This window comes from Novosphingobium sp. PY1 (assembly GCF_017312445.1).
In the GTDB taxonomy this organism is placed as follows: domain Bacteria; phylum Pseudomonadota; class Alphaproteobacteria; order Sphingomonadales; family Sphingomonadaceae; genus Novosphingobium.
Genome location: NZ_BLTI01000013.1, coordinates 168,175 through 225,389, shown reverse-complemented (window position 1 = coordinate 225,389; position 57,215 = coordinate 168,175). Strand labels below are relative to the sequence as shown.

Here is a 57,215-nt window from a genome sequence, read left to right as displayed (position 1 = left end):
GCGAACTTGGGCGCGCGCCGCCGGCGAAGTCCGCAATGCCATCAATGTCGTGCGGGGCCGCGCATCCATTGTCGACAATCCGCTGTTGTTCGTGGGCCTGGGACTGGCAAGCATCCTGGTGCTGGGCGTGCTTTCTTACTGGCTCGGCAGAAAGGTCTGGCGAGCCGTTGTTGATCGCGTCATGCGTGAAATCGCCAGCAGCGAAGGCGTCATCCGCCATCTGGCGCTCATCATGGCTCTTGACCTGATTGCGGCTGCCGTCTTCATCGTAGCGCTGGCTATCAGCGCGTCGCTGTTCGTCGTCACTCTCGTCGCCATATTCAAACCCGATGAGGTCTCTCTGATCGTCGCGACGCTGATGGTTGCGGCCACAATCGTTGCTGGCGGCCAGTGGCTGGGGCGCAGCATCATGGCATCGCCATTCAAGCAACTCCGGCTTTTGGTACTGCCGCAGGATTCGGAGAAAAGTGCGGTTGCCACCGTTCGCAACCTCTCCATCGTGCTCGCGGCTGAATTCATGCTTGCAACACTCGAAGTGCGCGGGATGCTTGCCGTCAACGTGTCGCGGCTGCTTTCCTCTATCCTTGTGGCCGGCGGCGCCTGGCTGATCTGGCGCATGGCTGCATTCCTGCGCCTTGCGCGCGATCATGACCGGGAACAGCATCAGCTGGCGGGCACCCACGGGGCGACCATCAACTTCAGCGGCACCATCGCTCGCCTGATGCGCTTCTTCGCCATAGTGGCTCTGGTTGCAGCCGTGGTCGGTTACGTGTTTCTCGCCCGCTCAATCCTCACATCTACCCTGCTGTCGCTGGCACTTGTGTGCATGGCCGTATATCTGCATCGCAGCGTCTCTCTGGTGGTGAACAGCCTCGCGGAAGGGGCGCTCAAGCAATATCGGCGATTGCTGCATTTCCTGCCGCTTGTGGCTGGTTTTATTCTGGTCCTGATGGTCCTGCCCGTGTTGGCAATCATCTGGGGTTACAACGCCAATCAGATCGGCGAAGGGATCCTGCTGCTGAAGAATGGCATGCAATTCGGCGAGGTCCGGATTTCAGCAGGCGATGTCGTCACCTTTTTCGTCGTGTTCTTCATCGGCTTTTTCGTCACCCGCTGGATCCAGCGTTTCCTCAGTCTCGCCATCATCCCCGAACTTGGCATCGATTCCGGTGCGCAGGCATCGATCGTCACTTTTCTTGGTTATGTCGGCATAACTCTCGCAGCCTTTGTCGCGATCGCTACCACCGGGCTCGATCTCTCCAGCCTCGCGTTCGTCGCCGGTGCACTTTCGGTAGGTCTCGGCTTCGGCCTGCAATCCGTCGTCGAGAACTTCGTGAGCGGCATCCTGCTGCTGATCGAGCGTCCGGTGAAGGTGGGCGATTGGGTTGAGGTCGGCCAATATTCCGGCATCGTTCGCAAGATCGCGGTACGCTCCACCCATATCGAGACCTTCGATCGGCACCAGATCATTGTGCCCAATTCGCAGTTGATCACCGAAGTTGTGAAGAACCGCAGTTTCTCGGTCGGACCATCGCGCATCACTGTGCCCGTTGGGGTGGCCTATGGCACTGATCTGGACAGGGCGCGCGATGTGCTCCTCGAAATAGCGCAGGCGAACGACAAGACGCTCGAATATCCGGAACCGGCAGTTGCGATGGACGGCTTTGGCGACAGCGCGATCAACTTGAAGATCCTCGCCTTCGTGGCAGAGGCGACTGATGGTGCCCCGACGGCGTCGGCCCTCAATTTCGAAATTGCCCGTCGATTTGAGGATGAAGGCATTTCCATACCGTTTCCCCAACGCGATCTGCATGTCCGGACATTGCCCGCAGGCTACGGAACCTGACTGGGTCCAGCTTGCTTGACCGTGCGGTAACCTTGAACTTCACTTCTACCATCACCGCTTTCAGGCACTAGCGGATCGCTTTGCGCGGCCTATGGGCCATTTTGCTAAGGAGAACCGTGTCCGCGGCACGGCCGCCCGAGCAGAACCGTTCGATCATCAACGGCATTCTGTGGCGACTGCGCTGCGGCGTTCCACGGCGCGGCGTGTCGCCGCCGTTCATCGAGGCGATGGCCGCCTTAAATTTTATAAGTCGGACAAGGCGGACAAGTATCGCCATGATCGCGATATCGACCTTTGCGACGCTTGCGGCCATCACAGCGCGCGCTTTTCACCACAGGGCGGACATTTCCGGTGAAGGCATTGGTCGCTTGCTGGAATGCAGTTGTACTTCCGTCACATCGCCAGACGGGGTTCCAGACCAGTGCGCTATTTCAGCCAATCTTTGGTACGTCCTCTAGGCGCCGGGCTCCTTGCCCTGGCAGCCTGTGCTGCGGCACCGAATGCTGGCGCAGCAGCGCCCCGCGCCGGTACGGTAGTCACGGCTACCGTCGACCCCGCAGGCGTAGATACGACGCTCAGCCTCAAGGCGCTCAAGCAGCGCTACTCCGATGCCGCATCGCGGTCCATGGTTATTGGAGGGCTCGCGATCCGTTACAAGGACGAGGGCCAAGCAGGAGGCCATGATCCTGCGATCGTCCTGCTTCACGGGTCCTACGGGTCGCTGGACGGTTATGACGCTTTGGCTGCCGCACTCGCGAGTGATCACCGCGTCATCCGCTTCGACATGCCCGGAATGGGCCTGTCCGAGGGGCAGCCCGTGAGCGGAAGCGCACCTACCGTGATGGGTGACGCGGTACTCGCTGCCATGCTCGATCGGCTCGGCGTGAAGCAGGCCGTGCTCGTCGGGACGTCGAGCGGTGGAGTGATCGCTTCCTATTATGCAGCTGCTCATCCCGAGCGCGTGCGCGCGCTGGTCCTTGCCAATGTGCCGTCCGACCCGGTGGATAATGCGAACATACCGCGTTCGCCTGCCTTGCGCGCCGAGTTCGAGCGCGCCGCGTCGACGGGGATGCGGGATTTGCGCTACTGGCAGGTCTACCTGGAATGGCTGCAAGGACGACCCGAACGCCTGACCGCCGCGACCGTGTCGCGCTATCGTGACATGAATGGGCGGGAAGGCAAAAGCCGCTCCGCCTGGCGCTCGACAGGCAAGGTACCGGAAGTCTACGCGACGCTCGCGTCGATCGTGAGCCCCACCTTGTTGATCTGGGGGCGACACGATTTCGTCCTGCCGATCCACACCATGCGTGACCTCGAGGCGCGGCTTCCGGCCGCTTCGGTCTCGTCGATCGTCCTCGATGACGTCGGTCATTATCCCCCTCTCGAAGTGCCGGAGCGCTTTGCGCGCATCCTACGGACTTACCTCGAAAACGTGGCGGGCGGGGAATGATCGAAGAGACATACACCAGGGAACCCAAGGAGGGCTGCATGCACCGAATTTCAATGCGAGATCGACTTCGTCTGAGCGCTGCCACTGTCATGGCAGCAGGCTTCATGGCCAATCCGGCAATGGCGCAGGACGCTGCGAATGCCGACCGGAGCGCGGTCGCCGGCACCACCGGCAGCGGCAATCCTCCGGGCGAAATCGTGGTTACGGCCCGCAAGAAGACCGAGACGCTTATCGAGGTCCCGGTCGCGATCACCGCTCTGTCCGGCGAAGACCTCAACGCTCGTAACATCACCGACTATTCGTCGCTCGCAGACTTCTCGCCGGGCCTGCGCTTCCAGAACCAGTCGGTGAACCGCAACGACCGCGGATACACCTTCTTCACCATGCGCGGCATGTTTTCGGGTACGCCATCGCCCGATCGCCAGGGTGCCAGCGCCTTCATCGACGGCGTGCCGGTAGGTAGCGGCTCGATCTCGGGCCTGACCGACATCGCTCAGGTCGAAGTCATCCGGGGGCCGCAGAGTGCGTATTTCGGACGCGCCACGTTTTCCGGCGCGATCAATTTCATTACCCGCGATCCCGGTTTCGAGCCGCGCATGTCCGGTACCGTCAGTTACGGCTCGTACAACACGGTCGAGGGCAGGATTTCGGCCGAAATAGGCCTGGTCCCCGATCTTCTGGCGGCGCGCGTTTCGGGTCGCATTTTCCACACCGACGGACAGTACGACAACTTCGGTGTCGGCGGTAAACTCGGCGCGCAAGACACCCGTTCGGTTTCCGGTACGCTGCTTTTCACGCCGTCGGCGGACCTGAAGATCAAGGCTTTTCTGAACTACTGGGAAGACGATGACGGCCCGCCAGCCTCGGGCCAGTTGCTGGCCGACGACAACAATTGCACCACCGTCACCGGTCGATCCTATTACTGCGGCGCTCTCGAGACAGCGCCGCGCAACCGGATGGTCCAGCAGACTTACGTCACCAGCTCGCTGGACAGGGTCAACGACGGGGTCGTCCTCGGCGATGACTTCGTCTCGCATTTCGGTGTCCACCGCGAAGCGATCGAAAGTCACCTCATCGCCGACTACGATCTCGGCGGCGGCTACACTGTAGGGGGCAACGTCGCGTATTTTCGCGACCGCTGGGGCTATGTCACTGATACCGGCTTTCGTGACGGTCGTTCGATGGTCAACCCGTTCTACGCGGCGAATAATACCCTCGTGCCCTATTTTTCGCGCACGGTGGGCGGGCAGACCGAGCTGACGAACAAGTCTGCCGAGATCCGCGTCGCATCGCCCAGCGACGATCGATTGAATTGGCTGGTCGGCTTCAATTACTTTCGCCAGCGAAACTCCATCACTACCAACGCGTTCTCGAATTCGGGATTCTCGGCCGCCGTTCCTGCGACGACCTATAGCGCAGACACTTACGGCATCTTCGGTTCGCTTGGCTTCGATATTACCGAACAGCTCAACCTGAGCCTGGAGGGTCGCTATCAGTGGGATGAGATCGGCCAGGTCGTACCGGCCCGCTCGATCGACTATTCGGGTCAGTCGAAGAGCTTTAACCCACGCGCGATCCTGCGCTATTCCTTCAGCCCCGACGCGTCGGTCTATGCGTCCTATGCAAAGGGCACGCGTCCTGGCCAGTTCAACGCCACGCTGCTGGCGCTGCCGCAGGTCGTCCAGGACCAGGTTCAGTCGCAGCTCGATGTTCCCACGGCGGTGGGCCCGGAGAAGATCGAAATGGGCGAGCTCGGATTCAAGAGCGCCATGTTCGACCGCCGCCTGCGCATCCAGCTCGCAGCGTATTACGGGAAGTGGTACGACAAGCACATCAATCAGAACATCACCTATAGCAACCCGACGCCGCAGACCGTGCGTGTCGTCGTGCCGGGCGGCAAGGTGCGGCTCTACGGCGTCGAGTTCGAGGGCTCGCTGAAGGTCACCGATGCGCTGACACTGGAAGGTACGCTGTCCTACGCGCAGACCGACATTCGCAACACGCAGTGCGCCGAATGCCTCGCGCTGACCGGCAATGCCAATCCGGTCGGCAACCGTCTGCCGCAGTATTCCGCCTGGACCGGATCGGCCTCGATCGATTACCGGCAGCCGGTGAGCAGCGCCTTCGAGGGCTACATGCGGGCCGACTACATCTACGTTGGCCGCCAGTACGAGAGCGAGGCGAACCTTGCCTGGACTGCTCCGGCTCACCGTGTGAACCTGCGCCTTGGTGTCGATGACGGCAAGTTCAGCTTCGAACTGTACGGCGAGAACATCTTCGACGACAAGACGCCGACTTCGATCGCGTACAACTCGGACACCTACACCGGTGTTCCGGCGGTCACTTTCTCGCCTGCGCGCCGCCGCGTCTTCGGTGGCCGGGTCGGCTTCGAGTTCTGAAGATCGTCAGGCATTGACCTGCCTCGAGGGGCGCGGCGTCGAATGACCCGTGCCCCATTGCTCTTGGGGTAAACGGCTATTCAGCCTTTGCTGCAGCTTGCGAGGAAGCAGGCCAGTCAGCCGGGGCAAGGCGCGCGCCCATCGGACTATCTGCACAGTGGAGAGTCGATGCAGCCGCCCCTTACGTTCGCATGCGCACGGCGCAAACTGGTCCAGACGAAGGAGAACGTGAATGACGCAGAAGACGCGTGCGGGCCAGTACCATCTGTTTGCCATGCCGATGGGTTCCGGCGGACACATGGCCGGTTGGCGCCACGAAGAGGCCGAGCCTGCAGCGCTGATGACGCTGGGCTATTGGCAGCACATTGCACGCACCGCAGAGCGGGGCATGTTCGACGCGCTGTTCCTCGCGGATTCGCAGGGATTTCGGCCGATCGCGGGCGTCGATGCCTTTGCCGCCACCGATGCGATCCGGCTCGATCCTCTCGTCCTGCACGGCGCGCTTGCCGCCTCTACGCAGAACCTTGGCCTCGTCGCCACCGTGTCGACCAGCTATAACGAGCCGTATGCCATCGCCCGGCGTCTATCGACCCTGGATCATGTCAGCGCCGGGCGTGCCGCCTGGAACGTGGTTACTTCCACAAGCGAGAACGAAGCCCATAATTTTGGGCGTGAGGCGCACTACGGACATGCGGAGCGCTATGCCCGTGCCGAGGAAGCGATCGCAGTCTGCAAGGGCCTCTGGGACGGTTGGGAAGACGGTGCCGTCATTGCGGACAAGGCAAGCGGGGTCTTCTTCGAGGCGGCGAAGGTCAACGGGCTCTACCACAAGGGCGAGCACTTCTGCGTAGCCGGCCCGCTCACCATGGGCCGTTCGCCGCAGGGCCACCCGCTGATCGTTCAGGCCGGAGCTTCCGAGGAGGGGTTGGAACTGGCCGCCCGCACTGCCGATGCGGTGTTCACGTCGCATCCGACAATGGAGAGCGGCGTTGCCTTCTACGCCGGCCTGAAGAAGCGGGTTGCCGCAGCTGGCCGCGATCCCGAGAGCCTGAGGATCATGACCGCGATCCAGCCGGTTCCGGCTGTCACCGCCGAGCAGGCCGAAGCCGAAGCGAAGGCGCTCAACGAGGCGATCCCTCCCAAGTTGGCGCTGTCCTATCTCAAGACCGTGCTCGGCGGCATCGACCTTTCGCGCTACGATCTCGACGGGCCGCTGCCCGAACTGCCCGATAGCAACGCCTCGCTCGGCACCCGCCAGCGGATCATCGACATGGGCGCGAGCGGGATGACATTGGGAGAGATCGCCGTTGCCGTAGCGGCAAGCCGTACCTCGCGTTCGCTTGCCGGGACGGCCGAGACAATCGCTGACGAACTGGAGCGCTGGTACGAAGCACGGGCCTGTGACGGCTTCGTCATTGCGCCGCCGTCGCTGCCGGTCATGCTCGATCGCTTCGTCGATCTCGTCGTTCCCGAGTTGCAGCGCCGCGGCCGGGTGCGCACCGCCTATAAAGGCAGCACGCTGCGCGAGAACCTCGGACTTGGCAGGCCGCAGTCGCGCTATACGCTCGATCCGGCGCTCCGCGCAGAACCCGAAATCTGGCAGGGATGAAGGTTTTGAGCCGAAGCGCATAGCGGCTGGCACAGATCGGTCTTCTCAAGTCGGTGCGGGCAAGTTCTCTGCAATCTCTGCGGCCTTGCCCGAAGGGCCGCGGTCAGGCGAAGGCGAGTTCGCGCTGGGCTGACAACGCCCCTTGGACAACTACCTGCTACGCGCTCGGCAGCCGGAGGGGGGCTTCGACAGGTGCGTCCACGCCGCTTTCATGGTGGTATAGCCAAACGCCATTCAAATCGCTTTCATTCGCCATTATTGTCTTTCTGAACAGCGGTTTGCACTTCGGCGTCTAACACATGAAATGCTGCAAGATTGTCATTGGGCGCAGGCATGGGAAATTCGTCTGGCCACCCGAAACGGAAAAAGTGATCAAGGTGCGGCTCACGAAACAACTCAACTATTTCGCGCAAGTTGGGCGCTTCTGATGTAAAGCCTTGGGATCCTGCACTTTCGAGGGCGCCACGTAAGTCATGACCGATAGTGCGAAGACTCTTGTCTGAGCCGTCGCCACCGTCAGAAACGGACCGAGGTTGCCCGGTCGTATTCCCATCTGGCTTCCAAAGTTAGTTGAAGCGAAGCGCAGGCATTTGTCCCATGCCAAGTTCGAACGGTTCTACGCCAGCGTGTCAGCCGAGCACGCCAAGCTGAACGTGATGCTAGGCCTCTACTCGATGGCGCGCCCGACGGGCGATCTTGCAGCTTGAGTGGGATCGGGTTGATTCCCATCGCAAGCAGATCGACTTCACTCCGCCTGGACATATTCGCACGACGAAGCGGCGCACGGTGGTCTCAATCTCCGATGACCTGCTGCCATTGTTAGAGGCCGCCTATTCCCAACGGACGAGCGCGTATGTGATCGAACGTGCCGGAGAGCCCATCAAGTGCATCAAAAAGGCCTTCCAGGCAGCGTCCGAAAGGAGCGGTGTCCATGCTACCCCATATACGCTGCGTCACACTGGAGCAGTCTGGGCGGCTGAGGCTGGCGTGTCGATGGCCGAACTTGCCCAGTTTATGGGCGATGACGACGATCGGACGACCCAAAAACACCATGCCAGGTTTAGTCCTGAGCATCTTCGTGGGGTCGCAAATGCAATCCGTCGCCGGCCCTGAAGGTTCAATCTGAACCTTCAACCCCTGTTCATAGGATGGATAAAAATGCTTATATTTTATAGGATTAAATGGTCGGGGAGAGAGGATTCGAACCTCCGGCCCCTGCCTCCCGAAGACAGTGCTCTACCAGGCTGAGCTACTCCCCGACCGATCGTGCCACTTTGAAAGCGGCCCGAGGCAGGAGCGCGCCTATAGAGAGCGATTCCGGGGCTGGCAAGGGGCCAAAGTCACTTTATGCGGCTTGAGCGAGTTTTGCACAGGAACCGTCTTGCTTGCCGGCAAGATTTTGGCCCGAAACGCGGAAATGGGCGACGGTTCGGGTCATGCCTTCAGCTTCGCTTGAGAGGTGGCGAGCCGCCGCGGTTCCTTCCTCGACCATCGCTGCGTTTTCCTGCGTCGCGGAATCGAGCCGGGCGATACGTTCGTTGATGCGCGCGATCTCTGCCGCCTGTTCCTGCGACACGCTGGCGATGCGGGCAATCGCTTCGTCGATCTCGGCAATGCCCGAGACGATCGTCATCAGCGATTCGCCCGATTGGCCGACGAGCTTCACACCTTCGGAGACCTGAATCGAGGAGGTGCCGATCAGGTCCTTGATCTGGTTGGCCGCTTCGGCAGAGCGCTGCGCCAGCGCGCGTACTTCGTTGGCGACCACTGCAAAGCCCTTGCCCGCTTCGCCCGCGCGCGCGGCTTCGACGCCGGCATTGAGGGCGAGCAGGTTGGTCTGGAAGGATATGCCGTCGATCAGCGTGATGATCTGGTGGATCTCGTCGGCCGAGCGTTCGATCTCGCCCATCGCGCCCACCGCGCTTGCGACTACGGAATTGCCCGATAGCGCATCGCTGCGCGCTCTGGCGACGTTGGCCTGCAGGTCCTGCGCGCTCTTGGCATTGGCCTGCACGGTGGTGCTGAGCTGGCGCAGGGTATTGGCGATGTCTTCCAGCGTCGCTGCCTGCTGCTCGGTGCGCAGCGCAAGATCGTCGCTGGCGCTGCGAATTTCGCGCGAGCCCGATTCGATCTGCCCGGCCGAGCGGGTGACGTCGCGCACGATGTCGTCGAGATCGCTGGCCGCTGAATTGAAGTATCCGCGCAGTTCCTCGTAGCCTTCGGGGAAGGATTCGGAGAGCCGCAGCGAGAGGTCGCCCGAGGCAAGGCCGCGCAGACCACGGCCGATCTGTTCGATCACCTGCTTTTGGTCCTCGGCAGCCCGGGTGCGCTCGATCTGGGCGGCTTTCTCCGCATCGGCCCGTGCCTCATGCGCTGCCGCCTGGTCGATCACCAGCCTCTCGAACCCGGCCGAGAGCACGACGAGAACGCCGGTTTCCAGCACGACGATGACGGCATGGAGCAGCACGCGGGCAAAGTCCGCGCCGTCAGGGAAGACGAGCGAGGGAGCCGCGAAATTGGTGGAGAGGTGATGAACCGCGGTCACGCCGGCAGCGAGCAGAACGGGGCGCCAGTCTGCGAGCAGGGTGAGCATGGCAATGGCGGCAAAAAAGGTCATGTGGATGTCGAGCATCCAGTTCTGTCCGCTCCATTGCCACAGCATGATGGCCGGGTAGAGCGGCACGGCAAGGCCAAGGGCCAGCCGGGCCTGCAGGCCGTTGTTGCCAGCCATGACCTGCAGCGTCGGCACGATCGTGATCGCGGCTGCCAGCAGGGCAGGGGCCGGGCCGGAGCCGGAAGCCCAGGCGCAGCCGGCAATGATGGCAACGCTCAGCCAGGAAATGGCGAGGAGGATCTTGGCGCCCTTGCGGCGCATTTCATCGAGTTCGTTCATGACCAGTTATGTCTTCTTTGAAGGATCGGGCGAACCGCACAGGAATTCCGGAACCGAGATCAGCAGCGCGCCTTGCTTCAAGGCTTCCATGGCAAGATGACCTTGCGGAATGCGCAGGATGAAGGCGCCCTCGTAAGGTCCCGGAGCAACCACTTCGGCACCGCGCTGGCGCGACCAGGCGACTGTATGGGCCGCTCCGCTTCCATCCAGGGGCAGGTAGATGGCTGCGCCCCCTTCTGCGGGAGACAGCGCGACGAGCATCGCGAGGCCTGCAATAAGCCCTTGCAGCGCAAGAGGAGCGGGCAGGAATCGGGAAAGGACAGATCTGGGCGATGGGACCATGCAATCGATTATGCACCATGGGGTCCTGCATTGGCGCAAAGCCGATCCTAAGGGCGAACCCGGATCGTCACATCCTTCGAAGGTAATGCATCGGGACCATTCATCCTGGTGCGTTGGCGGGGAAATTGAGCGCGCCGCCTCTTTTCGCTCGGGGCCGGCGGGTCTAGGCTTTGCCCATGAACGCGCCATCGACACTGCTTCGATCCGAATCGCCACCCAGCGGCCGCGCGCCGCACTGGGAGTGGCAATATCTCGATCTCATGCGCCATATCTGGGAGCACGGCGACGAGCGGGTGGACCGCACCGGGGTTGGAACGCGGTCAGTCTTCGGTGCAACGATCCGCTTCGACCTTGCAGACGGGGCCATGCCGCTGCTCACCACCAAGCGGGTCTACTGGAAGACGGCGACGCGTGAGCTGCTCTGGTTCCTGACCGGCGACACCAACATCCGTTCGCTTTGCGCGCAAGGGGTGCAGATCTGGACCGACTGGCCGCTCGATCGCTATCGCCGCGAAACCGGCGACCAGATCTCGCGCGCGGACTTTTCCGACCGGATCGTTGCCGATGCCGCATTCGCCGAGAAGTGGGGCGACCTCGGACCGGTTTACGGCAAGCAATGGGTCGATTGGCCGGTCTTTGAGGATGCCGGAAACGGACTTTTCCGCCGGCGCGAACAGGGCGTCAATCAGGTTGCGCAGGTGATCGCATCCTTGCAGGAGAACCCCGGCAGCCGTCGCCACATCATCGAGGGGTGGAACGTCGCCGAGCTTGACGCGATGGCTCTCCCACCCTGCCACAAGACCTATCAGTTCCATGTAGCGGGTGGCCGTCTTTCGTGCCTGCTTTACCAGCGCAGCTGCGATTTAGGTCTGGGATTCGCGTTCAACATGTGGTCGCTTGCCCTGTTGACCCGCATGTTCGCGCAGCAATGCAACCTGGAGCCGGGCGAAGTCGTTTGGACAGGGGGTGATGTCCATCTCTACCTCAACCATGGTGCGCTGGTGGAAGAGCAGATTTCCCGCAAGCCCGAGGGGCAGGCGACGCTCGAGATCCTGCGGCGTCCGCAAAGCGTCTTCGACTATCGTATCGAAGACTTCGAAGTGCGTGGATATGCGCCCCAGTCGCACATCTCCGCACCGGTTGCGGTCTGATTGACATTGCGGGGGTTTGTAATATTATGACTCATCCGTAGAATTTTGATACGCTCCGATTCTCCCGGTGCGTGGAGTTCTCACGGGCCGAAACTGGCGGGAGAGAACGAAAATGGGCGAAAGTCCGGTCAGGTCTGGAAAGCCGCGCGGCAACTTGCCGCCGCTTGAACTCTATGTGCCCGAGCCGAAGTACAGGCCGGGCGACAAGGTCGATTACTCGGAGCTGGATATTCCCGAGCCGGGCGAGCTGGCGCGGCCCGACGAGGCCTGCGCGGCAAGCGAAACCTGGCCGCTTACGACCGACATGATCCGCGTCCTGGGTGATGACGACAAGGCGGTCGGTCCCTGGAACCCCAATCTCGACCCGGAATCGCTGCGCCGCATGCTGCGCAACATGGCGCTTACCCGCGCCTTCGACGATCGGATGTATCGCGGCCAGCGGCAGGGCAAGACCAGCTTCTACATGAAGTGCACCGGCGAAGAGGCGATTTCGGTCGCCTGCGCATTGGCGCTGGCCGGCGACGACATGGTCTTCCCCAGTTATCGCCAGCAAGGCATCCTGATCTCGCGCGGGTATCCGCTGGTCGACATGATCAACCAGATCTACTCGAACCGCGCGGACCGGTTGAAGGGCCGCCAGTTGCCGATCATGTACTCGGCGCGCGACTATGGCTTCTTCACCATCTCGGGCAATCTTGCCACGCAGTTCCCGCAGGCCGTCGGCTGGGCCATGGCAAGCGCGATCAAGGGCGACACGCGCATCGCCACCAGCTTCATCGGCGAAGGCTCCAGCGCAGAGGGCGATTTCCACGCGGCGATGACCTTTGCCGCCGTTTACAATGCGCCGGTCGTGCTCAACGTCGTCAACAACCAGTGGGCGATCTCGAGCTTTTCCGGCTTTGCAGGGGCCGAGCGCACGACCTTTGCCGCTCGCGCCGCGGGCTATGGCATTGCCGGGCTGCGCGTGGACGGAAACGATGCGCTGGCGGTCTATGCGGCGATGGAGTGGGCGGCCAACCGCGCCCGCGCCAACCTCGGTCCCACGCTCATCGAGCATTTCACCTACCGCGCCGAGGGCCATTCGACCTCGGACGATCCCAGCGCCTACCGTTCGGCGCACGAGCGCGAGGAATGGCCGCTGGGCGATCCGATCATGCGGCTCAGGAACCATCTGATCGCGATCGGCGAGTGGTCGGAAGACCGGCACGCCGACATGGACCGCGAACTGGCGGAAGAGGTGAAGGCGGCGACCAAGGAGGCCGAAAAGAACGGCATCCTCGGCCATGGCCTGCACCATCCGTTCCACACCATGTTCGAAGACGTCTTCGAGGAACTTCCCTGGCATCTGGACGAACAGGCCGAGCAGGCCATTCGCGAACGCCAGATGAAGTGGCCCGAGTGGAAGGAGTAAGGGCAATGCTCGAAGAAGAAGCTGTAAGCCTCCACGATGCCCCCACGCGCTCGCTCAACATGATCGAGGCGATCAACGAAGCGCTCGACGTCATGATGGCGCGCGATCCCGATGTCGTCATACTAGGCGAGGACGTGGGCTATTTCGGCGGCGTCTTCCGCGCGACCGCGGGCCTGCAGGGCAAGTATGGCAAGGACCGAGTGTTCGATTCGCCGATCAACGAATGCGGGATCATCGGTGCGGCAGTCGGCATGGCCGCCTATGGCCTGCGTCCGGTGCCGGAGATCCAGTTTGCCGATTATATCTATCCCGGCCTCGACCAGCTCGTGTCCGAAGCGGCGCGCCTGCGCTATCGTTCGGCAGGCGAATTCGTGGCCCCGATCACGGTCCGCTCTCCCTTCGGTGGCGGCATCTTCGGCGGCCAGACGCATAGCCAGAGCCCCGAGGCCCTTTTCACCCATGTAGCGGGCCTCAAGACGGTGATCCCGTCGACCCCGCACGATGCCAAGGGGCTGCTGATCGCCGCGATCGAGGACAACGATCCGGTCATCTTCTTCGAACCCAAGCGCATCTACAACGGACCCTTCGACGGCTATTACGACAACCCGTCCAAGAGCTGGAAGAACCATGCCGGGGGCAAGGTGCCCGAGGGCTACTATTCCATCCCGCTGGGCAAGGCGCGGGTCGTGCGCGAAGGCGCGGCGATGACCGTGCTGGCCTACGGCACGATGATCCACGTGGTCGAGGCGGTGCTTGCCGAAAAGGGCGTCGATGCCGAAATCATCGACCTGCGCACGCTTGTCCCGCTGGACATAGAGACTGTGCAAAAGTCGGTGGAAAAGACCGGCAAATGTCTCATCGTCCATGAGGCGACGCGCACTTCGGGCTTCGGCGCCGAGCTTTCCGCGCTCGTCCAGGAGCGTTGCTTCTATCACCTCGAGGCGCCGATCGAGCGCGTGACGGGTTTCGACACGCCTTATCCGCACAGCCTCGAGTGGGCCTATTTCCCCGGTCCCGTCCGCATCGGCGAGGCGGTCGACCGGCTCATGAAGGATTGATCCGATGGGTCGCTATACATTCCGCCTCCCCGATATCGGGGAAGGCATTGCCGAAGCCGAGATCGTCGCCTGGCACGTGAAGATCGGCGACATGGTCGAGGAAGACGGCCGTGTTGCGGACATGATGACCGACAAGGCGACGGTCGAGATGGAAAGCCCGGTCTCGGGCAAGGTGATCGAGGTCGCCGGAGCGGAAGGCGACGTTATCGCCATCGGTTCGCCGCTGGTGGTGATCGAGGTGGAAGGCGAGGGTAACGAGCGGGACGGCAAGGGCGGTCGCCCCGCTGCTGCACCGGCGCCGGCTCCTGAGGAGACGGCCGCAAAGGAACCGGCAGCGGCGCCGGCCCCCGAACCCACGATTGAACCGGCTCCCGCTCCCGTTGCCGAAAAGAGCCAAGCGCCCGCTCCCGCGCCTGCACCGACGCCGAGCCCGGCCCCGGTGCCGGCCCGCGCGATGGGTCATGCGCGCGTCATGGCCAGCCCGGCGGTTCGCAAGCGCGCGGCAGACCTCGGCATCGATCTGGGCGAAGTCCGCCCGGCCGAGGATGGCCGCATCCGCCATTCCGACCTCGACGCTTTCCTGTCCTACAATGCCGCGGGCGGCTTTCAGCCTGCCGGTCTGAAAGGCAAGGACGAGCAGGTCCGCGTCATCGGCCTGCGCCGCCGCATTGCCGAGAACATGGCGGCATCCAAGCGCCAGATCCCGCATTTCGCCTATGTCGAGGAATTCGACGTAACGGCGCTGGAGGAAACCCGCGCGCAGCTCAATGAAGGGCGTGGAGATCGTCCCAAGCTTACGATGCTGCCGTTCCTGATCGCGGCGATCTGCAAGCTGATGCCCAGGTACCCGATGCTCAACGCCCATTACGACGATGAGGCGGGCGTGGTGACGCGCTATGGTTCGGTACACTTGGGCATGGCAGCGCAGACTCCGGCCGGGCTGATGGTCCCGGTGATCCGCGATGCACAGGATCGCAACCTCTGGCAGCTTGCGAGCGAGATCTCGCGCCTCGCGCGGGCGGCGCGCGACGGTTCGGCCAAGTCCACGGAGCTCTCCGGCTCGACGATCACGCTGACCTCGCTCGGCCCGATGGGCGGGGTGGCGACGACACCGGTCATCAATCGCCCCGAAGTTGCGATCATCGGTCCCAACCGCATAGTCGAGCGCCCGATGTTCGTGCGCGATGCCGGCGGCGTGGAGCGGATCGAGAAGCGCAAGACGATGAACATCTCGATGAGCTGCGACCATCGCGTCGTCGACGGATGGGATGCCGCCAGCTTCGCGCAGGACCTCAAGAAGCTGATCGAAGCACCGGCGCTCATTCTCGCCGGTTAGGAACCGAAGGAAAGGGCGGCTTGCGCCAGGGTGCGGGCCGCCGTCCTGCTTTCACCGAAAATCGGCTATCAGCGCACGATGGCGCTGTAGGCGAGCTGGCCGCGGCCATTTGCGGCGCTGCCTGCCGGAATGCGCCAGCGTACATGGGTGACGTCCTCTGCCGTCGCCAGTCGCCCACCCTTGCGTAGAGCGCCGAGGTGGCCCCAGGTGCGGCCGCCGTCCACCGAGACTTCCTGTCCCTCGCTCGCGCTCGCCTCATAGGCAAGCTTCGTGGGCATCGGGTTGGTGATGACGAAGCCCCCGTTGCCGCCCATGCGGTACCAGGTGACAACGGTCACGACCTTGTCCCCGCGCGAAAGGCGCGCGGCCGGCTCGAGGCGGCTGCTCGAATCCGCCATGACCTTCTCGACGAAGACGGCGCTGTCGGTGGCAACCGAAACCGGCGCCGCCGGTTGTGCCAGGGCCGGCGCACACAGCGCCTGCGTCATGGCTGCGATAAGGACGAACTTGCTTTTCATAGGTTCCGGACAGCCCCCGCTGACCTGTTGGCGATGCGGGGGAGATTGACGGCCAATTCGCCAAAATATGGTTAACACGGACTTGATCGCGCAGGCCTCGCATCGGCGTGCCGGGGCAGGGCGCGCAAAAAAACCACTTACCCTCTCAAGGCAGTTGACAGCCCGATGAGCCTGTCTTAGTGGCGCGGCTCCCAAGCGGACGCACCGCCTTAGAACGCGGGTGTAGCTCAGTTGGTTAGAGTGCCGGCCTGTCACGCCGGAGGTCGCGGGTTCGAGCCCCGTCACTCGCGCCACTTGGGAAAAGCCTGTGAAAACAGGATACATAGAAAGAACTGAGGTGCAGTTCTTTTCACTGGTGAGCGGGTGTAGCTCAGTTGGTTAGAGTGCCGGCCTGTCACGCCGGAGGTCGCGGGTTCGAGCCCCGTCACTCGCGCCACTTCAGGAATGTCCTGAGGTGAATCATCAGAAGAAAAGGCCGGGCATGTCCCGGCCTTTTTCTTTTTGCGATCAGCGCCCTGTGAAAGACATCGGGCAGCCTCTCTGAGGGTGCCGGGGCAGCGACTCGGTTACCCGCAGGTCAGGCATCTACCAGGACGGCTCGGTGCCGTACGGGCTTGCCGACTGCGCAGCTTGTCATGTCGATGTTCGCTAAGGCTTTAGGCTGCCGGGGCTCAACCCCAGCGGCCGGTCTCCATCCATATCAGGAAGCGACGCAGCGGCATGATCCAGGCGACGCCGAGCACGATGTAGACGGGCGTCTGCGCCAGGGCGTGCCAGTTACCGATCAGCGGCGGCACGTAAGTCGCGATGAGAATGCCGTAAACCGCAAGCGCGACGCACAGGCCCAGGACGCCGATCGGAATTCGCCATGTCGGGGTCTCGCGCATTTCATTCGCTTCCTTGATAGATCCGGGTCGGCGTCACGACGGCGTCGAGATGCCGATCGTGATCCTCGATCGGAAGCGCATCGGCGATCTGGCAGTCCCATGCAAGCCCGATGGCGCGCACCTGCGGATAGGCCTGGAGCCAGCGGTCGTAGTGTCCACCGCCCTGGCCGAGGCGTTCGCCGCGCTCGGTGAAGGCGATCAGCGGTACGACGACAAGATCGGGGATGAGCGCTTCGCCGGTTCGGTCCGGTTGCAGCCCGCCCCAGGGCGAGATTGCCAGTTCATCGTCCACGAAAGGATCGTTCCAGGCGCGAAATTCCATCGGGCTCTCGCGGGATTCGAAGGCGGGCAGGGCGATGCGGCGGTCATTCTCGACCAGCCAGCGCGCCCAGCCCAGCGAGGGTGCCTCGTCACCTACGGGATAATAAAGTCCGACCAGCGCCCCTTCGGGCATCATCTGCGCGATGGGAGAGGGCGGTCGGTTGAGCATGAGCGCACGCATGCCCTGGGGCAGCGCGGAGACATGCTCGCGCCGGGCGGTCCGGAAGGCCCTGCGCAGCCGGGCCTTTGCTTCATTCGCGGGAAATGGGGGTGACGGGTCCACCTTGGGTCGTTTTCCTAGAAATCCTCTGACGCCTCAACGTCAGGTGGGAGCCATGTGCGTCGGACCACGGTCCGGGCAGGGACAGCCCCCTTGGATTGCTTATAGCCTCAGGGATGTTCGAACGGCTCGTGCCGGGCAGATCCCGTCGAGCCCTAGTTAGGCGTTGCCGGCGTCAGCCTCAAGGAGGTTCGCGATATTTTCTATACGGCCCGCAACCTCGGCGAGGCGCTCGGCCAGATCTTCGGGCAGTTCGCTTGCCGGGGCGGGGGCGCTTGTGCCCGAGCGGCGCAGTTCATGCACTTCGTCCGCGAGCAGGAGCGCCGCGAAGAGCAGCATGCGCGTTTCGGTCTGACCCTGCGCGCCGGCCTGGCTGACCTTGGCGTCGATCAGGTCGCCCAGTTCGGAGACATGAGCCTCCTCGCCGTCGGCGCAAGCGACGGTGAAGCGGCGGGAGCCGATGGAAAGGGTGACGTTGCTCATGACTTCAGGGGCTTCGAAAATGCGATCTGAATCCGGCGGATCATTTATCGGCCCGTCCGATCAGCCCGTCGATCCGGGAGAGCGATTGCTCGACGCTTGCCTTGAGAGTCACGTGCCGGGTGGCGAGAGCCTCGTGCTGCCCGATCAGGGCCTCGTGGCGACCGCGCAGGTCTACAGCCTGCCGGGTTGCGCCCTCGACACGCGCAAGCGCTGCCTCGATCCTTTGCAGTGCTTCACAGATCGCCGTCTGTTCCATCCTCCGTTCGCTACCGGAAAGAAGATAAAACGCAAGCAATTGGCCCTTGTTGTTCACAATCATTTCGACGTGCGGTTCAACTGGTCGGTCGCGCGAAACTGACTGGCGAACTTGACGGGAAGCCGCCTCTCCCTAAAGGGGGTCCGGACTTTCGAATCGCCCAGTAATTTCCGTATCCGGAGCCATCAGATGACCCTCGCCCCCAACCGCCTCGCGCCGATGGCCAATGCCATCCGGGCGCTTTCGATGGATGCGGTCCAGGCTGCCAACAGCGGTCACCCCGGCATGCCGATGGGCATGGCGGACGTCGCCACGGTGCTGTTCTCCAAGTTTCTCAAGTTCGATCCCGCCGCGCCCAAGTGGGCCGACCGCGACCGCTTCGTGCTCTCGGCCGGCCACGGCTCGATGCTGATCTACTCGCTGCTCCACCTGACCGGCTATGCCAGCCCGACGATGGACGACATCCGCAACTTCCGTCAGCTCGGCTCGGTCTGCGCCGGTCACCCGGAAAACTTCCTGATCCCGGGCGTGGAATGCACCACCGGTCCGCTGGGGCAGGGCCTGGCGATGGCGGTCGGCATGGCGATGGCCGAGCGTCAGCTCAACGGCACTTTCGGTGACGACCTCGTCGACCACAAGACCTGGGTCATCGCCGGTGACGGCTGCCTCATGGAAGGCATCAACCACGAGGCGATCGGCCTGGCCGGCAACCTCAAGCTGGGCCGCCTCAAGGTCCTGTGGGACGACAACAACATCACCATCGACGGCGATACCTCGTTGTCGACGAGCGAAGACATCCCCGCGCGCTTCCGCGCTACCGGTTGGGACGTTTTCTCGTGCGACGGCCACGACTTTGCCGATATCGAGCGTGCGCTGGCCGAAGCCGCTGCCTCGGACAAGCCCTCGCTCGTTGCCTGCAAGACGGTGATCGGCAAGGGCGCACCCAACAAGCAGGGCAGCCATGACGTTCACGGTGCTGCGCTCGGCCCCGATGAAGTCGCCGCCGCTCGTGAATTCCTGGGCTGGACGGCAGCTCCGTTCGAGATCCCGGCCGAGATCCTTGCCGACTGGCGTTCGCTGGGCGAAGCCGGGGCCAAGGCCCGCGCCGAGTGGGAAGGCCGCCTGGCCGCCAGCGCCGACGCTGCCGAATTCAACCGCCGCATGGCCGGCGATCTTCCGGAAGGCGACGAGGCTGCGAAGACTTTCGCCAGCTGGCTCGACGGCGACACCACCGTCGCTACCCGCAAGGCTTCGGAAAACTGCCTCAACGTCCTGGCGCCGGTGGTGCCCGAGATGGTTGGCGGTTCGGCCGACCTTACCGGCTCGAACAACACCAAGGCCAAGTGCCAGGAGCCGTTCACCCCGGAAAACTACGCCGGTCGCTATGTCTATTACGGCATCCGCGAATTCGGCATGGCCGCGGCGATGAACGGCATGGCGCTGCATGGCGGCGTCATTCCCTACGGCGGCACCTTCCTGATCTTCTCGGACTACTGCCGCAATGCGATCCGCCTCTCGGCGCTGCAGCAGACCCGCGCGATCTACGTCCTGACCCACGATTCCATCGGCCTGGGCGAAGACGGTCCGACCCACCAGCCGATCGAGCAGGTCATGAGCCTGCGCCTGATCCCGAACCTCTACGTGTTCCGCCCCGCGGACGTGATCGAGACGGCAGAGTGCTGGAACATCGCGCTGCAGTCCAAGGATACGCCTTCGGTTCTTGCGCTGACCCGCCAGAATCTGCCGCAGCTGCGCAATAGCGGTGACATGCTTTCGGCGCGCGGCGCCTACACGCTTCGTCATGCTGCGGCCGACCGCAAGGTCATCCTGATCGCCAGCGGTTCCGAAGTGGAACTGGCCGTGAAGGTCGCCGAGCAGCTGGAATCGCAGAACATCGGCGCCGATGTCGTCTCGATGCCCTGCATGGAGCTGTTCGAAGCGCAGGATGAAGCGTACAAGCACGAAGTGCTGCCGCACGATGCGTCTGTCCTGCGCGTTTCGATCGAGGCCGGCTCGACGCTGGGCTGGGAGCGCTATACCGCTGCGAGCCGCAACGGCGGTCTCAACATCGGCATCGACCGGTTCGGCGCGTCTGCGCCGGCAAAGGACCTGTTCGCACGCTTCGGTTTCACCGCCGAATCCATCGTGCCCAAGATTCTTGATAAGCTAAGCGCCTAAAGGAGGAGAATTTTATGGCGACCAAGGTTGCTATCAACGGTTTCGGACGTATCGGACGCCTTGTCGCCCGGGCCATTCTCGAGCGCCCCGACTGCGGTCTCGACCTCGTTTCGATCAACGACCTGGCCGACACCAAGTCGAATGCTCTCCTTTTTGCCTATGACAGCACCCACGGTCGCTTCCCCGGCACCGTCGAGGCCGGCGAAGGCAAGATCACCGTCAACGGCAAGGACATCGTCGTCACTGCCGAGCGCGATCCGGGCAAGCTGCCGCACAAGGATCTGGGCATCGACATCGTGCTCGAGTGCACGGGCTTCTTCCAGTCGAAGGAAGCGTCGCAGCCGCACCTCGACGCGGGCGCCAAGCGCGTGCTGATCTCGGCCCCGGCCACCGGCGTCGACAACACCGTCGTCTTCGGCGTGAACCACGAGACGCTGACCGCCGATCACATCGTCGTGTCGAACGCTTCGTGCACCACGAACTGCCTCGCCCCGGTTGCCAAGGTCCTCAACGACACCGTCGGCATCGAGCGTGGCTTCATGACCACGATCCACAGCTACACCAACGACCAGCGCATGCTCGACCAGATCCACAGCGATCTGCGCCGCGCCCGTGCCGGTGCCGCCAACATGATCCCGACCACCACGGGCGCTGCCCGCGCGGTCGGCCTCGTGCTGCCGGAACTCAAGGGCAAGCTGGACGGTTCGTCGGTCCGCGTGCCGACCCCGAACGTAAGCCTAGTCGACCTGTGCTTCGTGCCGAAGCGCGACACCACCAAGGAAGAAATCAACGCCGCTCTCAAGGCAGCGTCGGAAGGCCCGATGAAGGGCGTCCTGGCCTACACCGAAGAGCCGCTGGTTTCGTCGGACTTCAACCACTACCCGGCGAGCTCGACCGTCGACAGCCTCGAGACGGCCGTCATGGAAGGCAAGTTCGTCCGCGTCGTATCCTGGTACGACAACGAGTGGGGCTTCTCGAACCGCATGCTCGACACTGCGGGTGCGATGGCGAAGTTCCTCTGAAAGTGAATCCGGCGACGGGCACACTCCTTGGCATAGCGCGGCGTTCGCGATCGCGTGGAACCATGGAGGAATTGTCGTCCGTCGCCGTCACTGCCGCCGCGGGAGTCCAGGGGGACTTTCGCGGCGCCGTGCGTCAGGGCCCCGATGGGGCAAGAAAGCAGCCGCGCCGGCAGGTCTCGCTGATCGAGGCCGAGAGCTGGCGCGCAGCCCTGCGCGATCTCGACATTCCCGACGACGCGTTCCTGCCGTGGCATGCACGGCGGGCGAACCTGTGCGTCTCGGGACTGCGCCTGCCGCGAGCGGCGGGGGCGGTAATCGCGATCGGGCCGACCTGCCGCATCGAGATAACCATGGAATGCGATCCATGCAGCCGCATGGATGAAATCGAGCCCGGACTGATGGCCGCGCTGGCGCCGGACTGGCGTGGCGGCGTGCTGGGCCGGGTTCTGGACGATGGCGAGATTGCCGTCGGAGACGAAGTAAGGATCGAGCAATGAGCGCTTTCAAGACCCTGGACACCCTCGAATCTGACCTGGGCGACGTGACCGGCAAGGTGGCGCTGGTACGTGTCGACCTCAACCTGCCGATGAAGGACGGCCTCGTTACCGACGAGACCCGCATTCGTGCATGTGCTCCCACGATCCTGGAACTAGCCGGGAAGGGCGCCAAGGTCCTGCTTCTGGCACACTTCGGCCGTCCCAAGGGCGAGCGCTCCTCCACCATGTCGCTATCGATGGTGGTCGGTGCGGTCGAGAGGGTGCTGGGCAAGGAAGTCATGTTCGTGCCCGAAGTCGCCGGTCCGGTGGTTGCGCAGTCGGTCGGCATCCTGCGTGCCGGTGACATCGCGATCCTTGAGAACACGCGCTTCTGGAAGGGCGAGGAAAAGAACGATGCCGATTTCGTGAAGGCGATTGCCGAAAACGGCGACTTCTACGTCAACGACGCGTTCTCCGCCGCGCACCGCGCCCATGCGACGACCGAGGGCCTCGCCCGCGTCCTGCCCGCCTATGCGGGCCGCTCGATGCAGGCAGAGCTTGAAGCGCTGGACAAGGCGCTGGGCGCTCCGGAAAAGCCGGTGGCGGCCGTCGTCGGCGGAGCCAAGGTTTCCTCCAAGCTCGACGTGCTCAAGCACCTTGTCGGCCAGGTCGATCACCTGATCATCGGCGGGGGCATGGCCAACACCTTCCTCGCCGCCAAGGGCGTCGACGTGGGCAAGTCGCTTTGCGAGCACGACCTGACCGGCACTGCCAACGAGATCCTCGAGGCGGCCGACACGTCAGGCTGCACCGTGCATCTGCCCTATGAGGTCGTCGTGTCGAAGGAATTCGCGGCCAACCCGGCTTCCTTGCGCACCTGCAACGTCCACGAGGTCGCCTCTGACGAGATGATCCTCGACGTCGGTCCGCTGGCGGTCGAAGCCCTCGGCGATGTGCTCAAGACTTGCCGGACGCTGGTCTGGAACGGTCCGATGGGCGCCTTCGAGACGGTGCCCTTTGATGCGGCCACTGTCGCCCTTGCGCGCACGGCAGCCGCACTGACCGTCGAAGGTTCGCTGATTTCGGTCGCCGGTGGCGGCGATACCGTGGCGGCGCTCAATCACGCGGGCGTGGCGCAGGACTTTTCGTATATCTCGACGGCCGGCGGTGCCTTCCTTGAATGGATGGAAGGCAAGGAACTGCCCGGCGTCGCCGTGCTGGAGGCCTGAGCGCGATCCGCACCTCGCGAGGCAAAGGCGCTTGAGCGGATTAAGCCCTTTGCCGAGGTTGCGCGCCGGGTCCCCCGCCGATAGCCCCGATTACCAACAGGTGAGACAAACAGGAGGAGAACCATGCAAGTTTCACAGATGACGGCCAAGATGGCCGATGGCGACGGCTTTATTGCCGCGCTCGACCAGAGCGGCGGCTCCACGCCAAAGGCACTCAAGGGCTACGGCATCGAGGAAGGCGCCTGGTCGACCGAAGAGGAAATGTTCGGCCTGATCCACCAGATGCGCAGCCGCATCATCTCTTCTCCTGCCTTCAGCGGCGAAAAGGTCATCGGCGCGATCCTGTTCGAGCGCACCATGGACGGTCAGGTCGACGGCGTTCCCACCCCGACTGCGCTGATCAACAAGGGCATCGTGCCCTTCATCAAGATCGACAAGGGCCTCGAGGACGAGGCCAACGGCGTGCAGTTGATGAAGCCGATGCCCACGCTCGACGCGCTGCTGGAGCGTTCAAGGGCGCTCGGCGTCTTCGGTACCAAGGAGCGTTCGGTGATCAATTCCGCCAACGCCGAAGGCATCGCCGCCGTGGTCAAGCAGCAGTTCGAGATCGGCCAGCAGGTTCTCTCGCACGGCATGATGCCGATCATCGAGCCCGAGGTGAACATCAAGAGCGAGACGCGCGCCGAGTGCGACAAGATCCTGCTTGCCGAGATCCTCAAGAATCTCGACGCGCTGCCGGAAGGCCAGCAGGTCATGCTCAAGCTATCGCTGCCGGTCGTCCCGGGCACGTTCGACGCACTGGTCGATCACCCCAAGGTGCTGCGCGTCGTCGCGCTCTCGGGCGGATACGAGCGTCCCGAGGCCTGCGTCGAGCTGGCCAGGAACAAGGGCATCATCGCCAGCTTCAGCCGCGCGCTGCTGCAGGACCTGCGTGCGCAGATGAGCGACGCGGAGTTCGACGCCTCGCTCGGCGCGGCGATCAATGAGATCTACAAGGGTTCTACCCAGAAGGCCGGCGCTGCTGCGGCTGCCTGACAGGTCTGACCTTGCCGGAATGATGAAAGGCGGTGCCCCGGCGGGCGCCGCCTTTTTTCTTGCGACCATGGCGACATCCTGAGGGCGTTATACGTACATCTCCTGATGCCGGTCTGCGCTCCCGATCAAGCATGTGTGCGTAGCGTGGGCCGAGCGGCATGCGAATGCCGACAAGAATGACCGGGGCGCCAAGCATGTCCCCGGCACCGGAGAGCGGTTCTGCAGGCAGGGGAAAGGCAAGAGTCCGACAGGAGTGGTATGCAGGATCAGATAATCGACCTCGCACTGGAACTGACGAAGGTCACCAAGGCCAAGATTGCCGATCTCGACCAGATCATGATGCGCACGCAGATTCTATCGATGAATGCGCGCCTGGAAGCCGCGCGCGCTGGCGAAGCGGGCAAGAGCTTCAGCGTCGTGGCGCAGGAGATGGGCTCGGTATCGCGCGAAGTGACGGAACTGTCCGGCTCGCTCAACCTTGCGATCAGCGAGAATGCCGCGCGCATCCAGAATGCCGGCGAAGAAATGATGATGGGCTTCAAGGGCAGCCGCTATGCCGACATGGCGCGCAATGCCGTGGAGATCATGGACCGTAACCTCTACGAGCGCTCCTGCGACGTGCGCTGGTGGGCGACTGACAGCGCCGTGGTCAGCGTGGCCGAGCAGCCCGGCGCCGAAGCTGTCGCCCATGCGACATCCCGGCTTGCCACGATCCTGCGGTCCTACACCGTCTATCTCGATCTGTGGATCGCGGACCGTTCGGGCAAGGTTATCGCCAATGGCCGTCCCGACCGCTACCGCGGGGTGATCGGAGCCGACGTCTCGCGCGAGGACTGGTTCCGGCGCGGCCTTGCAACCGCTGACGGCGATGATTTCGCGGTCTGCGATGTCGAGAAAGTTGCCCGTCTGGGCAATGCGCAAGTCGCGACATATTCCACTGCCATTCGCGCCGGGGGCGAAACCGGCGGCAGATCCGTGGGTGTGCTGGGGATCTTCTTCGACTGGGAGCCGCAGGCCCGGTCCATCGTCGAGGGCATTTCGCTGTCGCAGGAGGAGCGCAAGCACAGCAAGGTGATGCTGCTCGACTCCCGCTACCGCGTGATTGCCTCGACCGAGCCCGGTGCTTTCGGCAAGACCTATCCGCTCAAGCCTGAGGCCGAATGGGGCTATGGCAACAAGGACGGCAAGATCGTCGCCTATGGCCTGACGCCCGGCTACGAGACCTATCGCGGGCTGGGCTGGTACGGTTGCATCGAGAGCGCGATGAACGCTGCGGCCTAGAGCCCGCCCATGAAGCGGAAGCCGAAGCGGTAGGTTCCCGGATCGATCACGCCGCCGCTTTCGCCTCCGGCTACCCGGTCGGGCCGTATCTCGACGAGTTCAAGGCTTCCGTCTGCTATCTGGAGCGGCTTGCCCGAGGTGATTTCGCGCGTGGCGCTGCCGGAACCGAGGTCGATGCGGATGCGCAGGCGGACCTGCCCGGCCCAGACGCAGCGGGCGTTCATTGGACAGCGGCTGTCTTCAAGGACTTCCAGCGGCGTGACGCGCGGACCGTCGACATAGACGCTCTGGCCAAGCGCGGCGTAGGTGAGGGGCGCTTGGTCGTCTCCTGCGCTCTCGCTCGCCTGTTCCTGCGGCGGCGATGGCGGCGGCAGCGGGGCGGACTGCGGCTCTGCCGGAGGTATGATGGTGCACCCGGCAAGGGCGAAAGCGGCCATGAAACCGGCGAGCAGGGCCTGAGATTGTCTTGCGATCATGGGGGCAATCACAACATGTGGCAGATGAACCGCTCCGGAATGCTTGGCGCAAGCCGCGTGCAGGGCTAGAGGGCAGCCATGACCGATCAAATCGACACCGACCAAGCCGAACAGGACGAAATCGAGCGCGAGCCGACGCTGCTCTACCTGATCTCTCCGCTCAAGGTGGACGGGGACTTCCCGCAGCGCCTGGCCCGCGCGCTCGACGCAGGGCCGGTGGCTGCCTTCCAGTTCCGCGTTAAGGACATCGACCAGCACGAGGCCGCGCGCCTTGCCGAGCCGTTGCAGGCGATCTGCGCCGAGCGGGAGGTTGCCTTCATCGTCAACGATTCGATCAGCCTCGCCAAGCGCCTGGGGGCGGACGGCGTGCATCTGGGGCAGGAAGACGGCACCGTCGAGGAAGCGCGCAAGGCGCTTGGCCGCGATGCGCAGATCGGCGTCACCTGTCACGACAGCCGCCACCTTGCAATGGAAGCAGGCGATGCCGGCGCCGACTATGTCGCCTTTGGGGCCTATTTCCCCACGACGACCAAGGACGTGAAGCACAAGGCGGGTCTCGACCTGCTCGAATGGTGGCAGCGCATCTTCGAGATCCCCTGCGTTGCCATCGGCGGGATCACCCCGGAGAACTGCGGAGCGTTGGTCGCGGCCGGAGCGGACTTCCTGGCTGTGTCGGGGGCGGTCTGGAATGGCGATGAGGCGGCCGCGGTGAAGGCCTTCAACGAGGCGATTGCTGCCGCGATGCCGTGATGCCGCGATGCCGTTATGCCTTGCGGTCAGGCGAGGACCGCGGTGCTTTCATAGACGAGGCGCACCAGTTCGGCCTGACCGCGCACGCCCAGCTTGGCGTATAGCCGCTTAGAATAATTGCGCGCGGTCTCCAGCGTGAGCCCCATGCGTTCGGCGCTCTCGGCGATCGAATGTCCACCGGCAAGTTCCATGGCCAGCTCGGCCTCACGCGGAGGCAAGTCGTGAACCTGTGCCAGCCGCGCTGCGCCGTCTGCGGGCAATTCGCGGGGTAGCGGGACAAGCGCCAGGATGTCTCCGGGGTCTTCGCTGCCCGCGTCCATGGCCATGAGCAGCGCTTCCATCCGGGGCACCTGGCGCAGCAGAACGGCGCGCGCCGGGCGGCCCGGATCATCCGCAAGGTCCGCCATCGCTGCCGCCAGTTCGCGATCCGTGCCCTGATCGAGGCCGCGCAGCCGTTCGCCGATGCGCGGCTCGGTGCCGCAATGGGCCTCCCAGTAGGTGGCGGTCTCGGGGTCGATGGCGGTGAGGCGCTGGTCGAGATCGAAGGTCATCCAGCCCCGTCCGGCGCGGGCGAGGCTCAGGGCATTGATGCGCGCGAGCAGGCGGTCGCGTTCGGCGGCGACCAGATTGCCCAGCGCGATTCCGACATAGGGAGCAAGGTTGGAGAGCAGCGCGCTATCGGCGGCAGAGCAAGGTTTTGCGCGGGCCAGCATCAGCCACGCGGTGAAGCTGTCACCGTCGGTGATGCGGACCACGCGTTCGTCGGCAAGGCCGAGGTTGGCCATTCTGCGCGCGCGGGCCGCCCGCGCTACAGGGTCGTGCTCGACGAGTTCGGAGAGGCTGTATACCCGGTTGGGGCGCAACTGTTCGAAAAGCGCGCGGTCGGTTTCGAATGGATCGGGACTGTTGGTCTCGGCCGCCCGGCGTCTCAGGTCCTCGCCCGCGAAATAGGTGGACTTTCGGCCACCGGTCCAATCGTGCGTGTGATGGATAAGTCCGATATGGTTTGCATCGGTTCGGCGGCGCAGGCGCTCGAGGAACGTCGCAAAGCGCGGGTTCTCATGCGTTCCCGTGAACAGGGGAAGGATCAGGTCCGTTTCGTCGGTGCTGGTCAGGGCCATACCCTCCCATATGGGAGGTTCGCGGAAAAGTCATCCCTGCAATGACATGCGCGACAGACGGGCGACGGCCGCGCCGATCCCCGCCGAAGCCCACGCGAAGGGATTGAGATGAAGACACTGACCCACCTCGAGAGGCTGGAGGCCGAGAGCATCCACATCATCCGGGAAGTCGTTGCCGAGGCCGAACGGCCGGTGATGCTCTACTCGGTCGGCAAGGACAGCGCCGTCATGCTGCACCTTGCGCGCAAGGCTTTCTATCCCTCGCCGCCGCCGTTCCCGCTGCTCCACGTCGACACGACCTGGAAGTTCAAGGCGATGTACGAGCTGCGCGACAAGATGGCCGAACTCTCGGGCATGGACCTGCTCGTCTACCAGAACCCCGAAGCGCAGGAGAAGGGCATCAATCCCTTCGACCACGGTTCGCTGCACACCGACATGTGGAAGACCGAGGGGCTCAAGCAAGCGCTGGACAAGTACGGCTTCGACGCTGCCTTCGGCGGTGCCCGCCGCGACGAGGAAAAAAGCCGCGCCAAGGAGCGCATCTTTTCGTTCCGGACTTCCTCGCATGGCTGGGACCCAAAGAACCAGCGCCCCGAGTTGTGGAACCTCTACAATGCCAAGAAGGCGCGCGGGGAATCGATCCGCGTCTTCCCGATCTCGAACTGGACCGAGCTCGACGTGTGGCAGTACATTCACCTCAACGACATTCCGATCGTGCCGCTCTACTTCGCCGAGAAGCGCCCGACCGTTGAGCGCGACGGCATGCTGCTGATGGTCGATGACGAACGCTTCCCGCTGCAGCCGGGCGAGGAGCCGGTCATGCGCTCGATCCGCTTCCGCACGCTGGGCTGCTACCCGCTGACCGGCGCTGTCGAGAGCGAGGCCAAGACCCTCCCCGAGGTGATCCAGGAAACGCTGCTCACCACCACGTCCGAGCGGCAGGGCCGCGCCATCGACAAGGATGCCGGCGGTGCCGGCATGGAAGTCAAGAAGCAGCAGGGGTACTTCTGATGACCGACACCAAGACCCACAACGATCCGGTGTACGTCGTCGACGAGCTGATCTCCAAGGATATCGACGCCTACCTCGAGCAGCATGAACACAAGACGATGCTGCGCTTCATCACCTGCGGCAGCGTCGACGACGGCAAGTCCACCCTGATCGGGCGCCTGCTCTACGATTCGAAGATGATCTTCGAGGACCAGCTCGATGCGCTGACTTCGGATTCGAAGAAGGTCGGTACGCAGGGGCAGGAAATCGACTTTGCACTGCTGGTCGACGGCCTCGCCGCCGAGCGTGAGCAGGGCATCACCATCGACGTCGCCTATCGCTTCTTCAACACCGAGAAGCGCAAGTTCATCGTCGCCGACTGCCCGGGCCACGAACAGTACACCCGCAACATGGTGACCGGCGCCTCGACCGCCGACCTCGCGGTGATCCTGATCGACGCGCGCAAGGGCGTGCTCGTCCAGACGCGCCGTCACAGCTACCTGTGCCACCTGATCGGCATCAAGAACATCGTCCTGGCCGTCAACAAGATGGACCTTGTCGATTACAGCCAGGAAGTCTTCGACAAGATCGTTGCCGATTATTCCGAGTTCGCCAACTCGATCGGGATCGAGAGCTTCACGGCCATGCCGATCTCGGGCTTCAAGGGCGACAACATCACCACGCTCTCGGCGAATACGCCGTGGTACAAGGGGCCGACGCTCGTCGAGCATCTCGAGACCGTCGAAGTCATCAGCTCGGTCGACGCCGACAAGCCGCTGCGCATGCCGGTACAATGGGTCAACCGCCCGAACCTCGACTTCCGCGGTTTCTCGGGCCTTATCGCGACCGGCGCCGTCAGGCCCGGCGACAAGATCCGCGTCCTGCCTTCGGGCAAGACCAGCACGGTCAGCAAGGTCGTCACCTTCGATGGCGAGATCGAAGAGGCCGTGGCCGGCGAGTCGGTCACCGTCTGCTTCGAGGACGAGATCGACTGCTCGCGCGGTTCGGTGATTTCGATCGCCGACAATCCGCCGCAGACGGCCGACCAGTTCGAATCGACCATCGTATGGATGGCAGACGATGCGCTGGTGCCGGGGCGGGCCTACTGGCTCAAGCTTGCCACGCAAACGGTCTCGGTGACGGTCCATGAGCCCAAGTACACGGTCAACGTGAACACGATGGAGCACATGGCGGCCAAGACGCTTGAACTGAACGAGATCGGCGTGGCCGAGATCGTGACCGACAAGCAGATCGTGTTCGAGCCCTATGCGGACAATCGCGCACTGGGCGGGTTCATCCTCGTCGACAAGATGACCAACGCCACGGTTGCGGCGGGCATGATCAACTTCTCGCTGCGCCGTTCGCAGAACGTGCACTGGCAGGCGCTCGATATCGGCCGCAAGCAGCATGCCGCGCTCAAGAACCAGACCCCGGCGGTGCTGTGGTTCACCGGCCTTTCCGGCTCGGGCAAGTCGACCATCGCCAACATGGTCGAGAAGAAGCTGCACCGGATGAACCGGCACACCTTCCTGCTCGACGGCGACAATGTGCGTCATGGCCTGAACAAGGACCTCGGCTTCACTGAAACAGACCGCATCGAGAATATCCGCCGCGTCGGCGAAGTCTCCAAGCTGATGGCCGATGCCGGCCTGATCGTCATCACCGCGTTCATCTCGCCCTTCCAGGCGGATCGCGAAATGGTGCGCTCGATGCTTCCCGAGGGCGAGTTCTTCGAAGTCTTCATCGACACGCCGCTCAAGGTGGCCGAGGCGCGCGACGTCAAGGGCCTCTACAAGAAGGCGCGCTCCGGTGAGCTCAAGAACTTCACCGGCATCGATAGCCCCTACGAAGCGCCGCGCAGCCCGGAAATCCGGATCGACACGACCAAGATGTCGCCTGAAGAAGCGGCGAACCTGATCGTCGATACGCTTCTGGGAGACGCCTGATGACGATGACCGACGGCGATCTCGCCGCGCATCTGGCCGGGGTTGCCGGCAAGATCCTCATCGAGGTCCGCGAATCCGGCATGTTCGAGGGCAAGTCCCTCGGCAAGGCGGGTGACCAGACCGCGAACCAGTTCCTCGTCCGCGCGCTGCGTCAGCAGCGCGCGGATGACGGGCTGCTGTCCGAGGAAGAAAAGGACAACGCCGAACGCTTGTCGAAGGAGCGCGTGTGGATCGTCGATCCGGTCGACGGCACGCGCGAATATGGCGAGGAGCGCTCCGACTGGGCCGTACATGTAGGCATGGCATTGAACGGCGCGCCGGTCCTGGGCGCCGTCGCGCTGCCCGGTCTTGGCGAGGTCCTGCGTTCGGACCAGCCGGGTCAACTTCCCGTCGCGCCCGAGAAGCTGCGCATGGTGGTGAGCCGGACCCGCCCGGCCCGGGAAGCGACCGGCGTGTGCGAGGCGATCGGCGGTGAACTCGTGCCCATGGGCTCGGCCGGCGCAAAGGCCATGGCGATCCTGCGCGGCGAAGCGGATATCTACCTTCACTCGGGCGGCCAGTACGAATGGGATAGCTGCGCGCCAGCCGCGGTTGCGCTGGGCTGGGGCCTGCATGTGTCGCGCATCGACGGCAGCCCACTCGTCTACAACCAGCAGGACGTCTACATGCCCGACTTGCTGATCTGCCGTAAGGAACATGCCGCAATGGTCTTGCGCGAAGTGAAGGCCTTCCTGTGATTCAGATGCTTGCGGAGAGGGCCGGTCTCAAGCGCCCCTCCGCCAGCCTGCCGGGTGCAACAGGCGTCATAATAATTGCACTAGTCAATTATAAGCAAGACTACTAAGTTTGCGGCCATGGAAAGAAGGCTCGGCACACTCTTGGGGCAGGTCGCGCGGCTGATGCGCCGCAGTTTCGATCAGCGCGCGCGGGAAATCGGCATCACGCGCCCGCAGTGGCAAGTCATCTACGTCTTGCGTCGCCATGAGGGCATCAAGCAGGGCGAACTTGCTGAAATGCTCGAAGTCGAACCGATCACTGCCGGGCGCATGATCGATCGCATGCAGGACGCTGGCCTTGTCGAGCGCCGGGCCGATCCGTCCGATCGTCGGGCCTGGCGTCTGTTCCTGACCGAACGGGGCCTGGGCCTTGTCGGACAGTTGGAGCCGCTGTCAGAGGAAATTTCCGACCTGGCTCTTGCCGGCGTATCGGCTTCAGAACAGACCCAGCTGTTCGAAACTCTCGAGAAGATCCGCCTGAACCTTTCCGTCAAGCCTGTCGCGACCGCTCACGACAGGAAGTGAATGGCCGGACGGCGACGGGCATCAGTTCGCGCCCGCAGGGGCGCTCAGATGTTGATACGGGAGGTCGGTCCCTCGGAAGGTGGCAGCTTCACTTCGCCACCGGAAATGGCTGCGTGCTGCCGGTCATGCGCGAGGACGGTGATCGTATCGCGTGGCCCAGCGCGCCCCCAGGCGCTCGTGAAATCCGTCGAGGGAAACAGTTCGAGCGCTCGCCGCATGATCTCTAGAGGGATTTCGGCGCCAGCGCAGGCGATCCCCCGCAGCGTCGAGAGATCCCGCGCCATGCCCGCTTCCATCTGCTCGACGATGCGTGCCAGCAGGGCCGGGATCACCAGAGCCTGAGAGACGCGCTGCGCTTCCACCAGTGCAAACCAGCCCTCGGCGGTGATGCCGGGCAACAGGATGACCTTGCGATGGGCGTTCATCGCGCAGAGCAGGGCGACAATTCCCGCGGCATCATGGGGCGGCACTGCGAGCAGGGTAACGCCGGGTTCGTCGGTCGAAAGCGTGTGCGGGGCACGGGAGACGTGTTCCAGCAGCTCTGCATGGCGGAAGATTTCGGCCTTGGGCGACCCATTTGTGGTGTGCTGGAAAATCTCGATCGCCACGCCTTCGCCAGGATCGTACTCACGGGCATCGTCGGCAGGGACGGTTTCCTGCGCCTTGAGGCTGAATTCCTCGCGCGAGAAGATCGTGTATTCTTGCGAACCGGCAATGCGGGTGGCGCGTTCCTCGTCGCCGATCACGAGGGCTGGAGCGAGACGCTCCAGTTCGGTGGTCAGCACTTCGTCAGGCAGGGCGCAATCTAGCGGGCAGTACGGCACGCCTGCCAGAGCTGCGCCGAACATCGCGAAGACGGCGGCCTCGCTGCTTTCGTCGATGATTGCGACGGAATCGGCTTCGCTCTCTTGGATCAGTTCGAAAGCGCCGCGCGCGGCATCGAGCAGATCCCCGTATCGCCACGATCGCGCATTGCAGACCAATCCGATGTGGTCGGGTGCGGATGCGGCCGCGCGTTCGAGAAGGAGTGCGATGTTCATCTGATCTACTCAGCCTGAGGGACCGTGACGGCAGGGTGGTTGAAAGATCGGGGAAGGCGCGGAGGAGAGATGTTCGCGCGAAAGGCAGCGGGCCTGAAGAGCAAGCTCGGGAAATGATGCAGCAACTGTCAGCCGGGTCTCGACCATGGTCTCGACATCCTCACCGCTTTTTGATCCGCTTTCCGCTGAATGTAGTGCTTTTCGATGCAAAAGTCAGGGGGTGAGGGCGTATTTGGCGGCCGGGCTCCCGACCGAATGCGCGCCGCGCGAATCAGCCGCGACAAACGTTCTCGTAAATGCGCGCCATGAAATCGTGCAGCGTATCGATCTCCTCTGCGGAGAAGTTGCCGAACATGCGCTCTTCGCCTGCCGCGGCGATCTGGTGGAGTTGTTCGAGTAAGGGCGTGGCCGCATCCGTCAGGTATACGGCGCGGGCCCTGCGGTCGTCCTTGCGGTCGCGCCGGACCAGCAGGCCTTCGGCACAGAGCCTGTCGATAAGGCGTCCCGCCGAGGCTTCCGACATCTCCAGGTGCTCCGCAATCACGCGTTGGGTGGCACCTGGATTGCGGGAAACTACGGCGATCAGGGTCCATTGCGACCGGGTGACGTTGAGCGCTGCCACCTTGCGATCGAAATTGTTGCGTATGAGCCGGGCAATTACGGTCAAGTTTAGGGCAATCTGGCGGCGGGCGCTGTCGTTTTCGCCGCTGAGAGGATTTTTCGGGATGTCCGCGGTTGTCTTCTCAGCCTCAGTCGCCACGCCCGCTCCTTGTCGATTGTTCAACTCGCGTGCAGTGCGTCGGCGCTAGTGGAACCGATACAATTGCACATTGCGTAGGTGGGCTTCGCCGAGGTGCCGGGTCAAGTTCCCGGGCCGAGTTTTCGACCAATTGATAAATCGCCAGCCTGTCTGCAGTGCGCAACAGCTGGCAATCTATTCCGCTGCTACCGTGTCGCTTGCCTGATCGCCGCCCAGGACGCGGTAAAGCGTGATCCGGTTCGAGGCGACGGCCAGTCGCACAGAGACCTCCGCCTTGCGCGCCGAATAGAGGCTGCGCTGGGCGTCGAGATTGTCGAGATAGCTGTCGATGCCCTGCCTGTAGCGGGCCTCGGTCAACTTCCCGGTGTCGCTGGCAGCTTCGGTGAAAGCCTGGGCCGAGCGCAGTCGCTCTGCGAGCGTACCCTGATCGGCCAGTGCGTCGGCGACTTCGCTGAAGGCGGTCTGGATCGTCTTCTCGTAAGTCGCGAGAGCCGCATCGCGCCGTGCCTTGGCAACATCGACATTCGCGGCCTTGCCGCCGGCGTTGAAGATCGACCAGCTGGCATCGCCCCCGCCGGTGGCCGAGAAGGCGCCGTCGGTAAACAGCGATGACAGCGAATTGCTGGCAAATCCCAGAAGGCCGGTCAGCGAGATCGAGGGGAAGAGCTGGGCGCGGGCAACGCCGATGTCTGCATTGGCAGCGCGCAGGTCGAATTCCGCACCGATGACGTCGGGGCGGCGAAGCAGGACTTGGGAACTCGTCCCGGCCGGCAGTACGGCAAGGCTGTCGTTGACCTGGGCGATGCTGCCGGGAAGCAGGGCCTGATCGAAGTCGGCGCCGACCAGAAGGCGGATTGCATTGACGTCTTGAGCCAGCGCCGTTTGCTGCGAGGCGAGGTCGCCGCGCGCGGTTTCGAGGATCTGTTGGGCCTGTCGCAGATCCGTGCGCGGGGCGACGCCCGCTTTGAGCAGGGCGCCAGTCAGTTCCACGCTGCGCTGCGCATTCGCTGCGGTTTCCTGCGCGATGCGCAGCAGGTCCTTGTCCGCAGCGTAAGTGGACCAGGCGCGGGCGAGATCCGCGACGAGGCCGAGACGGACGGTGCGGGCTGCCGATTCCGTCGAAAGTGCAGCATTGCGCTGCGCTTCAGTGGCATTGGCGAGTTTGCCGAACAGGTCCAGCTCGAAACTGGAGACGCCGCCCTGTGTTGAATAGGACCAGCCGTCGCTGCCGCTACCCTGTCGATCGGTATAGGTCGCCGCGCCGCTCACGCCGAGTTCGGGGAACTGGTCGGAACGTACGACCCGCACCTGAGCACGGGAGGCCGCCACATTGGCGGCGGCCACGCGCAAGTCGCGATTATTGTCCAGGGCTTGCCGGATCAGCGCCTGCAGTCGCTCGTCGCGAAAGATTTCGGTGTAGGACACCAGGGGAAGGGCCGCTTCGCTCTGCGCGAGATAGGCGTCTCCCGCGGGCCAGGAAACCGGGACCGGGGCGGCGGGCTGGACATACTTCGGCGCCATCGAGCAGGCTCCCAGCGCCATTGCCGGGAGCATCACGGAAAGGCGTGCCCTGTGGGAGAGCTTCATGCGCCTTCTCCCGCTGCGGAGCGTCGCTCTGCAAGCTTGCGCCGGGCTGCCGCCAGACCGTCGCGAACACCGCGCCGGACAAGGACGAAGAACAGCGGTATGTAGAAGATGGCCAGGATCGTGGCCGTCAGCATCCCGCCGACGACGGCGGTGCCGATGGCCACGCGGCTGTTGGCGCCGGCACCCGTGGCCAGTGCGAGGGGCAGCACGCCGAAGATGAAGGCGAAGCTCGTCATCAGAATCGGGCGCAGGCGGATACGTGCCGCTTCGAGAGCGGCATCGATCACGCGCTTGCCCTGCCGCTCGGCCTGCTCGGCGAACTCGATCATGAGGATCGCGTTCTTCGCGGCGAGCCCCATCGTGGTGAGCAGGCCGATCTGCAGATAGACGTCGTTTTCAAGGCCGCGCACGGTCACGAAGACGATGGCTCCCAGCAGGCCTAGCGGGATCACCATGATCACCGCGATCGGGATCGACCAGCTTTCGTAGAGTGCGGCAAGGCACAGGAACACGACCAGCAACGAGAGGCCATAAAGCAGGGGCCCCTGACCGGTAGAGAGCCGCTCCTGGTAGGAAGAGCCCGCCCATGCCACGCTCGTGCCGGGGATTTGGCTGGCCAGCTCTTCCATCACGTCCATCGCCGTGCCTGAACTAACGCCGGGCGCAGGCGTGCCCGAAAATTCGTAGGCTTGAAGACCGTTGAAGCGCGAGCTGCTGCTTGGCGCGGTGGACCAGCTTACATTCGAGAAGGCCGAGAATGGCGCCATCTGCCCGTTGGAACCGCGCACGAACCACTGGTTGAGGTCTTCAGGGCGCGAACGGTACTGCGCCTCGCCCTGGACGTAGACTTTCTTGATGCGTCCCTCATCGAGGAAATCGTTGACGTAATTGCCGCCCCAGGCCGTGCTCAGGGTCGCGTTCACATCGCTTTGCGACAGGCCATAGGTACTAAGCGCTTGCGTGTTGGTATCGACTTTCAGAGTGGAGACGTCAGGCAAGTCGCTGAGGCGCACTTGTGCAAGGCGGGAATCGCTGTTCGCCAGTGCCAGGAGCTTGTCGCGCGCGGCGGCGAATTCGGTCCGGCTCAATTCGCCGTTGTTCTGCAGCTCCATGGTGAAGCCGGAATTCTGACCGAGACCGCGGATCGAACCGGGGACAAGCGCGAAGACCTGCGCGTTGCGCAAGCCGCTGAATGCCGCCGAAGCACGATCGACGATGGCCTGCGCGCTGTTCTCTTTGCCCGGGCGATCGTCCCAGTCGACCAGGTTGAGGAATCCGGTGCCGGTGTTCTGGCCTGCTGCTCCGAGGCCGCCACCCGAAATCGTGAGCATACCGGAGACGAGCTCCTTGTTGTCGCCGAGGAAGTACTTCTCGACCTGATCTTGCACTTCCTCGGTCTTGGAGCGTGGCGTGCCTGCCGGAAGGCGCCACTGCACGAAGATCGAGCCCTGGTCCTCGTTGGGCAGGAAGCCGGTGGGAAGCCTGATGAACAGGGCATAGGTCGCAATGCAGACAACTGCGAAGATGCCGAGCCACCGCCACTTTTGCTCGACCACGCGCTCGACCGCCTTGCCGTAGCGTTCCGTGCCGGTTTCTACAGTACGGTTGAAGCCCTTGTGGAACCTGTCCCATAACCGCGCGAGCCACGGCAGGCGCCGTTCGATCCAGGTTGGTTCCTCTTCGCCGTTCTTGGGCTTGAGCAGGGTGGAGGTGAGCGCCGGACTGAGGATCAGCGCAACCAGAACCGAGAGCACCATGGCCGATACGATCGTGAGCGAGAACTGGCGATAGATTACACCGGTGGAGCCACCGAAGAAAGCCATCGGCAGGAATACAGCCGATAGCACCAGTGCGATCGCGACGAGGGCGACCTGTATTTCCTGCATCGACAGGATGGTCGCCTCACGAGCGCTCATGCCCGGATTTTCCTCCATGAGCCGTTCGACGTTCTCGACCACGACGATGGCATCGTCGACCAGCAGACCGATTGCCAGAACCAGCCCGAACAGGGTCATCGTGTTGATGGAAAAACCGGCGAGATAGAAGATCCCGAAAGTGCCGAGCAGGACGACCGGAACGGCGATGGCCGGGATGAGCGTGGCGCGCCAGCTCTGCAGGAAGATGAACATCACCAGCACTACGAGGACGATGGCCTCGAACAGGGCCTTTGCCACTTCCGAGATCGACAGCTTGATGAAGGTCGTGGAATCGTTGGCATAGATATAGTTCATGCCGTCCGGCAGGTCCGACGACATGGCGGTCATCGCCGTCTTGACGCGCTCTGCGGTCTGCAGTGCGTCGGCGCCCGGCGACAAGGAAATCGAGATGCCGGCGCCGGGATGCCCGTTGACGCGGGTGAGCGAGGAATAGTTTTCCGCCCCGATCTCTACCCTTGCGACGTCGCCGATGGTCACGGTCGAGCCATCGCTCTTCGTCTTGATGACGATCCGGCGAAACTGCTCGGGGGTCTGCAGGCGCGAACCGGCGGTGACGATGGCATCGAGAGCCTGGTCTTCGGGCGAGGGCAGGCCGCCGACTTCGCCGGCCGCGACTTCGGTGTTCTGGGCCTTGATCGCGGTGATCACGTCGCTGGGCATGAGCGAGACCGCGGCGAGCCTTGTCGGATCGAGCCAGATGCGCATGGCGTGCGGCGATCCGAAGACGCGAACGTCACCCACGCCCTCGATGCGCGAGAGCGGGTCCTGGATGTGCGATGTCAGGTAATCGGAAACGTCCTGATTCGAACGCGTGTCGGTCGCGTCATAGACGGCAACGACGAGCAGCTGGTCCGGATTGGACTTGGTGACCCTTACGCCCTGGTTCTGCACCGATTGTGGCAGGCGGGACAGCGCGGTCTGTACCTTGTTCTGGACCTGAACCTGGGCAATGTCCGGATCGGTGCCCTTGTTGAAGACGGCAGTGATCGTGCCCTGGCCGCGATTGGTCGACTGCGAACTGAAATAAAGGAGGCCGTCGATACCGGTGAGCTGCTGCTCGATGATCTGCGTTACGCTGTTCTCGACCGTCTCGGCAGAAGCGCCGGGGTAGCTGGCGCGAATGTTGACTTCGGTCGGCGCAATGTCCGGGTATTGCTCATTGGGCAGAAGCGCGAGCGCGCCGATGCCTCCAAGCATGACGATGATCGCAAGCACCCAGGCGAAAATCGGGCGGTCGATGAAAATCCGGGACATTCGCGGTCAGTCTTGCTTGCCGGAAGGCTTGGCGGGCGAGGCAACCTTTTGCGGCGTGGAAGCCGGTACCGGCCTAATTGCCGCGCCCTGCTTGAGGCCGTTCAGCCCGTCGACAATGATCTTGTCGCCTTGGGAAAGCCCATCGGTGATGACCGAGTATTGCCCTCTCGTGCGTCCGGCTGTGACCTTGCGGCGCATCGCCTTGCTGTCCTTGTCCACGACCATGACATAGGCGCTGCCGTCGAAGTCCCGCAGCACTGCGGCTTGCGGCACGAGATAGGCGTTCTGTTCGACGGACTGGTCGAAGACAGCGTTCACGAACATGCCCGGCAGCAGCAGGCCTTCGGGATTGGGGAACTGGGCGCGAATGGTGACGGTGCCGGTCGATTCGTCGACTGTCACCTCGGAAAATTTCACGGTGCCGGTCGCAGCGTAGTCCGTTCCGTCCTGCAGCTTGAGGTGAACCGACGTGCTTCCCGCACTCACATTGCCCCGGCTCAGTTTCTGGCGCAGGGCGGTCAGGTCCGTGGAGGACTGTTTCATGTCGACGTAGATTGGGTCGGTCCGCTGGATCACAGCCAGCGGGTCGCTCTGGCTTGCGCTGGCAAGAGCGCCGACCGTGAACAGTGAGCGGCCGATACGACCGCTGATCGGCGCCGGAACTGTAGTGAAGCGCAAGTTGATGCGCGCGGTATCGAGCGCCGCCGCATTCTGCGCAACGGCAGCCTTGGCGACGCGGGCCTGCGCCAGCGCGTCGGTATAGTCCTGCTTGGCGATGGCTTCCATGTCGGCGAGCGGCTTGTAGCGCTCGGCCTTCACTGCGGCGGCATCGGCCGAGGCACGGGCGCTGGCGAGGTTGGCCTCGGACTGGTTGACGGCGGCGCGGTAGAGGCTGGGGTCGATCTGGAACAGCGGCTGTCCGGCACGGACATAACTGCCCTCGGTGAAATAGCGCTGCTTGATCACGCCCGAAACCTGGGGGCGCACTTCCGAAGTCTCATAAGCAACAGTGCGGCCGCCCAGCATGACTTCCACCGGCACGTCAGTCGGCTTGGCGACGACATAGCCGACGGTAGCCGTTCTGGCGCCGCGATCCTGCGACGATTCGCCAGAGCAGGCCGAAAGCGCAGTCAGGGTAATCGCCGCAATGATGCCACGTCGAAGCTGCCCGGCGGGCACCGGTTCGGAGGAGAGAAGTTTCAAGACAAGCACCGTCTGATGATCAGAAGGCCTTGATATCCGTTCATTCGGATGACGCCGCAAGCGTCCATTTCGCAATTGCGACAAATTCTTACAGGCATGCGAATGACGATTACAGTTCGCACGGGTCGGCGGCGGATTTCCGCCTCGATTGGAGGCATCTGCCTTGGGAGTTTACCGGTGATTTGGGATTAAGGTCTGTCTTTCCACTCTGTGCCTCCCTGGGGGGAGGAGAGTGGTGCCCGGGGACGGAATCGAACCGCCGACACCATGATTTTCAGTCATGTGCTCTACCAACTGAGCTACCCGGGCATCTAGGCCAGCGACGGTTGCGATTGTGTCCCGTCGAGCGTTGGTGGCGGGCCTATGACGAAGCTCGCGCACCTTTGCAACCCCCTATCGGTCAGTAATTTTCATTCATCCTGTGGAATATCGGAAAAGCTGGGGGGACCGGGCAGGGCATAGCCGTCGTCCAGCCACTGCAACAGGTCGCGGTCGCGGCACCGTTTCGAGCAGAAGGGACTGTGCTCGGCGACGCGGGGTTTGGAACAGATCGGGCATTTGCGTTCGGAGCGGGTCATGATGCCACGGCCTGCGCGAATCCTGCGCCGAGTGCAAGGTTGCTGTCCGGCTCGATGCGAATGCGGCGCCCAGTGCGGCGTTGCAACTCGTCATGCCATTGAGGCGCAATCGCCGCACAGACCTGCGGATGGGCCTTCAGAAGCAGCACGCCGGGTTCGCTGACGGATTCCGCGCGGCGCAGGAGGTGCCTGGCAGTGGCCGCGAAAGGGTCCTGGCGTATGCGCTGGATGATCGACTGGCATTCGAGCCGGGCCACGAGCTGGACGAATCCGAAACCGTTCATCGCTGTGCGCTGGTGCGGCCAATGGTCGAGCGCGGCGGCAAGGGTGTCATCGACCTCGCGGCGATCGTCCTTGCGCTCCAGCGAGGGAAAGTCGATTCCGATCGAACCGGCAAGGTCGAACTGGCCGATTGCCTTGGCGATGGCGGGAATCGCTGCAAGCGCGAGTGTGCGCGGGGCGAGCGTGCCGTCGATGTCGATCAGGGTCATGGCCGGTGTCGGGCTAACGACGATCGAGCCGCCTTCGAACTCAATGACGCCGTCGAGCGCCTCGGTGATGATTTCGGGCCAGGGATCGTCCGGAAACCGGGTGACCAGGCGCACCGGTGTCTCCGTTTCGCGCAGGCGTTGTGCAAGCGAAGGAGCAGGGCGCACGGGCCGGTCGGTGAATCGGGCCTGGGCGCGCTTGAGGCGCCCGGTCTCGGCAATGGCTGCGCGAGTGATCGTGGCCCGCACACTGGCGCCTTCGCTGGCATCGGCGGGAAGGCCGTCGATCAGGGCTTCCTCACCGCCCGGAAATCGCACCGTACCCCGCCGGGCGCCGCGGCGCCGGGAAATGAGCGTGACATCCGCCGTTTCGCCGGCTGCCAGCCTACCGGGCCATTCGAGCCGCGCGGCCAGCACTTGTCCGGCCTCGACGAGGATTGCCCGGGTTTCCCCGATCCCTTCCTCGACCAGCCACTCAGCCAATCGGGAATCCTGCCGCCTTGAGCAGGGCGCGGGTTTCGAACAGGGGCAGGCCGACGACGCCGGAATGGCTGCCACCGATCCAGGCGATCAGGCCCTCGGCGCTGCCCTGGATGGCATAGCCACCGGCCTTGCCGTGCCATTCGCCGCCGGCGATGTAATGCTCGATCTCTTCGCGGCTGAGCGGCTTGAAGCGCACGACCGTTTCGGACATGCGTTCACGCAAGGTACCGTCGGGGCCCTTCAGCGCGATCGCGGACAGCACGCGGTGACGCCGTCCGGACAGAAGTTCGAGGCAGGCGCGCGCAGTCTTTTCGTCTTCCGCCTTGGGCAGGATGCGGCGTCCGCAGGCTACGACCGTATCGCCCGCCAGCACATGCGCGCCGGAGACCTCGACCGCCATGGCCTTTTCGCGAGCCATGCGCCGTGCATAGACGCGCGGGAGTTCACGCGGCTCGTGGGCTTCGTCGATCTCTGCGGCGATCACGGCGTCCGGCTGCAGGCCCAGGCGCATGATCAACTCGCGGCGGCGCGGGCTGGCCGAAGCGAGAATCAGCCGGGGGCTGTGGGCGCGGGTGTCACCGGCCTGCGTGCCGGAGACGTGCAGGGCCTCAGTACTGACCGGGGCCACCGCGACCGGGCATGAAGCGATAGGTGATGCGCCCCTTGGTAAGGTCATAGGGCGTCAGTTCGACGAGAACTTCGTCGCCAACCAGCACGCGGATGCGGTTCTTGCGCATCTTGCCGGCGGTATGGCCAAGGATCTCGTGACCGTTTTCCAGTTCGACGCGGAACATGGCGTTGGGAAGCAGTTCCACAACGCGACCGCGCATCTCGAGGAGTTCTTCTTTCGCCATCGGCGATCAATATCCGTAGTTTTGCTGCAACAGTGCGGCGCGCCATAGCTACGACTCGCGAAAAAGGGAAGCCTCGCTTGTTCATTCACGCGCAAGTTACTTGCGACAAATTGTTACCCGGCTGCGGCTTGCGGCCTGAATCCACTGACGGCAAGAGCGCCATGGGAAGGGGAAAGCATATTTTGGCGGAGTGTTTTGTTTGCGGTCCCACCTTTGGCTTCCCCTGATAACGGGTGCATCCCTGCCTTCCCTGGCTTTCGCACAGGTTACGGCACCTGCCACGATCATCGATGAGGATGACGACGCGATCGAAGTCAATTCGAGCGAGATTGTCGTCGTCGCACCGCGCTTTCGCGGGCAGATCGATGTGCCCAACCAGCCGGTCCAGACTTTCGACGAGGAAGACATCGCAGCCTATGGCGCTGACTCGATCGCAGACCTGATCGCGGCGATCTCGCCGCAGACGGGCAGCGGGCGCGGGCGCGGTTCGGGCCGCCCGGTGATTCTCGTCAACGGACAGCGCATCACCAGCTTCCGTGAGCTGCACCGTATCCCGCCCGAGGCGATCCGGCGCATGGAAGTGCTGCCCGAAGAGGTCGCCCTGCGCTTCGGCTATCCGGCAAACCAGCGCGTCCTCAACATGATCCTGAAGGACAACTTCGCGTCGCTCGTGGCGGCGGGCGAGTACAATGTCCCGACGCGCGGCGGCTATGACAACTACGAAGCCGAAGGCGGCATCTTCAAGATCTCGGGGCCGCGCCGGTACAACTTCTCCGCGAAGCTGACCGAAACGACGATGCTGACCGAGGACGAGCGCAATATCCGGCAGAGCGCATCGGGCCAGCCGACAGTCGCGGGCGACCCCGATCCGGCACGCTATCGCAGCCTTGCAGATGCCGCTTCCACGCTCGAGCTGAACGGCACGATGACGCAGGGCATCGGCGAGGGTGGACTTGCCGGTTCGATCACGGTCAACGGTGCCTATACGCATGAGCAGACGACGTCGCTTTCCGGCCTCGACACGGTCACGTTGAGCTATGGCGGCGACAGCGAGATCCGCACGTTGCCCGATCCGCTGACGACGCGCTCGGTTGTCGACACCTTCGAGGGCGGGCTGGGTTACAACACGATGATCGGGGACTGGACGTTCTCGACCACGGCGGACGGCAGCTATACCGACACCAACACGCGCACCGACCGGCGCCGCGATACCGATGCCCTCGTGGCTGCTGCTGCAAGCGGCGCCTTGGCGATTGGCGGCGCGCTTCCCGCCGTGCCCGGTGCCGGCGTCGACGTCGCGCGCAATCGCGCGCTCGCGCTCGCAACGCTGACCACGTTGTCCGGTCGGCCGTTCCGGATGCCTGCAGGCGACGCCAGCCTGACGATCAAGGGCGGCTTCGATTTCAATCGCACCACGAGCGAGGACAGCCGCACCGACATCGGCGCCTTTACGCTGAGGCGCTCGGACGTGTCGGGGGGCGTCAACCTCGCCGTGCCGCTGACCAGCCGCGGCGAGGATTTCCTGGGCGCCGTCGGCGACTTCACGCTGAATGTGGGCGGCGGGATCGATCACCTCTCGGATTTCGGTTCCTTGAAGAACTGGAACCTGGGGCTGACGTGGAACCCGACCGATACGCTGTCCTTCCAGGCGAGCTATCTGGTGGAGGACGCGGCGCCGAGCCTGTCGCAGCTGGGCGCACCCACTATCCTGACCTACAACGTTTCGGTCTATGACTTCACCAATTCGACGACCTCGCTGGTGACGGTGACGTCCGGCGGAAACCCCGATCTGGTCAAGGAAAAGCAGCGCGACATCAAGCTTTCGGCGACCTGGAAACTGCCTTTCCTCGATCGCTCCAACCTGCTCGTCGAGTACTTCCGCAACCGGTCGAGCGACGTCACCAAGTCATTCCCGTTACTCACACCCGCGATCGAGGCGGCGTTTCCCGGACGCGTCACGCGCGACGCATTCGGCAACCTCATCGCCATTGACCGGCGCGCCGTGACTTACGACGAGGTCTCGACTTCCAGCATGCGCTGGGGCTTAAACATATCCGGCAAGCTGGGTAGCGACAGTGCTTCAGGCGGCGGTGCGAGCCGCGGCTCTTCTCGCACGGCAGCGCCCGTGCACAGCGCGCCGTCGACGCCGCCCGGTGGCTTTGGCGGTCCGCCTCCCGCCGGTGCCGGAGCTTTCGATCCATCGCGTTTCGAGGCCTTGCGCAAGAGCCTGTGCGCACCGGAGGGCGAGGGCGCAGCATCGCCCGATCTTTCGGTCATGCCCGAACGAATGCGCGAACGCCTCGTTGGGGCCGATGGCAAGGTCGATCCCGACAAGCTGGAGAAGATGAAGCAGAGGGTCTGTTCGGCTGAAGGCCCGGGTGCTGCCGGAAGCTTCGATCCCGAGCGCTTCGCGCGCATGCGGCAGGCGGTCTGTGCCCAAGGCAGCACCGGGCCCGATCTTTCGAAGCTGCCCGAACCGGTGGTGGAACGTCTCAAGGGCTCCGATGGACAGGTGGACAAGGCGCGTCTTGCCGCCATGCGCGAGCGGATGTGCAGCAACGACGGCGCCCGGGCACCGGAAGCAGGCGCGGCGCCGGTGGAAAAGAAGCAGTCGGGCGAATCGTCCTCCGGTGGTGGTGGCAGCCAACGCTCGGGCTTTGGCCCTCCGGGCGGCGGGCGCTGGAACCTCTCGGTCTATCATACCTGGCGTTTTGTCGACCGGGTGCGCATTGCACCGGGCGTCCCGGAGCTCGACGAACTGGCGGGCGATGCGATCAGTGCCGGCGGCGTTCCGCGCCATTCCATCGAGATGGAGGGCGGCCTGTTCAAGAACGGCTACGGCCTGCGTCTCAAGGGCGAATGGAATGCCCCGGCCAAAGTCAACGGTAGCGGCCTGCCCGGCAGCTCCGACTTGCGCTTCGGCAGTACTTTCGTCCTCGACGCGCGGCTTTTCGTCGATCTCGGCCGCATGGAGAGCCTCGTTGCCAAGGCTCCGTTCTTCAAGGGCGCGCGGCTTGCGCTGACGGCTGACAACCTGCTCGATTCGCGCCAGAAGGTTACCGACGGGAACGGCGCCGTGCCGCTGGCCTATCAGGCCGCCTACCGCGAGCCGCAGGGCCGCGTTGTGGGGATCGACTTCCGCAAGATGTTCTGAAGCGCCGTCTCAGTTGAGGATGACATGGTGCGCAGGTCTACCGCTCGCGCGCACCATGTCCTATCTGGCGGGCATGGCGCGTACTCCAGCCGGAACTCCCGATCACCCAAAGGGGCTCGAACGCTTCAACGAGGAGCGGGCGACAACGACCGTGCGCGGGTCGGACAAGCCCGACCTGCAGGCTGGTGCAGAAGTGATCCGCGACACGGTGCGCACCTTGCCGCACAGGCCCGGCGTCTACCGCATGCAGGATGCGCGCGGGGAAGTGCTTTACGTGGGCAAGGCGCGCGCCTTGAAGAACCGTGTTGCCAATTACGTCCAGTGGGAACGGCTGCCCAGTCGCCTGCAGCGCATGGTCAGCCAGACCCGGTCGATGACGATCGTCACGACCAATTCCGAGGCCGAGGCGCTGCTGCTCGAAGCGCAGCTCATCAAGCGCTTTCGCCCCGCCTACAACGTGCTGCTGCGCGACGACAAATCGTTCCCGTTCATCCTGCTGCGGGCGGACCACGCCTTTCCGCGGATCATGAAGCACCGCGGCGCGCGCAAGGCCAAGGGCAACTACTATGGCCCCTTCGCCAGCGCGGGATCGGTCAACACCACGATCAATGCACTGCAGAAGCTGTTCCTGCTGCGCAGCTGCACCGACAGCTTCTTTTCCCGGCGCGACCGGCCTTGTCTGCTCTACCAGATCAAGCGCTGCTCTGCCCCGTGCGTCGACCGGATCGACGAGGCGGGTTATGCCGAGCTGGTCCAGGAGGCGAAGGATTTCCTGGGCGGCAAGTCCAGTGCGGTGCAGCGCAAGATCGAATCGCAGATGGCCGAGGCGGCCGAAGCGCTGGACTTCGAGCGTGCCGCGATGCTGCGCGACAGGTTGCGCGCCGCCACGTTCATCCAGGGCAGCCAGGCGATCAATGCCGAAGGCCTCGACAATGCCGACATCTTCGCGATGGCCAGCAAGGGCGGGCAGATCGGGGTGCAGGCCTTCTTCATCCGCGGCGGGCAGAACTGGGGGCACCGCGCCTTCTTCCCCGCGCACACCGAGGGGTTATCGGAGGAAGAAGTCCTGCAGAGCTTCCTTGCCCAGTTCTATGAGGAAGTGCCGCCAGCGCGCACCATCCTGATCGACCGCGAATTGCCCGAGGCGGACCTTCTGGCCGAGGCGTTCCGCGAACTGGCAGGAGGCAAGGTCGAGATCTCCGTGCCCCAGCGCGGCAATCGCAAAAGGTTGATGGCGCAGGCCCATCGCAATGCGGTGGAAGCGCTCGACCGCCGCCTCGCAGAGCGCGGCACGCAGGCCAGGATCCTGCGCGAACTGGCCGAATTCCTTGAACTGCCGGACGTGCCGCAGCGGATCGAGGTTTACGACAACAGCCATATCCAGGGCACCAAGGCCCTGGGCGCCATGGTTGTCGCCGGGCCCGAAGGCTTTCTCAAGAACCAGTACCGCAAGTTCAACATCAAGTCGGCCCGGACCGACGACGACTACGCGATGATGCGCGAAGTGATGACCCGGCGATTCGGGCGGGCGCAGGAGGAAGATCCCGAGCGTGAAAGCGGGAGCTGGCCCGATCTCGTCCTGATCGACGGCGGCAAGGGACAGATGAGCTCGGTAAAGGATGCGCTCGAGGAACTGGGCATCGAGGACGTGCCGCTCATCGCGATTGCCAAGGGACCGCACCATGGCCGCGAGGGGCGCGAGGTCTTTCATTTCCCCGATGGTCGGGAAAAGATGCTGCCGGTCAATTCGCCGCTGCTGTTCCATCTCCAGCGCCTGCGCGACGAAGTGCACCGCTATGCCATCGGCGCGCATCGGGCCAAGCGCAGCCGGGCCATTTCCGCCAGCCCGCTCGACGAAATTCCGGGCATCGGCCCGGCGCGCAAGCGGGCGCTACTGCTGCATTTCGGTACGGCAGGGAAAGTGCGGGCGGCCAGTCTGGAAGACCTGCAGCGCGCGCCCGGCGTGAGCAAGGCCGTCGCCCAGACGATCTACGATTTCTACCACCCGAACGGCTGAAGCCGCGCCCCGATCCGTCAGCGGTGCACTTCGGCCGTCACGCGGTGGAAGAAGGGATGGTGCGGAGTCGCTCCATTATGAATGTTGTTGAAGATCCCTCCGCACAGGCTGCCCAACCGGGCCGCGGCGGTCGAGACTTCCTCGCCGGTGCGGACGTCGATGTGCAGTTTTAACTTTCCATCGAATTCGAAGAAGACCTTGATGGCCTTGGGAAATTCAGATTTTAGAACTTCAAGTAATTTGCCAAGCTCTTCGGCAATAGAATTCGCCCTCGTTGCCTGAGGGAAAGGCTCGACCTGGCTGATGTTGGTGACTTCGGACATGGTACACCCCTGTGTTCCCGGAAGTGTTCTAACAGGCGGCTGCGAACTTGTGCAGGGGGAATGCGGTTTTTGCGAGCGGTTATTAATTGGTAGGCGTTACCCTGCGCCCAACTTGCGCGCTACTCTCCAGCCATAGGCCTTCGCCAGATTGCGCGCTGGCCAACGGCTGGGACTGCGGGGCTTCAAACCGTATTTTCGCAGCAAACCGTTGAAGGCGCGGGCATCCGCTTCGGCAAAGCTCCATTCGGAGCGCCAGGTAATCGAAAGCGAAATCGATGGTTCCGGTCCATTTCGGACGAAATGCGGCGCCATGACCGGGACGAACAGCGCCTCTCCTGCAGCAATCGCGAATTCACGGCCACCCGAGAGCAGATCTTCGCTCCAGCGCAATTCCCGACCGCCGCCAGTGTGGTAGGTTTCGTGCACTTCGTCGGGCGCATAGCGGGCATCCCCGGCGGGAAACTGCGTCATCACCTTCGAGCCGCGCACCTGCAGCAGGATATTGTGCTCCGGATCGAAGTGATAGGGCGTCACGCCGCCTGCCGAGGTCACGAAGACGAAGCCCTGGGTCTTCATCATGCGCCCGGTCCTAGCCTCGATCTGCGGGCGCAATTCGTCGAGAAGATCCTCCAGCAGGGCCGCGTAGGACGGATGCTGCTCTATGTTCTTGAGCGCGGCCCACGAATTGCTCGTCTCGATCGAACGGATCGTTTCGCCGATGGGAATGCCGGTCGCCGCGGGCTTGCCATCTATGCCGATGGGCTGGTTGCCGGCGTTGTACTCTATCGAGGCTTCCGGCAGCGCTTCGGCAAGATCGGCAAGCGCACCGAAGTCCAGCAGCGGATGGGCGCCGAGGGTGTGAACCAGCTTATGCGGAATTTCCGGGTAGTTGGCGGCAAATGTCACTCGGGCGCTGGGCGGGAAAACGCTCATGAAGACGTTCCTGTGGGATTGCGCGCAGTCTCGGCGCGCACGAATTGGCGGAAAGCGGCGCGGCGCAGGCGCCCGCCGATTGCGATGGATAGACGTCCGACCGGGCGACGCTCGCGCCAGAAGTGGTCGATCATCGGGTGGTCGGAGGCTGCGCAACTGTCCGTCCAGGCGATATCCTCGCGCGCGAGCATCTCGAGGTTCTCCCGCTGCAGGAGGACGCCGGGGGAGAAGCGGGCGTAGGTTTCGTCGAAGGCGGTCTTGAACGAGAAGGCCCCCGGTGGAGACAGGAACGTCGCCAGCATCGCCAGCGGCCGACCGTCCAGCGTCAGCGTCAGCCGCTCCAGCTTGCCGTTCAAGGCGCCGCCCGCGAGGCTTTCGCGCAAGAGGCTCTCCGTCGCCGGATCGCAGGCGAGGGCCGAGCCGGCCTTGCCCTTCCAGCCCGAAGCCTCGAGCGAGAGGAAGGCATCGCACCATGCCTCGATCCCTTCGGCATCGCGCTGGCGGATCACGGCAAGTTCGCCTTCATCGGCGAGCCGCTTGGCCTGGCGGCGCAGTTCCTTGCGCTTCTTGGTAGAGAGCGATGCCTCGAGATAGGCTTGCGCGCCAAGATTGGAGGCCAGCATGGCGCGGTGTTCAAGGTGGACGAGCGCGGCTTGGCGCCGCTGCTCGGCAAGGACGCTCTCCAGCGCGGCGTGAAGCGGCGTGCCGAGCGGCATGGCGCGCAAGTGCATGAACAGGGCTGCGCCGGGGCTATGGTCGGCCCACTTGAGTACCGCTCGCCAGAATTCGTGTTCGCTTCCTTGCGCAACCAGCGGCGCGCCGCAGAAACAGTTGGCATGCAGCCAGCTCGAGATCTGGGGGACCGGCCAGCGATAGTAACGGCCCGCGCGCAGGACCGGCAGGATTCCGGCGAGGCGGCCGCCGCGTTCGAAGCGCAGGATCCTCACGCGGTGGGTCTCGGGCAATTGCCGCAGCGAAGGCAGCAAGTACCAGCTCTCGAAAAAGGGATTGGGCTCACTGGCTTCGCGCGCAAGACTGTCCCACGCGGCGATCTCCGCCTCGAGGTGGCGCCAGGGAACGCAGCTCAGGGTCCCGGCGTCGGCACGCAGGTCGACGGTATCGGTCGCAGGGACCGGGCGCGTGCGTTCCTCCTTGGGCAGGCTTGCCACTGTCCTGAACTTCCACTTCGAGCGAGCATGGATTTCCTGAAGCTGACCTAGCGGGTTTCCTTCAAGGAATTGCTAACGATGCCCGGTCACCCTGTTTCGGCGCGAAGCAGGCAGAAAAAAGGGCCTGACGGATGATCCGACAGGCCCTCAGGCTTACCGTCGTGCGGTAACCTTTATCCTGCGGCGAGTGCAGCGAGCAGCAGCAATGCCACGATGTTGGTGATCTTGATCATCGGATTGACGGCCGGACCCGCGGTATCCTTGTAGGGATCGCCCACGGTATCGCCGGTGACCGCGGCCTTGTGGGCTTCAGAGCCCTTGCCGCCGTAGTTGCCGTCCTCGATGAATTTCTTGGCATTGTCCCATGCGCCGCCGCCCGAGGTCATCGAGAGTGCGACGAACAGGCCGCCGACGATCACGCCCAGCAACAGGGCGCCCAGAGCGGCGAAGCCGTTCTCGCGCCCGGCAACCGCAGTGATCACGTAATAGACCACGATCGGCGCCAGAACCGGCAGCAGCGAGGGGATGATCATCTCCTTGATCGCTGCCTTGGTGACGAGGTCGACCGTGCGGGCATAGTCGGGCTTCGAAGTGCCCTCCATGATGCCCTTGTTCTTGGCGAACTGGTCGCGCACGTCGACGACGACATCACCTGCCGCGCGGCCCACCGCGGTCATGCCCATGGCTCCGAAGAGATAGGGCAGGAGCGCGCCAAGCAGCAGCCCGACAATGACATAGGGATTCTCGAGACTGAAATTGACGGTCAGCCCCGGGAAGAACTCCCGCAAGTCGGTCGTATAGGCGGCGAAAAGGACCAGCGCGGCCAGGCCGGCAGAACCGATGGCATAGCCTTTGGTGACCGCCTTGGTGGTGTTGCCCACGGCATCGAGGGCATCGGTCTTTTCGCGCACCGCGTCTTCCAGTCCGGCCATTTCCGCAATGCCGCCGGCATTGTCGGTGACCGGGCCATAGGCGTCGAGCGCCACGACCATTCCCGCCAGAGCGAGCATGGCGGTTGCCGCATAGGCAATGCCGAGCAGGCCCGCGAGCTGGTGGGCGACGATGATGCCGGCGACGATGACGATCGTCGGCAGCGCAGTCGCCTCAAGGCTGATGGCAAGGCCCTGGATCACGTTCGTGCCGTGCCCCGTGACCGAAGCCTTGGCGATGGACTTGACCGGACGAAAGTTGGTGCCGGTGTAGTATTCGGTAATCCAGATGATCAGGCCGGTGATTACCAGGCCCACCAGCGCGCAGTAGAACAGCGAGCGGCCGTTGAAGTCGGCATCGCCGATCGGCGTTTCCATGCTGCCCAGGGCAAAGCTGATAGCCCACCAGATCGCCGGAACCGACAGCACGGCGGTGACCAGGAAGCCCTTGTACATGGCGCCCATGATGTTGTTAGACTTGCCGAGGCGGACGAAATAGGTGCCGATGATCGAGGTCACGATGCACACGCCGCCGATCAGAAGCGGCAGCGACATCATCTGGATGAGCACTTCACCGAGGTTCTTCATCAGCAGCGCGGTGAGGATCATCGTTGCGCCCACGGTGACCACGTAGGTTTCGAACAGGTCGGCGGCCATGCCGGCGCAGTCGCCCACGTTGTCGCCCACGTTGTCGGCGATGACGGCCGGGTTGCGCGGGTCGTCTTCGGGAATTCCGGCCTCGACCTTGCCGACGAGGTCGGCGCCGACGTCGGCGGCCTTGGTGAAGATACCGCCGCCAAGACGCGCGAAGATCGAGATCAGCGACGCGCCGAAGGCCAGGGCCGTCAAGGCCTGGACGACGGTGCGGTCTTCACCGCCTACGCTGTATCCGGCAGGGCCGGTCAGGTACCAGAACAGGACCGAAATCGCGAGCAGGGCGAGGCCCGCCACGAGCATGCCGGTAATCGCGCCGGCGCGGAAAGCCAGCGTCAGCCCTTGCTGCAACCCTTCCTGGGCTGCGGCCGCGGTGCGCACGTTGGCACGGACAGAGATGTTCATGCCGACGAAACCGGCCACCCCCGACAGGACGGCGCCTGCGACGAAGGCCACGGCCGAAATCATGCCCAAGGTTACCGCGATGATTATGGCGACGACGATGCCGACCAGTGCAATCGTGGAATATTGCCGCTTGAGGTAGGCCTGTGCGCCTTCCTGAATGGCCGCTGCGATTTCCTGCATCTTTTCATTGCCGGTCGAATTGACCAGAACTTGCCTACTGGTCTCCAGGCCATAGATAATGGCCAGAAGTCCGAGGCCTATTGCGATCGTGACTAGACTCACAGAACGCCCCCTTCCCAAAGAGTTCCTCTATTTCGGCGAGTTTTCCCGCTCGAAGTGGCAAGGGCTATAGACAAGGCTCGATACTGGCAAGCGCCATGTTCTAAGGGCTTGCGTACTGTTCACCGACTTGTGCGCGGTCGCAATGTCAGTGCTGGTAGCCGAGGCGCTCGGGCAGGGGGACAGGTTCGTCGTCGTGCATGAGCGTCAGTCCATCGCCCTTGACGACGACGCCGACGGCATTGACCTCGCATCCAAGGCCTGCCGCAGCTTCGCGAATTCCGGCGGTTCTTTCAGGCGGCGCGGTGAACAGCAGGCAGTAGTCGTCGCCTGCTGTGACTGCGGCGATCCGGGCAGCGCGATCCTGTCCGGCGGTCTCGCGCAAGGCGCGCGAAAGCGGCACGCTTTCGAGGCCAAGGACGATCCGCACCGCGCTTGCGCCCGCCATGCGCCGCGCATCGACGAGAAGGCCGTCGGAAATGTCCATCATCGCATTGACCATCGGGCCAAGCGCAGCGCCGAGTGCGGGAACGGGGGAAGGGCGGCGGTAGCGTTGGCTTAGCCAGCGGGCGTTTTCGGCTGAGAGCGTGGCCGCATTCAACTTGCCGTCGAGGACCGCGAGCCCGACCCCGGAATCGCCGATCGTGCCGCTGACCCATACCCGGTCGCCCGGCCGTGCGCCTGAACGCGAGGGGACCGGGCAGCCATGTGGCCCGCGACCCAGCGCCGTGAGCGAGAAACTGCGCGGTGCGCCTTCGGGCATGCGCACCGTATCCCCGCCCAGCAGGGGAAGCGCGAAGTGATCGGCAGCAGCCCTCAGGCCGACGAGAAACGCCGCGTCCCAGGCGGCTTCGCCAAGTGCATGGGAATAGAGGCAGCCAAGCGGCTGAGCGGCTTTCGCCGCCAGGTCGGAGACGTTGACGGCGACCAGCTTCCACGCGACGTCGGCTGGCGGATCGGCGGGCAGGAAATGCACGCCCTCGACCACGGTATCCATGGTCAGGACCAGCTTTTCCTCGCCGATTTCGATGACGGCAGCATCGTCATCGAGCCCGCGCGCGGCCGGATCTGTGGCAATCGCACGCAGCGCTTCGATGAAGGCAAATTCGCTTGTCACGCCAGCAGCATGGCGATGAACGCCGATCCTGTCGAGGGATCAGCGAACCGCCTTGGCGACCGAATCGAGTACGCCGTTGACGAACTTCGCCTCGCGCGCCTCGAAGAATGCGTGGGCGACGTCGACATATTCGCTGATTGCGGCGCCGGTCGGCACGTCGGCACGGGCCATCAGCTCCCATGCGCCGCAGCGCAGGATCTGGAGCATGGTCTTGTCGAGGCGGGCGAGCGACCAGCCTTCGGCCAGCTTGCCGGTGAGGATCTCGTCGATTTCGTCGCGGCGCGCGATCACGCCCTTGACGACGTCGTCGAAGAAGGCGGTCTCGGCCTTGGCGTACTGGTCCTCGTCGATCTCCATGCCGAGGCGATGGCGATGGAATTCGTCGAGCAGCGAGGCTTGCGGCGTCGCTTCCATGTCATGCTGGTAGAGTGCCTGCACCGCGGCGAGGCGGGCGGCGGCACGGGCTTTGTTACGGGCGGTCATTGGCCAAGCCTTACTTGAATCGAGCGCGCATGCGCGGGGAGCCCTTCCGCATCGGCAAGGGCGACGGCGGCGGGGCCAATGGCCTCGAGCGCCGCCTGGTCGAGTTGGATGAAGCTGGTGCGCTTCATGAAATCGAGGACCGAAAGGCCCGAGGAGAAGCGTGCGCGCCGTCCGGTGGGCAGCACGTGGTTGGGACCCGCGACATAGTCGCCGACCGCTTCGGGGGTCATGCGTCCGAGGAAGACCGACCCGGCGTGGCGGATCTGCTTCATCAGAGCTTCGGGATCGTCCGTGGCGATCTCGACGTGTTCGGCCGCCAGTGCATTGGCGAGGGCAGGGGCCTCGTCGAAGCTGCCGACGACGACGATCACCCCGTTGTCGTTCCAGCTGGTGCGGGCGGTCTGCTCGGTTGCCAATGCTGCCAGTTCGGTCTCGACGGCCGCAGCCACGGCATCGGCGAAGGCAGCGTCGTCGGTGATCAGGATCGACTGCGAGGTCGGATCGTGTTCGGCCTGGCTCAGCAGGTCGGCGGCGATCCGGCGCGGTTCGTTCTTTGCATCGGCGATCACGAGGATTTCGCTCGGCCCGGCAACCATGTCGATGCCGACAACCCCGTAGAGCTGGCGCTTGGCTTCGGCGACCCAGGCATTGCCCGGCCCGGTGATCACGTCGACCGGGGCGATCCGCCCGGTGCCATAGGCCAGAGCGCCAACGGCATGAGCACCGCCCACGCGCCACACCTCGTCCACGCCGGCCAGGTGCGCGGCGGCGAGAACAAGCGCGTTTACTTCGCCCTTGGGGGTGGGGGTGACGACGACGAGACGCTCGACGCCTGCGACCTTGGCGGGAATCGCGTTCATCAGCATCGATGAAGGATAGGCCGCGCGTCCGCCGGGGACGTAGAGGCCCGCAGCGTCGACCGCGCGCCAGGTTGCGCCGAGGCGCACGCCGGCCGCGTCGGTGTAGTCGCGATCCTCGGGAAGCTGCGCTTCGTGATAGGCGCGGATGCGGGTCGCAGCCAGTTCAAGGGCTTCGCGCAGCTCGGGCTTGAGCGCTTCGAAGGCCTCACGGCAGGTTTCGGCGTCGACCTGCCAGCCGCTCCGGTCCAGGTCGTGCCCGTCGAAGCGCTGCGTGTATTCGGCCAGCGCAGCGTCGCCGCGTTTGCGCACGGCGGCAAGGATTTCGGCAACGTCCTTGGCGACATCGACCGCGCTTTCGCGGCGGTCGGCGACGACGCGCCGGAAGGCTTCGGCGAAGCCTTCATCGTGTGTCGAAAGGCGCAGCATCAGGCGGGCGCCCCGGCGCCTTCGGCAACGAGTGCGCGGAAACGCTCGACCAGCGAGGCGACACGCTCGTCGGTCTTCAGGGCGGCGCGGTTGACGATCAGGCGCGCGGAAATGTCGAGGATGCGGCTGGTCTCGACCAGACCGTTTTCCTTGAGCGTGCGCCCGGTGGAGACGAGATCGACGATGCGGCTCGAAAGGCCCAGCGTCGGGGCGAGTTCCATCGCGCCGTTCAGCTTCACGACTTCGGCCTGCACGCCCAGCTTCTCGAAGTGGCGGCGGGTGAGATTCGGATACTTGCTGGCGATGCGCAAGTGCGAGGGCAGCGGCCCGCCGACCTTGTCAGCCATCTCGGCAACCGAGAGGCGGCAATGACCGATGTCGAGATCGACCGGGGCATAGAGGTCGGAATAGTTGAATTCCTCGACCACGTCCGAGCCGACGATGCCGACTTGCGCAGCGCCATGAGCGACGAACGTGGCAACGTCGAATGCGCGCACACGGATCAGGCGCATGTCGCTGCCTTCGCAGGCGAAAGACAGCGCGCGCGACTTCTTGTCGTGGAACTCCGCATCGGGCACCACACCGGCGCGCGCCATCAGCGGCAGCGCTTCGTCGAGGATACGGCCCTTGGGCACGGCAAATGTCAGCGGATTTGGCATAGGGCGCGCATTTAGGCGCGGCAGCGGCAAAGGGCAACACGCGATGGAGGGGCAATGCGGCGCGATCGTCTGGATGGCCTGCCTCCATCGCCCCGGTTGTTCATTCAGAGGCCCGCGAGGACCTTGCTGCCTTGTCGCCGATCCGGCCGGATGCCGGGCCTAGGGGCCTGGACCTACTCCCCGGGTGCGCGGGCCTTGATAGCCAGCGCATGGACCCGTTGACCCGGGATGTCGCCCAGCGCCGCATTGACGAGGCGTTGGCGCTGCAGGCGCGAAACGCCGGCGAAGCGCTCACTCTCGATCACGATGGTAAAGTGCGATTCGCCGCTGCCGTCATCGCCCATATGACCGCTGTGACTGGCGGAATCGTTGGTGATTTCGAGATGGGTGGGGGCAAAGGCCGCTGTGAGCAGTTGCCGCATTTCCTGTGCTATCGGTCCGTTCATGTCTTCCATTTAGGCGCATCCGAGTCCATCTTGAAGCGGGTGAAGTACAGCAGATTTCATGGAAGACACGAAACCGCGGGCCGCGAATGCAGCTGGCCCGGGTGCGAGCATGCGGGCGAATTCCGGGCGCCGGGGGCTCGTCCCTCGGGATTTGACGGCCCGGGAGACTACCGCTGGTTCTGCCTGGAGCACGTGCGGCAGTTCAATGCGGGCTACGACTATTTCGAGGGCATGGAGGCCGAAGAGATCCTGCGCGCCCAGTCGCCGCTACACGGATGGGAAACGCATACCCGCGCCTTTCGGCCCGACGCCGGGGTGGACGGCGTGCCGCGCTGGGCCGACTTTGCCGATCCGCTGGAGGCGATCAGCGGCAGGGCCCGCGCGCATGTGCGGCGCAGTCAGGCCGGGATGGGCCCCCATAATCATCGCTTCACGCCGGACGAGCGGCGCGCGCTCGACGTCCTCGGGCTGCACGCGGACATCGACCGCAGGGGGCTGCGCCAGCGCTACACGAGCCTGCTGCGCAAGTATCATCCCGACCATAACGGCGGTGACCGCGGCCACGAGGCGCGCCTGCAGGTGGTGGTCGAGGCCTACCAGTTGCTGCGCCGGGCGGCCGCTTTCGCCTAAGCGCAATTGCGCTCAGCCCGCTTCGGCTTCGCAGATCTCGGCAAGCTGGGCGGCGCAGGCATTCCAGCCCTCGATGAAGCCCATTTCCTCATGGTTGCGGCGGGTTTCCTCGCTCCAGTGGCGGGCCCTGGCGGTATAGCGCGTGCCGTCTGCTTCGGGCGCGATTTCCCAGATTCCGATCATGAAAGGGCCTGATGGCTGAAAGTCCCCGACGACGGCATCGGTAGTCACGAAGCGCTCGCCCTCGTCATAGGCGAGGTAGATGCCGACCTGCGGGGCGACTTCGCCATTGGGGCCGTACATGGTCATCCGGCAGGCGCCGCCCGGGCGGCGTTCCTGCTGGTCCACCTCGACGCGCCATGGCCTGGGGCACCACCATTCCTCCTGCCGCTCGGCCATGACCTCCCAGACCTTGGCAGGCGGCGCGGCAATGAAACGGGTTACCGACAGCTCATTGGATGCCTCGGACATCGATCTCTCTCCTTTTGGAAGTCCGGTTTCG

General features: G+C 63.9%; 52 protein-coding genes and 4 tRNA genes (1 of these 56 running past the window's edge). 25 read left to right on the top strand and 31 right to left on the bottom strand.

Going from position 1 to position 57,215, the window contains the following annotated elements; translation table 11 throughout:
* Positions 1–1,846, top strand: the 3' portion of a protein-coding gene (locus J3474_RS19125; protein ID WP_242528486.1) for a mechanosensitive ion channel domain-containing protein. 581 nt of this gene lie to the left of the window's left edge; 1,846 of the gene's 2,427 nt are visible here — the last part of the coding sequence; its start codon lies off the left edge, out of view; the stop codon is at positions 1,844–1,846.
* Positions 1,847–1,913: 67 nt separating this feature from the next.
* Here J3474_RS19125 and J3474_RS19120 read toward each other — a convergent pair whose 3' ends face one another.
* Positions 1,914–2,159 carry a hypothetical protein gene (locus J3474_RS19120; RefSeq protein ID WP_207095244.1) on the bottom strand — a complete coding sequence of 82 codons (246 nt, stop codon included), beginning with the start codon at positions 2,157–2,159 and terminating at the stop codon, positions 1,914–1,916.
* Positions 2,160–2,288: 129 nt separating this feature from the next.
* Here J3474_RS19120 and J3474_RS19115 point away from each other — a divergent pair, with 129 nt between their 5' ends.
* From J3474_RS19115 to J3474_RS23040, 4 genes are all read left to right on the top strand, one after another.
* Positions 2,289–3,296: an alpha/beta fold hydrolase gene (locus J3474_RS19115; RefSeq protein WP_207095243.1), complete on the top strand. Its 1,008-nt coding sequence runs from the start codon at positions 2,289–2,291 to the stop codon at positions 3,294–3,296.
* A gap of 38 nt (positions 3,297–3,334) precedes the next feature.
* Positions 3,335–5,695 carry a TonB-dependent receptor gene (locus J3474_RS19110; protein WP_207095242.1) on the top strand — a complete coding sequence of 787 codons (2,361 nt, stop codon included), beginning with the start codon at positions 3,335–3,337 and terminating at the stop codon, positions 5,693–5,695.
* Positions 5,696–5,927: 232 nt separating this feature from the next.
* Positions 5,928–7,304 carry an LLM class flavin-dependent oxidoreductase gene (locus tag J3474_RS19105; protein WP_207095241.1) on the top strand — a complete coding sequence of 459 codons (1,377 nt, stop codon included), beginning with the start codon at positions 5,928–5,930 and terminating at the stop codon, positions 7,302–7,304.
* Positions 7,305–8,000: 696 nt separating this feature from the next.
* Positions 8,001–8,417, top strand: coding sequence for a tyrosine-type recombinase/integrase (locus J3474_RS23040; RefSeq protein ID WP_207095240.1), 417 nt, complete (start codon positions 8,001–8,003; stop codon positions 8,415–8,417).
* Between the two features lie 69 nt (positions 8,418–8,486).
* Here the strand turns inward: J3474_RS23040 and J3474_RS19095 are convergent.
* The 3 genes from J3474_RS19095 to J3474_RS19085 form a co-directional block, all read right to left on the bottom strand.
* Positions 8,487–8,563 (bottom strand) — tRNA-Pro (locus J3474_RS19095).
* An 86-nt stretch (positions 8,564–8,649) separates the two neighbouring features.
* Positions 8,650–10,197 carry a methyl-accepting chemotaxis protein gene (locus J3474_RS19090; protein ID WP_207095239.1) on the bottom strand — a complete coding sequence of 516 codons (1,548 nt, stop codon included), beginning with the start codon at positions 10,195–10,197 and terminating at the stop codon, positions 8,650–8,652.
* Positions 10,198–10,203: 6 nt separating this feature from the next.
* Positions 10,204–10,458: a hypothetical protein gene (locus J3474_RS19085; RefSeq protein ID WP_041559042.1), complete on the bottom strand. Its 255-nt coding sequence runs from the start codon at positions 10,456–10,458 to the stop codon at positions 10,204–10,206.
* A 257-nt stretch (positions 10,459–10,715) separates the two neighbouring features.
* Between J3474_RS19085 and thyA the strand changes: the two genes are divergently transcribed.
* From thyA to J3474_RS19065, 4 genes are all read left to right on the top strand, one after another.
* Positions 10,716–11,690 (top strand): thymidylate synthase, encoded by a 975-nt coding sequence (gene thyA, locus J3474_RS19080; RefSeq protein ID WP_207095238.1) that lies wholly within the window; start codon positions 10,716–10,718, stop codon positions 11,688–11,690.
* A gap of 112 nt (positions 11,691–11,802) precedes the next feature.
* On the top strand, positions 11,803–13,101 hold the full coding sequence (locus J3474_RS19075; RefSeq protein ID WP_013833892.1) for a 3-methyl-2-oxobutanoate dehydrogenase (2-methylpropanoyl-transferring) subunit alpha: 1,299 nt from the start codon (positions 11,803–11,805) through the stop codon (positions 13,099–13,101).
* A gap of 5 nt (positions 13,102–13,106) precedes the next feature.
* Complete coding sequence (locus J3474_RS19070; RefSeq protein WP_207095237.1) at positions 13,107–14,159, top strand: alpha-ketoacid dehydrogenase subunit beta; 1,053 nt, start codon at positions 13,107–13,109, stop codon at positions 14,157–14,159.
* A 4-nt stretch (positions 14,160–14,163) separates the two neighbouring features.
* On the top strand, positions 14,164–15,495 hold the full coding sequence (locus tag J3474_RS19065) for a dihydrolipoamide acetyltransferase family protein (protein WP_207095236.1): 1,332 nt from the start codon (positions 14,164–14,166) through the stop codon (positions 15,493–15,495).
* A gap of 68 nt (positions 15,496–15,563) precedes the next feature.
* Here J3474_RS19065 and J3474_RS19060 read toward each other — a convergent pair whose 3' ends face one another.
* A complete protein-coding gene (locus J3474_RS19060; protein ID WP_207095235.1) occupies positions 15,564–16,013 on the bottom strand; it encodes a hypothetical protein in 450 nt (149 codons plus the stop codon).
* A gap of 216 nt (positions 16,014–16,229) precedes the next feature.
* On the opposite strand from J3474_RS19060, the gene J3474_RS19055 reads away from it, so the two are divergent.
* Positions 16,230–16,306, top strand: a tRNA-Asp gene (locus J3474_RS19055).
* A 66-nt stretch (positions 16,307–16,372) separates the two neighbouring features.
* Positions 16,373–16,449 (top strand) — tRNA-Asp (locus J3474_RS19050).
* A 235-nt stretch (positions 16,450–16,684) separates the two neighbouring features.
* Here J3474_RS19050 and J3474_RS19045 read toward each other — a convergent pair.
* From J3474_RS19045 to J3474_RS19030, 4 genes are all read right to left on the bottom strand, one after another.
* Positions 16,685–16,900: a DUF2842 domain-containing protein gene (locus tag J3474_RS19045; protein WP_207095234.1), complete on the bottom strand. Its 216-nt coding sequence runs from the start codon at positions 16,898–16,900 to the stop codon at positions 16,685–16,687.
* A 1-nt stretch (position 16,901) separates the two neighbouring features.
* Positions 16,902–17,504 carry a 5-formyltetrahydrofolate cyclo-ligase gene (locus J3474_RS19040; protein WP_207095233.1) on the bottom strand — a complete coding sequence of 201 codons (603 nt, stop codon included), beginning with the start codon at positions 17,502–17,504 and terminating at the stop codon, positions 16,902–16,904.
* 156 nt (positions 17,505–17,660) lie between these two features.
* Entirely contained in the window at positions 17,661–17,984 is a 324-nt protein-coding gene (locus J3474_RS19035) for a cell division protein ZapA (protein WP_013833887.1), read from the bottom strand.
* A 40-nt stretch (positions 17,985–18,024) separates the two neighbouring features.
* A complete protein-coding gene (locus J3474_RS19030; protein WP_207095232.1) occupies positions 18,025–18,240 on the bottom strand; it encodes a hypothetical protein in 216 nt (71 codons plus the stop codon).
* 189 nt (positions 18,241–18,429) lie between these two features.
* On the opposite strand from J3474_RS19030, the gene tkt reads away from it, so the two are divergent.
* The 6 genes from tkt (at position 18,430) to J3474_RS19000 (ending at position 25,461) form a co-directional block, all read left to right on the top strand.
* Positions 18,430–20,418 carry a transketolase gene (tkt, locus tag J3474_RS19025; RefSeq protein ID WP_207095231.1) on the top strand — a complete coding sequence of 663 codons (1,989 nt, stop codon included), beginning with the start codon at positions 18,430–18,432 and terminating at the stop codon, positions 20,416–20,418.
* Positions 20,419–20,432: 14 nt separating this feature from the next.
* Complete coding sequence (gap, locus tag J3474_RS19020) at positions 20,433–21,440, top strand: type I glyceraldehyde-3-phosphate dehydrogenase (RefSeq protein ID WP_007014945.1); 1,008 nt, start codon at positions 20,433–20,435, stop codon at positions 21,438–21,440.
* Positions 21,441–21,502: 62 nt separating this feature from the next.
* A complete protein-coding gene (locus J3474_RS19015; protein WP_207095230.1) occupies positions 21,503–21,937 on the top strand; it encodes an MOSC domain-containing protein in 435 nt (144 codons plus the stop codon).
* A complete protein-coding gene (locus J3474_RS19010) occupies positions 21,934–23,145 on the top strand; it encodes a phosphoglycerate kinase (RefSeq protein WP_007014947.1) in 1,212 nt (403 codons plus the stop codon). Before J3474_RS19015 ends, J3474_RS19010 begins: the two co-directional genes overlap by 4 nt.
* Positions 23,146–23,268: 123 nt before the next feature.
* Positions 23,269–24,180 (top strand): fructose bisphosphate aldolase, encoded by a 912-nt coding sequence (locus J3474_RS19005; protein WP_207095229.1) that lies wholly within the window; start codon positions 23,269–23,271, stop codon positions 24,178–24,180.
* A gap of 258 nt (positions 24,181–24,438) precedes the next feature.
* Positions 24,439–25,461: a methyl-accepting chemotaxis protein gene (locus J3474_RS19000; protein WP_207095228.1), complete on the top strand. Its 1,023-nt coding sequence runs from the start codon at positions 24,439–24,441 to the stop codon at positions 25,459–25,461.
* On the opposite strand, the gene J3474_RS18995 is transcribed toward J3474_RS19000, so the two are convergent.
* Positions 25,458–25,898 (bottom strand): hypothetical protein, encoded by a 441-nt coding sequence (locus J3474_RS18995; RefSeq protein WP_207095227.1) that lies wholly within the window; start codon positions 25,896–25,898, stop codon positions 25,458–25,460. The two genes, J3474_RS19000 and J3474_RS18995, sit on opposite strands and share 4 nt — an antisense overlap.
* Before the next feature lie 117 nt (positions 25,899–26,015).
* On the opposite strand from J3474_RS18995, the gene thiE reads away from it, so the two are divergent.
* Complete coding sequence (gene thiE, locus J3474_RS18990) at positions 26,016–26,687, top strand: thiamine phosphate synthase (protein ID WP_007014951.1); 672 nt, start codon at positions 26,016–26,018, stop codon at positions 26,685–26,687.
* A gap of 26 nt (positions 26,688–26,713) precedes the next feature.
* On the opposite strand, the gene J3474_RS18985 is transcribed toward thiE, so the two are convergent.
* Complete coding sequence (locus J3474_RS18985; RefSeq protein WP_207095226.1) at positions 26,714–27,808, bottom strand: helix-turn-helix transcriptional regulator; 1,095 nt, start codon at positions 27,806–27,808, stop codon at positions 26,714–26,716.
* A 108-nt stretch (positions 27,809–27,916) separates the two neighbouring features.
* Here J3474_RS18985 and cysD point away from each other — a divergent pair, with 108 nt between their 5' ends.
* From cysD to J3474_RS18965, 4 genes are all read left to right on the top strand, one after another.
* On the top strand, positions 27,917–28,819 hold the full coding sequence (gene cysD, locus J3474_RS18980; RefSeq protein WP_007014954.1) for a sulfate adenylyltransferase subunit CysD: 903 nt from the start codon (positions 27,917–27,919) through the stop codon (positions 28,817–28,819).
* Positions 28,819–30,744 (top strand): sulfate adenylyltransferase subunit CysN, encoded by a 1,926-nt coding sequence (gene cysN, locus J3474_RS18975; protein WP_013833881.1) that lies wholly within the window; start codon positions 28,819–28,821, stop codon positions 30,742–30,744. Before cysD ends, cysN begins: the two co-directional genes overlap by 1 nt.
* Positions 30,744–31,481: a 3'(2'),5'-bisphosphate nucleotidase CysQ gene (locus tag J3474_RS18970; protein WP_207095225.1), complete on the top strand. Its 738-nt coding sequence runs from the start codon at positions 30,744–30,746 to the stop codon at positions 31,479–31,481. Before cysN ends, J3474_RS18970 begins: the two co-directional genes overlap by 1 nt.
* Positions 31,482–31,598: 117 nt before the next feature.
* Positions 31,599–32,045, top strand: coding sequence for a MarR family winged helix-turn-helix transcriptional regulator (locus tag J3474_RS18965; RefSeq protein ID WP_013833878.1), 447 nt, complete (start codon positions 31,599–31,601; stop codon positions 32,043–32,045).
* 44 nt (positions 32,046–32,089) lie between these two features.
* On the opposite strand, the gene J3474_RS18960 is transcribed toward J3474_RS18965, so the two are convergent.
* The 10 genes from J3474_RS18960 to infA all read right to left on the bottom strand — a co-directional run bounded on the left by J3474_RS18960 (position 32,090) and on the right by infA (position 42,229).
* Positions 32,090–33,085: a class I adenylate-forming enzyme family protein gene (locus tag J3474_RS18960; protein ID WP_207095224.1), complete on the bottom strand. Its 996-nt coding sequence runs from the start codon at positions 33,083–33,085 to the stop codon at positions 32,090–32,092.
* Positions 33,086–33,356: 271 nt separating this feature from the next.
* On the bottom strand, positions 33,357–33,752 hold the full coding sequence (locus J3474_RS18955) for a MarR family winged helix-turn-helix transcriptional regulator (protein ID WP_242528485.1): 396 nt from the start codon (positions 33,750–33,752) through the stop codon (positions 33,357–33,359).
* Between the two features lie 267 nt (positions 33,753–34,019).
* Positions 34,020–35,432 carry an efflux transporter outer membrane subunit gene (locus tag J3474_RS18950; protein ID WP_013833875.1) on the bottom strand — a complete coding sequence of 471 codons (1,413 nt, stop codon included), beginning with the start codon at positions 35,430–35,432 and terminating at the stop codon, positions 34,020–34,022.
* Positions 35,429–38,623 carry an efflux RND transporter permease subunit gene (locus J3474_RS18945; RefSeq protein ID WP_207095223.1) on the bottom strand — a complete coding sequence of 1,065 codons (3,195 nt, stop codon included), beginning with the start codon at positions 38,621–38,623 and terminating at the stop codon, positions 35,429–35,431. Before J3474_RS18945 ends, J3474_RS18950 begins: the two co-directional genes overlap by 4 nt.
* 6 nt (positions 38,624–38,629) lie before the next feature.
* Entirely contained in the window at positions 38,630–39,826 is a 1,197-nt protein-coding gene (locus J3474_RS18940) for an efflux RND transporter periplasmic adaptor subunit (protein WP_376706545.1), read from the bottom strand.
* Positions 39,827–40,059: 233 nt separating this feature from the next.
* Positions 40,060–40,135 (bottom strand) — tRNA-Phe (locus tag J3474_RS18935).
* Between the two features lie 101 nt (positions 40,136–40,236).
* Positions 40,237–40,404: a DNA gyrase inhibitor YacG gene (yacG, locus tag J3474_RS18930; protein WP_007014964.1), complete on the bottom strand. Its 168-nt coding sequence runs from the start codon at positions 40,402–40,404 to the stop codon at positions 40,237–40,239.
* Positions 40,401–41,375, bottom strand: coding sequence for a ribonuclease E/G (locus J3474_RS18925; RefSeq protein ID WP_207095222.1), 975 nt, complete (start codon positions 41,373–41,375; stop codon positions 40,401–40,403). Before J3474_RS18925 ends, yacG begins: the two co-directional genes overlap by 4 nt.
* On the bottom strand, positions 41,368–42,003 hold the full coding sequence (locus tag J3474_RS18920; protein ID WP_256437851.1) for a nucleoside triphosphate pyrophosphatase: 636 nt from the start codon (positions 42,001–42,003) through the stop codon (positions 41,368–41,370). The genes J3474_RS18925 and J3474_RS18920 overlap by 8 nt, the downstream gene beginning before the upstream one ends.
* A complete protein-coding gene (infA, locus tag J3474_RS18915; protein ID WP_007014967.1) occupies positions 41,984–42,229 on the bottom strand; it encodes a translation initiation factor IF-1 in 246 nt (81 codons plus the stop codon). Before infA ends, J3474_RS18920 begins: the two co-directional genes overlap by 20 nt.
* Before the next feature lie 199 nt (positions 42,230–42,428).
* Here infA and J3474_RS18910 point away from each other — a divergent pair, with 199 nt between their 5' ends.
* Both J3474_RS18910 and uvrC read left to right on the top strand, forming a co-directional pair.
* The gene (locus J3474_RS18910) at positions 42,429–45,383 is read left to right on the top strand and encodes a TonB-dependent receptor plug domain-containing protein (protein ID WP_242528484.1); all 2,955 of its coding nucleotides are present in this window, start codon (positions 42,429–42,431) and stop codon (positions 45,381–45,383) included.
* Positions 45,384–45,438: 55 nt separating this feature from the next.
* The gene (gene uvrC / locus J3474_RS18905) at positions 45,439–47,400 is read left to right on the top strand and encodes an excinuclease ABC subunit UvrC (protein WP_376706544.1); all 1,962 of its coding nucleotides are present in this window, start codon (positions 45,439–45,441) and stop codon (positions 47,398–47,400) included.
* A 17-nt stretch (positions 47,401–47,417) separates the two neighbouring features.
* Here the strand turns inward: uvrC and J3474_RS18900 are convergent, their stop codons facing one another.
* The 9 genes from J3474_RS18900 to J3474_RS18860 all read right to left on the bottom strand — a co-directional run bounded on the left by J3474_RS18900 (position 47,418) and on the right by J3474_RS18860 (position 56,083).
* Positions 47,418–47,723 (bottom strand): hypothetical protein, encoded by a 306-nt coding sequence (locus J3474_RS18900; protein WP_013833868.1) that lies wholly within the window; start codon positions 47,721–47,723, stop codon positions 47,418–47,420.
* Between the two features lie 96 nt (positions 47,724–47,819).
* On the bottom strand, positions 47,820–48,656 hold the full coding sequence (locus J3474_RS18895) for a transcriptional regulator (RefSeq protein WP_207095220.1): 837 nt from the start codon (positions 48,654–48,656) through the stop codon (positions 47,820–47,822).
* Positions 48,653–49,825 carry a GNAT family N-acetyltransferase gene (locus J3474_RS18890; RefSeq protein ID WP_207095219.1) on the bottom strand — a complete coding sequence of 391 codons (1,173 nt, stop codon included), beginning with the start codon at positions 49,823–49,825 and terminating at the stop codon, positions 48,653–48,655. The genes J3474_RS18895 and J3474_RS18890 overlap by 4 nt, the downstream gene beginning before the upstream one ends.
* 173 nt (positions 49,826–49,998) lie before the next feature.
* Positions 49,999–52,095: a sodium-translocating pyrophosphatase gene (locus J3474_RS18885; protein WP_207095218.1), complete on the bottom strand. Its 2,097-nt coding sequence runs from the start codon at positions 52,093–52,095 to the stop codon at positions 49,999–50,001.
* Positions 52,096–52,240: 145 nt separating this feature from the next.
* Positions 52,241–53,209 (bottom strand): thiamine-phosphate kinase, encoded by a 969-nt coding sequence (thiL, locus tag J3474_RS18880; protein ID WP_207095217.1) that lies wholly within the window; start codon positions 53,207–53,209, stop codon positions 52,241–52,243.
* A 39-nt stretch (positions 53,210–53,248) separates the two neighbouring features.
* Complete coding sequence (gene nusB, locus J3474_RS18875) at positions 53,249–53,692, bottom strand: transcription antitermination factor NusB (RefSeq protein ID WP_007014975.1); 444 nt, start codon at positions 53,690–53,692, stop codon at positions 53,249–53,251.
* Positions 53,689–54,978 (bottom strand): histidinol dehydrogenase, encoded by a 1,290-nt coding sequence (hisD, locus tag J3474_RS18870; RefSeq protein ID WP_207095216.1) that lies wholly within the window; start codon positions 54,976–54,978, stop codon positions 53,689–53,691. The genes nusB and hisD overlap by 4 nt, the downstream gene beginning before the upstream one ends.
* Positions 54,978–55,637: an ATP phosphoribosyltransferase gene (gene hisG / locus J3474_RS18865; protein WP_007014977.1), complete on the bottom strand. Its 660-nt coding sequence runs from the start codon at positions 55,635–55,637 to the stop codon at positions 54,978–54,980. Before hisG ends, hisD begins: the two co-directional genes overlap by 1 nt.
* Positions 55,638–55,810: 173 nt before the next feature.
* Positions 55,811–56,083 carry a BolA family transcriptional regulator gene (locus J3474_RS18860; protein ID WP_207095215.1) on the bottom strand — a complete coding sequence of 91 codons (273 nt, stop codon included), beginning with the start codon at positions 56,081–56,083 and terminating at the stop codon, positions 55,811–55,813.
* A gap of 39 nt (positions 56,084–56,122) precedes the next feature.
* On the opposite strand from J3474_RS18860, the gene J3474_RS18855 reads away from it, so the two are divergent.
* A complete protein-coding gene (locus J3474_RS18855; protein WP_207095214.1) occupies positions 56,123–56,713 on the top strand; it encodes a J domain-containing protein in 591 nt (196 codons plus the stop codon).
* Between the two features lie 12 nt (positions 56,714–56,725).
* Here the strand turns inward: J3474_RS18855 and J3474_RS18850 are convergent, their stop codons facing one another.
* On the bottom strand, positions 56,726–57,184 hold the full coding sequence (locus tag J3474_RS18850; RefSeq protein WP_207095213.1) for an SRPBCC family protein: 459 nt from the start codon (positions 57,182–57,184) through the stop codon (positions 56,726–56,728).
* Positions 57,185–57,215 lie beyond the last annotated feature (31 nt).

Bases quoted from the DNA above. Each gene is read 5' to 3' on its own strand.
- J3474_RS18945 (WP_207095223.1), bottom strand. From the start codon at position 38,623: ATGTCCCGGATTTTCATCGACCGCCCGATTTTCGCCTGGGTGCTTGCG.
- cysN (WP_013833881.1), top strand. From the start codon at position 28,819: ATGACCGACACCAAGACCCACAACGATCCGGTGTACGTCGTCGACGAG.
- J3474_RS19045 (WP_207095234.1), bottom strand. From the start codon at position 16,900: ATGCGCGAGACCCCGACATGGCGAATTCCGATCGGCGTCCTGGGCCTG.
- J3474_RS19010 (WP_007014947.1), top strand. From the start codon at position 21,934: ATGAGCGCTTTCAAGACCCTGGACACCCTCGAATCTGACCTGGGCGAC.
- cysD (WP_007014954.1), top strand. From the start codon at position 27,917: ATGAAGACACTGACCCACCTCGAGAGGCTGGAGGCCGAGAGCATCCAC.
- J3474_RS19060 (WP_207095235.1), bottom strand. From the start codon at position 16,013: ATGAAAAGCAAGTTCGTCCTTATCGCAGCCATGACGCAGGCGCTGTGT.
- J3474_RS19035 (WP_013833887.1), bottom strand. From the start codon at position 17,984: ATGAGCAACGTCACCCTTTCCATCGGCTCCCGCCGCTTCACCGTCGCT.
- yacG (WP_007014964.1), bottom strand. From the start codon at position 40,404: ATGACCCGCTCCGAACGCAAATGCCCGATCTGTTCCAAACCCCGCGTC.
- J3474_RS19065 (WP_207095236.1), top strand. From the start codon at position 14,164: ATGGGTCGCTATACATTCCGCCTCCCCGATATCGGGGAAGGCATTGCC.
- thyA (WP_207095238.1), top strand. From the start codon at position 10,716: ATGAACGCGCCATCGACACTGCTTCGATCCGAATCGCCACCCAGCGGC.
- J3474_RS19070 (WP_207095237.1), top strand. From the start codon at position 13,107: ATGCTCGAAGAAGAAGCTGTAAGCCTCCACGATGCCCCCACGCGCTCG.
- infA (WP_007014967.1), bottom strand. From the start codon at position 42,229: ATGGCGAAAGAAGAACTCCTCGAGATGCGCGGTCGCGTTGTGGAACTG.
- J3474_RS18950 (WP_013833875.1), bottom strand. From the start codon at position 35,432: ATGAAGCTCTCCCACAGGGCACGCCTTTCCGTGATGCTCCCGGCAATG.
- J3474_RS18995 (WP_207095227.1), bottom strand. From the start codon at position 25,898: ATGGCCGCTTTCGCCCTTGCCGGGTGCACCATCATACCTCCGGCAGAG.
- gap (WP_007014945.1), top strand. From the start codon at position 20,433: ATGGCGACCAAGGTTGCTATCAACGGTTTCGGACGTATCGGACGCCTT.
- J3474_RS18850 (WP_207095213.1), bottom strand. From the start codon at position 57,184: ATGTCCGAGGCATCCAATGAGCTGTCGGTAACCCGTTTCATTGCCGCG.
- hisD (WP_207095216.1), bottom strand. From the start codon at position 54,978: ATGCTGCGCCTTTCGACACACGATGAAGGCTTCGCCGAAGCCTTCCGG.
- J3474_RS18860 (WP_207095215.1), bottom strand. From the start codon at position 56,083: ATGAACGGACCGATAGCACAGGAAATGCGGCAACTGCTCACAGCGGCC.
- J3474_RS19105 (WP_207095241.1), top strand. From the start codon at position 5,928: ATGACGCAGAAGACGCGTGCGGGCCAGTACCATCTGTTTGCCATGCCG.
- J3474_RS18965 (WP_013833878.1), top strand. From the start codon at position 31,599: ATGGAAAGAAGGCTCGGCACACTCTTGGGGCAGGTCGCGCGGCTGATG.
- J3474_RS19015 (WP_207095230.1), top strand. From the start codon at position 21,503: ATGGAGGAATTGTCGTCCGTCGCCGTCACTGCCGCCGCGGGAGTCCAG.
- J3474_RS19085 (WP_041559042.1), bottom strand. From the start codon at position 10,458: ATGCTCGTCGCGCTGTCTCCCGCAGAAGGGGGCGCAGCCATCTACCTG.
- J3474_RS18960 (WP_207095224.1), bottom strand. From the start codon at position 33,085: ATGAACATCGCACTCCTTCTCGAACGCGCGGCCGCATCCGCACCCGAC.
- hisG (WP_007014977.1), bottom strand. From the start codon at position 55,637: ATGCCAAATCCGCTGACATTTGCCGTGCCCAAGGGCCGTATCCTCGAC.
- J3474_RS19005 (WP_207095229.1), top strand. From the start codon at position 23,269: ATGCAAGTTTCACAGATGACGGCCAAGATGGCCGATGGCGACGGCTTT.
- J3474_RS18985 (WP_207095226.1), bottom strand. From the start codon at position 27,808: ATGGCCCTGACCAGCACCGACGAAACGGACCTGATCCTTCCCCTGTTC.
- J3474_RS19110 (WP_207095242.1), top strand. From the start codon at position 3,335: ATGCACCGAATTTCAATGCGAGATCGACTTCGTCTGAGCGCTGCCACT.
- J3474_RS19075 (WP_013833892.1), top strand. From the start codon at position 11,803: ATGGGCGAAAGTCCGGTCAGGTCTGGAAAGCCGCGCGGCAACTTGCCG.
- J3474_RS18895 (WP_207095220.1), bottom strand. From the start codon at position 48,656: ATGAGCGTTTTCCCGCCCAGCGCCCGAGTGACATTTGCCGCCAACTAC.
- uvrC (WP_376706544.1), top strand. From the start codon at position 45,439: ATGTCCTATCTGGCGGGCATGGCGCGTACTCCAGCCGGAACTCCCGAT.
- J3474_RS18970 (WP_207095225.1), top strand. From the start codon at position 30,744: ATGACGATGACCGACGGCGATCTCGCCGCGCATCTGGCCGGGGTTGCC.
- J3474_RS19030 (WP_207095232.1), bottom strand. From the start codon at position 18,240: ATGGAACAGACGGCGATCTGTGAAGCACTGCAAAGGATCGAGGCAGCG.
- tkt (WP_207095231.1), top strand. From the start codon at position 18,430: ATGACCCTCGCCCCCAACCGCCTCGCGCCGATGGCCAATGCCATCCGG.
- J3474_RS19120 (WP_207095244.1), bottom strand. From the start codon at position 2,159: ATGGCCGCAAGCGTCGCAAAGGTCGATATCGCGATCATGGCGATACTT.
- thiE (WP_007014951.1), top strand. From the start codon at position 26,016: ATGACCGATCAAATCGACACCGACCAAGCCGAACAGGACGAAATCGAG.
- J3474_RS19090 (WP_207095239.1), bottom strand. From the start codon at position 10,197: ATGAACGAACTCGATGAAATGCGCCGCAAGGGCGCCAAGATCCTCCTC.
- nusB (WP_007014975.1), bottom strand. From the start codon at position 53,692: ATGACCGCCCGTAACAAAGCCCGTGCCGCCGCCCGCCTCGCCGCGGTG.
- J3474_RS19000 (WP_207095228.1), top strand. From the start codon at position 24,439: ATGCAGGATCAGATAATCGACCTCGCACTGGAACTGACGAAGGTCACC.
- J3474_RS18900 (WP_013833868.1), bottom strand. From the start codon at position 47,723: ATGTCCGAAGTCACCAACATCAGCCAGGTCGAGCCTTTCCCTCAGGCA.